Origin of the sequence: Spirulina sp. 06S082 (assembly GCF_034932145.1) — a bacterium.
In the GTDB taxonomy this organism is placed as follows: domain Bacteria; phylum Cyanobacteriota; class Cyanobacteriia; order Cyanobacteriales; family Spirulinaceae; genus CCY15215.
Genome location: NZ_JAYGHV010000276.1, coordinates 1 through 47,451 on the forward strand (window position 1 = coordinate 1; position 47,451 = coordinate 47,451).

At 42.4% G+C, this 47,451-nt stretch carries 35 protein-coding genes and 1 pseudogene; 19 read left to right on the forward strand and 17 right to left on the reverse strand.

What is annotated here, in order from left to right; genetic code table 11:
* Together VB714_RS27495 and VB714_RS16070 are read left to right on the forward strand one after the other, a co-directional pair.
* Positions 1 to 149: pseudogene (locus tag VB714_RS27495) on the forward strand (IS200/IS605 family accessory protein TnpB-related protein); the annotation flags it as partial.
* A gap of 329 nt (positions 150 to 478) precedes the next feature.
* On the forward strand, positions 479 to 3,424 hold the full coding sequence (locus tag VB714_RS16070; protein WP_323225652.1) for an adenylate/guanylate cyclase domain-containing protein: 2,946 nt from the start codon (positions 479 to 481) through the stop codon (positions 3,422 to 3,424).
* Here VB714_RS16070 and VB714_RS16075 read toward each other — a convergent pair.
* Together VB714_RS16075 and VB714_RS16080 are read right to left on the reverse strand one after the other, a co-directional pair.
* The gene (locus tag VB714_RS16075) at positions 3,421 to 3,837 is read right to left on the reverse strand and encodes a thioesterase family protein (RefSeq protein WP_323225653.1); all 417 of its coding nucleotides are present in this window, start codon (positions 3,835 to 3,837) and stop codon (positions 3,421 to 3,423) included. The two genes, VB714_RS16070 and VB714_RS16075, sit on opposite strands and share 4 nt — an antisense overlap.
* A 5-nt stretch (positions 3,838 to 3,842) precedes the next feature.
* On the reverse strand, positions 3,843 to 7,982 hold the full coding sequence (locus VB714_RS16080; RefSeq protein WP_323225654.1) for a response regulator: 4,140 nt from the start codon (positions 7,980 to 7,982) through the stop codon (positions 3,843 to 3,845).
* Positions 7,983 to 8,136: 154 nt separating this feature from the next.
* Between VB714_RS16080 and VB714_RS16085 the strand changes: the two genes are divergently transcribed.
* Positions 8,137 to 9,705, forward strand: a complete 1,569-nt coding sequence (locus VB714_RS16085) for an NAD(P)H-hydrate dehydratase (protein ID WP_323225655.1) — start codon at positions 8,137 to 8,139, stop codon at positions 9,703 to 9,705.
* A 16-nt stretch (positions 9,706 to 9,721) separates the two neighbouring features.
* Here the strand turns inward: VB714_RS16085 and VB714_RS16090 are convergent, their stop codons facing one another.
* Genes VB714_RS16090 through VB714_RS16105 form a run of 4 tightly spaced genes read right to left on the reverse strand, consistent with a single transcriptional unit; the run spans position 9,722 to position 13,248 of the window.
* Complete coding sequence (locus VB714_RS16090; protein ID WP_323225656.1) at positions 9,722 to 10,309, reverse strand: Uma2 family endonuclease; 588 nt, start codon at positions 10,307 to 10,309, stop codon at positions 9,722 to 9,724.
* 33 nt (positions 10,310 to 10,342) lie between these two features.
* The gene (locus VB714_RS16095) at positions 10,343 to 11,146 is read right to left on the reverse strand and encodes a hypothetical protein (protein ID WP_323225657.1); all 804 of its coding nucleotides are present in this window, start codon (positions 11,144 to 11,146) and stop codon (positions 10,343 to 10,345) included.
* A 45-nt stretch (positions 11,147 to 11,191) separates the two neighbouring features.
* Positions 11,192 to 11,620 carry a deaminase domain-containing protein gene (locus VB714_RS16100; protein WP_323225658.1) on the reverse strand — a complete coding sequence of 143 codons (429 nt, stop codon included), beginning with the start codon at positions 11,618 to 11,620 and terminating at the stop codon, positions 11,192 to 11,194.
* The gene (locus VB714_RS16105; protein WP_416309708.1) at positions 11,617 to 13,248 is read right to left on the reverse strand and encodes an AAA family ATPase; all 1,632 of its coding nucleotides are present in this window, start codon (positions 13,246 to 13,248) and stop codon (positions 11,617 to 11,619) included. The genes VB714_RS16100 and VB714_RS16105 overlap by 4 nt, the downstream gene beginning before the upstream one ends.
* 204 nt (positions 13,249 to 13,452) lie before the next feature.
* Between VB714_RS16105 and VB714_RS16110 the strand changes: the two genes are divergently transcribed.
* The 3 genes from VB714_RS16110 (at position 13,453) to groL (ending at position 18,792) form a co-directional block, all read left to right on the forward strand.
* The gene (locus VB714_RS16110; protein ID WP_323225660.1) at positions 13,453 to 15,663 is read left to right on the forward strand and encodes an ATP-binding protein; all 2,211 of its coding nucleotides are present in this window, start codon (positions 13,453 to 13,455) and stop codon (positions 15,661 to 15,663) included.
* Positions 15,664 to 15,697: 34 nt separating this feature from the next.
* A complete protein-coding gene (locus tag VB714_RS16115; RefSeq protein ID WP_323225661.1) occupies positions 15,698 to 16,873 on the forward strand; it encodes a M20 family metallopeptidase in 1,176 nt (391 codons plus the stop codon).
* A 248-nt stretch (positions 16,874 to 17,121) separates the two neighbouring features.
* The gene (gene groL / locus VB714_RS16120) at positions 17,122 to 18,792 is read left to right on the forward strand and encodes a chaperonin GroEL (RefSeq protein WP_323225662.1); all 1,671 of its coding nucleotides are present in this window, start codon (positions 17,122 to 17,124) and stop codon (positions 18,790 to 18,792) included.
* 76 nt (positions 18,793 to 18,868) lie between these two features.
* Here groL and VB714_RS16125 read toward each other — a convergent pair whose 3' ends face one another.
* From VB714_RS16125 to VB714_RS16150, 6 genes are all read right to left on the reverse strand, one after another.
* Entirely contained in the window at positions 18,869 to 20,134 is a 1,266-nt protein-coding gene (locus VB714_RS16125) for a transposase (RefSeq protein ID WP_323225663.1), read from the reverse strand.
* 136 nt (positions 20,135 to 20,270) lie between these two features.
* On the reverse strand, positions 20,271 to 21,692 hold the full coding sequence (lpdA, locus tag VB714_RS16130) for a dihydrolipoyl dehydrogenase (RefSeq protein ID WP_323225664.1): 1,422 nt from the start codon (positions 21,690 to 21,692) through the stop codon (positions 20,271 to 20,273).
* A gap of 373 nt (positions 21,693 to 22,065) precedes the next feature.
* A complete protein-coding gene (locus VB714_RS16135) occupies positions 22,066 to 22,569 on the reverse strand; it encodes a type II toxin-antitoxin system PemK/MazF family toxin (RefSeq protein WP_323225665.1) in 504 nt (167 codons plus the stop codon).
* Between the two features lie 2 nt (positions 22,570 to 22,571).
* Positions 22,572 to 23,057 carry a type II toxin-antitoxin system antitoxin SocA domain-containing protein gene (locus VB714_RS16140; RefSeq protein WP_323225666.1) on the reverse strand — a complete coding sequence of 162 codons (486 nt, stop codon included), beginning with the start codon at positions 23,055 to 23,057 and terminating at the stop codon, positions 22,572 to 22,574.
* 195 nt (positions 23,058 to 23,252) lie between these two features.
* Positions 23,253 to 25,871, reverse strand: coding sequence for an ATP-dependent chaperone ClpB (gene clpB / locus VB714_RS16145; RefSeq protein ID WP_323225667.1), 2,619 nt, complete (start codon positions 25,869 to 25,871; stop codon positions 23,253 to 23,255).
* 161 nt (positions 25,872 to 26,032) lie between these two features.
* Positions 26,033 to 28,597: a GAF domain-containing protein gene (locus VB714_RS16150; protein WP_323225668.1), complete on the reverse strand. Its 2,565-nt coding sequence runs from the start codon at positions 28,595 to 28,597 to the stop codon at positions 26,033 to 26,035.
* 180 nt (positions 28,598 to 28,777) lie between these two features.
* Between VB714_RS16150 and fabD the strand changes: the two genes are divergently transcribed.
* From fabD to VB714_RS16205, 11 genes are all read left to right on the forward strand, one after another.
* Entirely contained in the window at positions 28,778 to 29,665 is an 888-nt protein-coding gene (gene fabD / locus VB714_RS16155) for an ACP S-malonyltransferase (RefSeq protein WP_323225669.1), read from the forward strand.
* A 173-nt stretch (positions 29,666 to 29,838) separates the two neighbouring features.
* Complete coding sequence (locus VB714_RS16160) at positions 29,839 to 30,066, forward strand: DNA-directed RNA polymerase subunit omega (RefSeq protein WP_204106314.1); 228 nt, start codon at positions 29,839 to 29,841, stop codon at positions 30,064 to 30,066.
* A 33-nt stretch (positions 30,067 to 30,099) separates the two neighbouring features.
* Entirely contained in the window at positions 30,100 to 30,678 is a 579-nt protein-coding gene (locus VB714_RS16165) for a hypothetical protein (protein ID WP_323225670.1), read from the forward strand.
* Between the two features lie 36 nt (positions 30,679 to 30,714).
* Positions 30,715 to 31,188: a hypothetical protein gene (locus VB714_RS16170; RefSeq protein ID WP_323225671.1), complete on the forward strand. Its 474-nt coding sequence runs from the start codon at positions 30,715 to 30,717 to the stop codon at positions 31,186 to 31,188.
* A 102-nt stretch (positions 31,189 to 31,290) separates the two neighbouring features.
* Complete coding sequence (locus VB714_RS16175) at positions 31,291 to 32,664, forward strand: CHAT domain-containing protein (protein WP_323225672.1); 1,374 nt, start codon at positions 31,291 to 31,293, stop codon at positions 32,662 to 32,664.
* Between the two features lie 29 nt (positions 32,665 to 32,693).
* Positions 32,694 to 34,184: an alpha/beta fold hydrolase gene (locus VB714_RS16180; RefSeq protein WP_323225673.1), complete on the forward strand. Its 1,491-nt coding sequence runs from the start codon at positions 32,694 to 32,696 to the stop codon at positions 34,182 to 34,184.
* A 1-nt stretch (position 34,185) separates the two neighbouring features.
* On the forward strand, positions 34,186 to 34,779 hold the full coding sequence (locus tag VB714_RS16185) for a hypothetical protein (RefSeq protein WP_323225674.1): 594 nt from the start codon (positions 34,186 to 34,188) through the stop codon (positions 34,777 to 34,779).
* 41 nt (positions 34,780 to 34,820) lie between these two features.
* Complete coding sequence (locus VB714_RS16190; protein ID WP_323225675.1) at positions 34,821 to 36,257, forward strand: FAD-binding domain-containing protein; 1,437 nt, start codon at positions 34,821 to 34,823, stop codon at positions 36,255 to 36,257.
* A gap of 161 nt (positions 36,258 to 36,418) precedes the next feature.
* Positions 36,419 to 37,846 carry a hypothetical protein gene (locus VB714_RS16195; RefSeq protein ID WP_323225676.1) on the forward strand — a complete coding sequence of 476 codons (1,428 nt, stop codon included), beginning with the start codon at positions 36,419 to 36,421 and terminating at the stop codon, positions 37,844 to 37,846.
* Positions 37,847 to 37,873: 27 nt separating this feature from the next.
* Positions 37,874 to 39,181, forward strand: a complete 1,308-nt coding sequence (locus VB714_RS16200; protein ID WP_323225677.1) for a DUF1822 family protein — start codon at positions 37,874 to 37,876, stop codon at positions 39,179 to 39,181.
* A gap of 68 nt (positions 39,182 to 39,249) precedes the next feature.
* Positions 39,250 to 40,455, forward strand: a complete 1,206-nt coding sequence (locus tag VB714_RS16205; RefSeq protein WP_323225678.1) for a DnaJ domain-containing protein — start codon at positions 39,250 to 39,252, stop codon at positions 40,453 to 40,455.
* A gap of 40 nt (positions 40,456 to 40,495) precedes the next feature.
* Here the strand turns inward: VB714_RS16205 and VB714_RS16210 are convergent, their stop codons facing one another.
* Together VB714_RS16210 and VB714_RS16215 are read right to left on the reverse strand one after the other, a co-directional pair.
* On the reverse strand, positions 40,496 to 40,846 hold the full coding sequence (locus VB714_RS16210) for a hypothetical protein (protein ID WP_323225679.1): 351 nt from the start codon (positions 40,844 to 40,846) through the stop codon (positions 40,496 to 40,498).
* Positions 40,847 to 41,028: 182 nt separating this feature from the next.
* Positions 41,029 to 42,408 (reverse strand): serine/threonine-protein kinase, encoded by a 1,380-nt coding sequence (locus VB714_RS16215; RefSeq protein WP_323225680.1) that lies wholly within the window; start codon positions 42,406 to 42,408, stop codon positions 41,029 to 41,031.
* Positions 42,409 to 42,828: 420 nt separating this feature from the next.
* On the opposite strand from VB714_RS16215, the gene VB714_RS16220 reads away from it, so the two are divergent.
* Entirely contained in the window at positions 42,829 to 43,113 is a 285-nt protein-coding gene (locus VB714_RS16220; protein ID WP_323225681.1) for a hypothetical protein, read from the forward strand.
* 56 nt (positions 43,114 to 43,169) lie between these two features.
* Here VB714_RS16220 and VB714_RS16225 read toward each other — a convergent pair whose 3' ends face one another.
* The 3 genes from VB714_RS16225 to VB714_RS16235 all read right to left on the reverse strand — a co-directional run bounded on the left by VB714_RS16225 (position 43,170) and on the right by VB714_RS16235 (position 45,883).
* Positions 43,170 to 44,087: a hypothetical protein gene (locus tag VB714_RS16225; protein ID WP_323225682.1), complete on the reverse strand. Its 918-nt coding sequence runs from the start codon at positions 44,085 to 44,087 to the stop codon at positions 43,170 to 43,172.
* A gap of 68 nt (positions 44,088 to 44,155) precedes the next feature.
* Positions 44,156 to 44,545, reverse strand: coding sequence for an IS1595 family transposase (locus VB714_RS16230; RefSeq protein ID WP_323225683.1), 390 nt, complete (start codon positions 44,543 to 44,545; stop codon positions 44,156 to 44,158).
* Between the two features lie 171 nt (positions 44,546 to 44,716).
* Entirely contained in the window at positions 44,717 to 45,883 is a 1,167-nt protein-coding gene (locus VB714_RS16235; RefSeq protein ID WP_323225684.1) for a hypothetical protein, read from the reverse strand.
* 174 nt (positions 45,884 to 46,057) lie between these two features.
* Here VB714_RS16235 and VB714_RS16240 point away from each other — a divergent pair.
* The coding region (locus VB714_RS16240) for an acetate--CoA ligase (RefSeq protein WP_323225685.1) at positions 46,058 to 47,451 on the forward strand (1,394 nt) is incomplete at its 3' end.

Sequence of the window (47,451 nt, forward strand, 5' to 3'; positions counted from 1 at the left end):
TAAACGCGAGTTATAATATTGGCGCGAGATATTGGTATTGTGTATTAATAGGCGACAAAAACTTTTCCAGAGTGTATGTGGGCAAAAGTTCCGACTGCACGCTGAGAACGCCAGTTGTTCTGGGAACACTACGGAATTTCCGTAGCTGAAAGAATCCCCAACCATAATCTTTGATTTGGTTGGGGAGCGTTCAACAATGGTAAGTCAAAAAATGTTCTCCCGCAAGATTGGGAGAGTATTTTAATAGCTGACTTCGATGCTGGGGCGATCGCCTTCTCAAATAGATATCCGATAACTGCAAAAGATTTACCTCCCTTCGCTACACTGTGGAAAGAATATCGATCGGGAATCTTAAAGAATGGGTGTAGAGCCTTGTAAGTGTCCGGGATACACTAGGACAAGATTGAGAAATTACTTGAGCATTACTTCTCCTTGAGGGAAAGAAACTTTGATAATGCCAAATTCGCACGAATTTTCAATGACTACGCCAGAAATTGAGCCAGCTCAAGAAAATATTTTAGTGGTTGACGATACCCCCGCCAACCTACGCTTGTTGGTGACAATGCTCAAAAAGCAAGGTTATGAAGTTCGCCCGACCCTAAACGGTAAAATCGCCCTGTCTGCTGCTCGTGCGATACCACCAGACTTAGTTTTGCTCGATATTATGATGCCGGAAATGGACGGCTATGAAGTTTGTCGCCGTCTTAAAGCCGACGATCGCACCAAAGATGTTCCTGTTATTTTTCTCAGTGCTTTAGACGATGCTCAAGATAAGGTGAAAGCCTTCGAGGTTGGGGGAGTAGACTATATTACCAAACCCTTTCAAAAAGCAGAAGTTCTCGCTCGCATTACCAATCAATTATATTTACGCTCTCTCCAAAAACAACTCGCCCAACAAAATCAACGTTTGCAGGATTTTGGCGATCGCCTGAAACAGGTACATCGCCTCAACACCACCGCTTATCCTAATTCCACCCAATTATTTGCCGATTATCTCGAGACAGGCTGCCAAATTTTTGGGTTTCCCTTGGCGACGATCGCTCGCATTCAAGGCGATCGCTGTTATATCGAAGCGAGTTGGGGAGAATGGGAAGAGTTAGCCATTACCAGTGACAAGGAAACAGAGGAAGAGGAGAAAGGCCGGAGAATTATGCCTTCTTCTTTTGACCTTGCTGAAACCTATTGTCAATTGCCTTTTAAGGAAAGGTCTACTATTGCAGTCGATCGCGCCGGCAGCAAAGACGAATTGCGCGATCGCCTCTTTTACCAACAATTTAAACTTGAATCCTATGTCGGTACTCCCATTTGGGTCAATCAAAAAATTTACGGCATTCTCAATTTTTATTCCCCCACAATTCGAGAAAATGTCTTCGAGGCGCGAGAAATTGAAATTATCGAATTAATGGTACAAAGTCTCGGTAAATTCATCGCAGCGCGTCAAACGGAATTACAACGCCAGCAAGCAGAAGAAGAAGTTCAGTTTCTTTTAACCTTATCCCAAGCCATCAATAACGCCCCCGACTTCGACAAAGCCCTTGAAATTGCCCTCTGTCAGATTTGCGAAAAAACAGGTTGGATTTATGGAGAAGTTTGGCTCAAAACTGCCGATCGCTCCGCTATCGAATGCAGTCCCAGTTGGTATCGCCGTCGGCAAAATATTGATGCTCAACTCGGGGAGGCGATCGATCTTTTCCGAGAATATAGCGAAGCACTGATTTTATTACCTGGAGAAGAATTACCTGGGATAGTTTGGGAGATAGGTACACCCCAATGGCATTATTTGTCTGCCAATAGCGAAGATCCCTTTCTCCGCTTGGAGACAGCACGACAAAGCGGTTTAAGTGCGGCCTTTAGCATTCCTATTCTGACGATGGAGAATTTTGGCGGGGAAAGAACGCAGGTATTAGCCGTCTTGAGCTTTTTTACCCTAGAAACCCGAGAACAAGATTTGCGCCTTAGCCATCTTGTCAGCGCAGTCGCCGACCAATTAGGGAACAATCTCCATCAAAAGCAAATTGAGGCAGAACAGCGCGGTATGTTTGCCGCAATGACAGATTTGACCCTGATCTACGATCGCTCTGGGCTTTGTTTAAAGGTTGCACCGACCAAAACTGTGAATATTTTGGACTCTTCTGAAGAACTGTTTGGAAAAACTCTGCATGAAGTCATGGATCGAGAGACGGCCGATCGCCTTCTCAAAGCCATTCATACGACCCTAGATACGGGAGAAACGCAACATATTGAATACTATCTCAGCCCCAAAAACCCCCCAGACAATCTCCAAAATCAACAGATTTGGCTCGATGCCAGTGTTTCTCCTTTAGATGAAGAAAGCGCTATTATTGTCGCTCGAGATATCAGCGATCGCAAAGCCACCGAACTAGCTTTACAAACCAGCGAAGCCAAAAATCGGGCTATTCTCAGCGCCATTCCCGATCTGATCTTTCGCATGAATGCAGAGGGAGTCTGTCTCGATTTTGTCAAAGCAAAAGAGTTTGCCAGCGTGATGTCATCAGATATCGAACCCGTCGGCAAAAATGTGCGAGAACTGATTGCTCCAGAAATGGCAGAACGTCAAATCCAAGCTGTCCGAAAAGTTCTCGCCAGCAAAGAACCTTTAAGCTACGAACAAGAAGTGTGGATCGATCGCCGCTTGCAATATGAAGAAATTCGCGTTGTTCCGAGCGGTGAAAATGAAGTTCTCTTTATGGTGAGGGACAATAGCGATCGCAAGCGGGCAGAATTGGCTTTACGTCTGGCCAAACAACAGTCGGAGCGTCTTCTCCTCAATATTCTCCCCCGTTCCATCGCCGATCGCCTCAAGCAAAGCACGGGGGCGATCGCGGAACAATATGACTCGGTGAGCATTATTTTTGCCGATATTGTCGGATTTACTCCCTTGTCTGCTCAAATGTCCCCGATTGAACTGGTGGAACTGCTCAATCAAATCTTTTCCGAGTTCGATCGACTTGCGGATAAATATGACTTGGAAAAAATTAAAACGATTGGAGATGCTTATATGGTAGTGGGAGGACTTCCCGAACGCAAACCCGATCACCTGGAGGCGATCGCAGATATGGCTCTGGCGATGCAAGCAGCTATGCCTCAATTTCATACAACCAAACTCACACAAATTCAAGGGGAACAAACTTTACAAATTCGCATTGGTATTAGTACGGGATCTGTGGTTGCTGGGGTGATCGGCATGAAAAAATTTATTTACGATCTGTGGGGAGATACGGTGAATGTTGCCTCTCGCATGGAGGCTCAAGGGGAACCTAGAAAAATTCAAATGACTGCCGATGCTCGCGCAATTCTTGGCGATCGCTATCACTTTAGCGAGGAACGCACAATTTCTGTCAAAGGAAAAGGAGAAATGACCACTTATTGGCTTTTAGGAAAGAATGAGTCGGGTAAAAGTTAAGATAACTCGGGCAGCACTTCTTGTAGAATAGGAGGTAATTGGCGCATAATTTTTCGGCGATCGCGATCGACTGCAACTAAAGTAACCTGTGCCGTAAGATATAATTCTTTCTGGTCTGGCGATCGGATTTCGTAATCCCAATTGAGGCGAACTCCCTTCAAAGTCAGATTGGCTTTAACGATCGCAGATTGTCCTAATTGTAAGGCTTGACGATAGCGCAGTGTCAATTCGACCACGGGAAGATCGCAGCCTAACTTCACAAGATCGGCAAACTGAATACCGAGGGAACTTAAATACTCAACTCGTGCTTCTTCTAGCCAATTAATATAGTTTCCATGCCAAACAATGCCCGCATAATCTGTATGATGGGGTTGTACCTGAATGGGATAATCAAACCAAAGTTTTTGTTTCATATTTATTATTTATTTTTATTATTTATTCTGTTCTTTAATGTCATTTCCACTCGTTGATATTCTGCTTGAACTTGTGTGAAAAGAGGTTCTGCTCCCACAGTTGTTTCCGATCGCGCCAATTTTTCCAGTTTTGCACAGATATCGGTAAATTGCATCACGCCAAAAGAGGCACTGCTCGATTTAAGGGTATGAGCGTAATATTCAAGTTGCTTGGCATCCTTATGGGCGATCGCCTCTCTCATTCCCGCTAATAATCTCGGACTGTCTTCACAGTAAGATTCAACCAAATCGCGAATGAGACCGTCCGCATCATCACCCCCAATTTCAACTAACTCTTGCCACATCTTCTCATCGATCGCCACCGAGCTTACATCTTCTTCTTCTCGATCGACTGACAAAGATTGAGATTGCTTTTGATATCTTTTTAAGACTTCCACCAAAGTATTAACCCGAATGGGCTTGCTGATATAATCATCCATACCCGCCTCGATACAGATCTCGCGATCGCCCTGCATAGCATTGGCAGTCATAGCAATAATAGTAATGTGACGATTCTCCTCGTCTCGTTCCATCCTGCGAATGTGTTGAGTTGCTTCTAAACCATCCATTTCCGGCATTTGTACGTCCATCAGCACAATATCGTAAGACTGACGTTTTAAGGACTCTAACACCTCTAGCCCATTGGCAGCAACATCGGCTCGATAGCCTAATTTTTTCAGAAGATTGAGGGCAACTTTTTGATTGACGACATTATCTTCCGCCAACAGAATTTTTAAAGGGAGTTGTTCGCTTAACAGAGCATCAAATTGAGAAGAAGACAACATAGATTCTCCCGTTGAGAGGGGCTGAGGGATTAATAGGTTGACGAGAATATTATAAAGCTGGGATTGCTTAATGGGTTTATTCAAATAAGCTGCAAAATTAACCCCCGAGGGATCGCGATCGCCATCAAATTTGCCGATAGAAGTCAACATGACTAAGGGAAGTGCTTGACCGATAGGCATTTGGCGAATGCGCTTGGCTAACATCAAACCATCCATATCTGGCATTTGCATATCGAGAATGGCAATATCAAATTGTTCTCCTGCTTCGAGCCAATGCAGAGCCTCCTCTCCCGAGGATGCCGCTCGGGATATCATGTCAAAGGATTGCGCTTGTAGGGTCAAAACCTTGCGATTGGTGGCATTATCGTCCACGATGAGCAGGTGTTTATCTTCGAGTTGTCCTTTGACATCGCTGTTTTCTGAAAGGGCAACAGGAACAACAATAGTGAACAAAAATACCGATCCTTGTCCCTCTTCACTTTCAACCCACATCCTTCCCCCCATCAGTTCCGTGAGGCGCTTGCTAATGACCAATCCTAGCCCCGTGCCGCCAAATTTCCGGGTGGTGGAGGCATCCACTTGACTGAAAGGCTTAAAAAGACGACTAAGGCGATCGCGGGGAATGCCAATACCCGTATCTTTGACGGCAAATTCAATTTCGCACTGTTGCGATCGCGGGTTGCGAGTACGAACGGAAACCACCACTTCTCCTGCTTGGGTAAACTTGACAGCATTCCCTAATAAATTCACCAAAACTTGCCGCAAGCGGGTCACATCTCCCACGATCGCTTTCGGGGTTTGGGGTTCAAACAAATAGGCAAGCTCTAGCTGTTTCTCTGTGGCTCGAGTGGCGACTAAATCTAAGGATTCTTCCACGCATTGCCGCAGGTTGAAGGGTTGCGCTTCGAGGTCTAATTTACCGGATTCGATTTTAGAGAAGTCAAGAATATCATTAATTAAGGTCAGCAGGGAATCGCCGCTACTGCGAATAATTTCGGCAAACTCTCGTTGTTGGGAGTTCAATTCGGTATCGAGAATTAAACCCGTCATGCCGATCACTGCATTCATGGGGGTGCGAATTTCATGGCTCATGGTGGCAAGGAATTCGCTTTTGGCACGGTTGGCGATTTCTGCTTCTTCTTTTGCTACTCTCAGGGCAGCTTCTGCCTGTTTTTGCTCGGTAATATCCGTCAGGGTACCTACCAGTCGATAGGGCTTTCCTGCTTCGTCTCGCTCGCATTTTCCCTTACCTAAAACCCAGCGATATTCGCCATTACAATGCTGCAAGCGATGAATACCTTCATAAAGCGGTGTTTTGCCGCTTAAATGGTCTTGAATATCTTGTAGGGCGGTTTCTAAATCTTCTGGATGCACGCGATCGCTCCAGGTACTCAATTCATTAGGGAGAGGAGCATCTTCATAGCCCAAAATTCGCATCCAGGAGGGAGAATAATAGACTTCATTGGTAAGAATATTCCAATCCCAGATCCCATCATTGGTTCCAGAGATAGCCAAGTCAAATCTTTCTTTTTGCTCTCGTAGGGAGGCTTCGATTTCTTGGCGACGAATCATTTCCTCGTTGAGATTGTCATTGAGTCGGGAAAGCTCTTGGGTGCGGCTGGTGACTCGATGTTCGAGGGTTTCATTCGCTTGTTGCAGTTCCCCAAATTTTTCGGCTAGGGCTGCAATCATAGATTGAAAGTTACTCGCGAGAGAGCTTATTTCACTGATGCGGGAGTGGGGGAAGCGATCGAGGCTCGAATGTTGCTCGAGTTTTTGGGGTAAGTCTGTGGTAACGGCAGTTAGTTTTTTGATGGGGGAAACTAAACGTTGGCTGACGATAACGGCACTAAAGAGGGCAAGAATAGCGATGAGGAGGACAAAGGCCAAATTTTTGATATAGAGCCATTCCAGGCGATCGATATAGGGTTGTCCTGGAATTTCTACGATCAACGTCCAAGGCAAATCTTGGTCGATCGCAATTTTTTGGATGAAACGAGATTTTCGCCAGCGTACCATATCTGGCAATCCAGGGGTGTCGGGCAGCCATTGCACAATATTTTCGCTATTGTCTACAGAACGTACTTTTCCCTCCTCTCTCAGGTTAAAGGGACTCAGAGGTCGATCGCCTTTGGAACTGACAATAACCCGATTTTGACCGTCTAAGAGGGTAGCTTGCAGGCGATCGTTGGCGAGGCTGGTTTGCAAAACTGTGGCAAGTTCTGCTAATTCTAGGGAACCATAGGCTAACCCGTTCCACTGTTTGTTAATAAGAATGGGAACGCTGATGCCAAGATTAAGGGTACTATTCGCGCGATCGCTATGAGCGTCGGTAAAAAAGGGTTTTAAGGTCGCTTTGGCTGTTTGCCAATTAACTTTTTGAGCGATATTCTGACCAATAACAGTTTCTCCTATTTCATTGCTGATGGGATCTGCCACAATAATATCCCCTTCTGCATTGGTGGCGTAGAGTTTGAGAAAGGAAGGAAAGGCTTGTTTGATTGTCGTCGTACTGTGTTGCAATTCTTCTCGGGGCAGATTTTGCGAGTTTTGAGCAGTTGTTGCGAGGGCTTGTACGCCGTTGAGATACTGTTGATACCAGCGACTAAAATCGGCAATTAAAGGGGTTGATGTGGCTTCTAGTTCGATTTTAACTTCTCGTTCGAGAGTCTTGAGAGCTTCCCGTCCGTTCAAGATGGTGAGCAATAAAGTGGGGAAGAAAACAAATGCAATCAGAAGAATAAAAATGGTTTGTTGAAAGGAAATTCCTCGTTTTAGTTGTGAATTTTTATTGAGTATAATTTGGGTTTTATGAGGGAGTTTCTTGAAGGGAAAATAAGTGATGAGAAGATAGGCAACGATCGCGTTAAAAATTCCGTTAACGGCTTGTTTGAGGGCAATGAGAATCGTACCGTTGATCGAGACGGGTAAAACTGCACCGTAGAACAAACCAACGAGGGGCATCCCCAAGCATAGCCAGTACAAACCATCTAAGAAAACTATATTTTGACGGGTTCGGCGCATTAATATGGCAACAAATAGCACTTCGCAGGTAAAGGTAACAATGGCGTAGGGATGATCCCATGCAAAATAAGTCCAACTACTGGCAATCAGACTGGCGATCGCCCCCCAAAAGATGCCATAAAAGTAAGCAATAATTAAAACAGCAATACTGCCAAATAAAAAATCAACACTAAAAAAAAGGGTCAGGTGAAAATAATTGCCTAAATATCCTGCAACAATCAGCAAGATAAGAACAACGAATGCTGGCCAAGAAGAAGGCAAGCGGAGAGTTTTAGCAATTTGCTTTAAAAAATTCATAATATAGGGGATATTGGTAATTGGTAATTGGTAATTGGTAATTGGTAATCAATTATAACTATTCTATCTTTATTTGATTCACTCATGTCAATTTCTTCCTCTCCTTCCCTATCGGAGTAAAATCGAGAAAAAGTAAATCATTAGGATATCATTCATGCCCTCCAATCTCAGACAAATCGGTTCATTTTTTATTACTTCGCGGGCGATCGTGACCGCAAATCAGATGCGTCAAATTGAAGGACGAATATTTGACGCGGGAATGCCCGTTGCTGCATTAATGGAAAAAGTGGCTGGATTAATTGCTCAAAAAATTATTTCTCTTTATCCGCGATCGCGCTTCGATCGCATTGGTATTTTGGTTGGCCCTGGTCACAATGGGGGGGATGCTTTAGTTGTAGCGCGAGAATTGTATTTGCAAGGCTATGATGTTAGTCTTTATTCTCCTTTTGAAAAGTTAAAAGAATTAACTGCTAGTCATGCTCAATATGCAGCTAGTTTGGGTATTTCTGGCTATACTAAAATCGAATCTTTAGGCGATCGCGAACTGATTATTGATGGTTTATTCGGTTTTGGTTTAACGCGGAAAATTACCGGAGAAATTGCGCGATCGGTGAACTGGGTTAATAACAGTAGTAAACCTATTATTAGCATCGATCTCCCTTCCGGTATTCATACGGATACAGGAGAAGTTTTAGGGATAGCAATTCGGGCAACTCATACCTTTTGTTTGGGACTATGGAAGTTAGCATTTTTCCAAGATCGGGCTTTAGAATACTGCGGTAGTGCATCTCTGCTCGAATTTGGCATTCCCATCGCAGATATCCAGGCAATTCTTTCCGAAAATCCTCCGATCCAAAGGTTAACGGAAACTATTGCCTTAGAAATTCTACCCCTAAAACGTCCTCTAGTTACCCATAAATACAAACAGGGGCATTTACTCCTCATCTGCGGGTCAAAACGCTATGCTGGAGGGGCAATATTAGCAGGTTTGGGAGCAAGGGCAAGTGGAGTGGGAATGCTCTCTATTGCGGTCCCAGAGTCGTTACAGCCGATGTTAGTTTCCCATTTACCGGAAGCCTTAATCATTGGCTGTCCCGAGACGGAAAAAGGCGCGATCGCCTCGTTACCCATTGCTGATTTAGAACAGTTTAGCGCGATCGCCGCAGGACCTGGACTGACTCGGGAATCTAAATCGGCGATCGCGCAAGTTTTACAAGTTTCGATCCCTTTAATTTTAGATGCGGATGGGTTAAATATTTTGTCAGAAATGGCAGCAATTTCAACCCTCTCTCAACGGAATTCTCCCACCATTCTCACCCCCCATCTCGGCGAATTTAAGCGACTTTTCCCCGATATTTCCCCAGAAAATCCCATCGAAGCGGCTCGAGAAGCGGCGCAACAAAGTGGTGCTATTGTGTTATTTAAAGGAGCCAGAACCGCGATCGCCTCTCCCCACGGCTCAATCTGGCTCATTCCCGACAGTACACCCGCCTTAGCACGGGGAGGCAGTGGGGATGTCCTGACGGGGCTAATGGGGGGCTTAACGGCGCAGTTAGCCACCTCTGAGCAGCCTTTGGAGGTAGTGGTGGCAACGGCTGCCTGGTGGCACGCCCAAGGGGGAATTTTAGCAGCAAAAGAGCGCACTGAGTTAGGAGTAGATGCCTTTACCCTGACACAATTTTTATTGCCTGTCGTCAATTCGATCTTGATTACAAATTTTTAAACGTAATCCAAATTATCTACCAGATTGTTGCCAAATCTAATACAAAACCAGGTAAAATATTCTCCCCCGATACAGTTTGGGGATTATTTAATATTTCTACTTCTTGGTTCAATCTATAGATTTCTACTTGTCGTCTTTTCCGGTTGATCAACCATCCTAACTGCGCTCCATTTTCTTGATATTCCTTCATTTTATCCCGAGTGACTTCTAAAGAATCATTCGGAGACATTAACTCGACAACAAAATCGGGACATAATGGTGCGAATCTATCTTGTTCTTCTGGAGTTAGGGCATCCCAACGCTCTATTTTAACCCAAGAAGAATCAGGGGCGCGTCTCGCACCATTGGGAAGCTGAAAACCCCCATTAGAATCAAACACTTTGCCTAGATTATTCCGGCGATTCCAATATCGTAATTGAAAGTTTAAATCAGAATTGCGATCGCTGGTAATACTCCCAGTTGGCGACATAATAATTAATTCTCCTGTCGCTGTCATTTCAAATTGCAAATCATCATTATCATGACACAGTTGCCAAAACTGTTTGTCTGTGAGGTCTATCTTTAATTCTAATCCTCTGGGAAGAAAAATAGTTGATGTGTCCACAATCTTTTCTCCAAAAACGCAACGTTAATTGTTTTATCGTACTTCTTTTATTTGTAATCTTCTGAAAAATCCGATAATGCCCTCTATAAAACTGATAATGTTGTAGTGCGGAACTCTTGCTTGCTTACTCCCTATTTTGTCAAAACGGAGGCGCGTCCAAATAATCTGAATTTTAAGGGATCTTTGTACAATTTTATACAGACTTGCATATCCTTGGATTGTATAAATTGCATTTGGAATTCCCAAACACCACGAAGCAGGAACAACCTCAAGTAGCCACCAATTGAATAAGTCTCGTCTTTCCTGAGAACCCGGAAAGATAGCATATCCTTCTAAACAATCTTCTAACATTTCTATAAGAGCTTCTTTTGCGCGATCGCGATCCAAAACCCGCAATAAATTCTGAAACACATCAAATGCTTCATCAATAGCCTGATTTCCTACAGAAATTTGAGGAAAAAGTTCTGAAATTAAATGTTCAGCATTAAATTGTGATGATGATTTTGGAGTTTGTAACCGATCTTGAACACTTTGAAAAATCTGTTTGGTTCTGGTATCATCAGGTAAATAACTTTTAATCGTTGGTTCGACAGAGTTTGCCAGAATAAGTGCCATCCAAATATAACGGTGATGACTTCTAATAACATCATTGTCTGCAAGAGAATCTAACACGCGATCGATCGCATCTTCAAGAGTAATACTATTCTCTGTATTATCTTCATAAAGTTCTTCGTAGGAGTATTGCCAAACTTTAGACAGGCAATTATACAGAGAACTTGGAACATCAAATGTAGGAGAAATTTTAAGATTTTGAATGGGAAAAGATAAAGAAGTCATAATTCGCAGTTAAGGTCATTTTAGTAAATGGTGACTGGTAAACAGTTAAGGATAAGGATGATCCCAAAAAATTTCGGCAATTTCAATTTTAGGATATTGTTGCTGAAATTGCTCGATAACATTTTCACAACTTTCGCAGGGCTTTCGTTCTGTGTAAAGATATAACTTACCAATAATGTTGCGATCGCCAAATTGCCCTAATGTTTCAGCTATTGCAGAAAAGGCTTTGTATTCAGCATCCGTATCCATGATACGACCGGAATGAGAATCAACAATAGGTTCAAATTGTCCACCTTGCGATCGCGGTTTGGGTTTGGGACTCGGACTTTTTGCCTGAGAGGTTGCACCCGCACAAAATATCGTCTCATCAGCAAGATATACCTCAATTATAGCGACATTTCCTCTGGGAAATTTTTTCTTCAGGTAGAGTTCTCGGAGTAATAGAGCATCTGAACTCATCAACTGCTTTTTCATTCCTCCTCTTGCCATTCCAGTCCTCGTCGCAACATATAATGGCGTAAGGCTTCAGAAAGCTGCGTATCGTTAGAAGCCGTCCTCGCCCCTGCTTCTGCTGCCCAACGTCTTAATGCTTCAATAGGCTTACGGGCGATCGCCGCCAAAGGAACCGTTTCTTCAATCGCGCGAATAATATCATTCGTAGTAAAATCCCGGCGCTGTCCATCGATAATATCAGCAAAAGCATAGTGCATCCCATCAAAAATTGCTTGTTCGATCTCCGCCCCACTAAACCCTTTTGATTGTTTGGCTAATATCTCGATATTAAACTCCCGAATCCTTGCTGGACGTAACTTTCGTAAATGAACTTTAAAAATATCTTCTCGTTCCTTTTGCGTCGGTAACGTTAAAAAGAAAATTTCATCAAAGCGACCTTTTCGCAATAATTCAGCCGGTAAAATATTAACATTATTCGCCGTTGCCACAATAAATACCGCCGCCGTTTTTTCCTGCATCCAAGTAATTAAAGACCCAAATACCCGCCGAGATGTCCCCGAGTCTCCATCACTTCCCGAGGTTAAATTGCCAAAAGCCTTGTCAATTTCATCGATCCATAAGACGCAAGGGGCGATCGCCTCACTAATTTCAATCATTTGTCGCACCCGACTCTCACTTTCTCCCACCAACCCCCCAAATAATCGCCCTGTATCCAAACGCAGCAGAGGTAAACGCCACTCACAGGCGATGGTTTTCGCCGAGAGAGATTTCCCCGTCCCCTGTATACCTACCAATAGCACCCCCTTGGGGTTAGGAATGCCATAGCGCCTCGCTTCCTCTGTAAAGACATCATTACGCATTCGCACCCATCGCTTTAAATTATCCAAACCCCCGACATTTTTCAATGATTCGCGGGGAGTAAAAAACTCTAAGATTCCCGTTTGGCGAATGGCTTGTTTTTTCTCCTCTAATACCTCATCGATCGCCGTTTCATCGATGACTTCTTTGGCTACAAGGTTTTTCCTTAAAATACCTTCAATACGAGTTCGACTTAATCCCTGACAGGCCTTAGACAATTGTTCCCGCGCTAATCCTTCTACTTTAAGTTGTTTCGCATTGACCCCATTCTCAATAAGTTGTTCAATTTCCTCAAGGTTAGGAAGAGGTAGATCGATCGCCGTAATATTTTCGCTCAACTCGGGGGGAACTTCTAAAATATGACTGACGATCGCCAAGGTATGGGGGGTTTGCTTGAGATCCGCCGCCAAATTTTTTAATTCTCTAACCACGGGGGCATTTTGAGGGCTATGGGGATAGCGTAAAATAAAATGAATATCCTTAAGAACAAAAATGCTGGGTGTTTGTATCTCCTGTCGGCGAATGCGCTCTAATGCTCCCATGACTGAATTACGATTAGTATTGTTGTCTGACCAGCCTCTCACTAAATCCCAGATCAAGAGTTGCCGAGGGGGATATAACTCTCTGGCGACGCGATCGAGAATCTTACAAATGGGAGATTCTTCAACAGCCACCAAATAAAGGAGGGGGTAACGCGCTCGAATTGCAAGATCGATTTCGGTAATCAGATGTTGATGAACTTGAGAAAATTGCTCGTTATTGAATTGAGATGCGATCGCCTTTACCGTCATGTTTTTGGCAGAATACAAAGTTCATTCTATCTTAGTCGATTTTGCGCTTCTCGACTCTTGCCAAGGGACAGAAAAAAGCACCAAAATGTTTAGCATTTTGCTACAGTTATTTTTCATTAGATATTGTACTATTGTTTTAGGTAAGGTTTGGGGTTTTAAAGGCTGTATTTGCGATCGCATAATTCACTTGAAGGAAAGAAAAATATGGTTTTAACGTCTCTATCCGGAAAGATAAGGATTCTTTTTATTGAAACCGAGCGAGATATTGTCGATCTTGTCGAAGATGTATTTTTGGCAATTGAAAGAGAAACTAATTTCTCGATTATTTACCGCGAATCACAATCCTTAATGCAAGCTAGACAATATCTAAAAAATAGAGAAGATTTCGATATTATTTTACTCGATCTATTTCTCGAAGATAGTGAAGGAATTGAAACGCTCCAAACTATTCAATCATGGAGTTTCGATCTCCCTATTATCGTTTTAGGTAATGGAGGTACAGAGAAACTTTATGGACAGATTTTAGAAGCGGGAGCGCAAGATTATTTAATCAAAAATCAAGTAGGAAGTCAGCTTTTAATTCGCTCTTTAACTCATGCCATTGAGCGGCAAAAAAATCAAAATGATTTACGCAAAAGTGAAGAAAAATATCGCTTAGTTATTAATTCTATTAAAGAAGTTATTTTTCAAATTGATACCTCGGGAAATTGGTTATTTTTAAATTCCGCTTGGACAAAAATTACCGAATTTTCAGTTACAGAAACTTTGGGAAAATCCGCGATCGCCTACATTCATCCTGAAGATCGCGATCGCTTTACCCAAACCCTGCAAAATAATGCCAAAACTCTACAGTCTTGGGAATTAGAATTTCGCATTATTACCCTATCGGGAAAACAGAAATGGTTAAAAGGAGTCTCGAAACCGGAGCAGCAAAAAAATGGCAATATTCTCTGGGATGGTGTTATTATTGAAATTACTTCGCTCAAACAAACAGAACTAGAATTGCGCCTTTTATTAGCAGCAACCCAAGCCATTAACCGCGCTCGGTATTTTCAAGATGCGATCGCCGTTATTTTACCCTTATTTTGTCAGACCATTGGTTGGGATGTAGCGGAAGCCTGGATTCCTATCGATCGGGGTAGAAACTTACAATCTGTGCGGGGAGGATATATCAGTAAACCAAGTTTTCAAGACTTTCTCGATCGCTCTCAAGAGATTGATTGGGTTCCCAATATTGGCTTTGCAGGTAAGATTTATAATTCTCAAAAACCGGAATGGATTGAAAATGTTTCCTGTGCCAATAAAGAGGATTTTCATCGCCGAGAAATAGCGGGACAATTTGGCTTAAAAGCCTGTTTTGGCATACCTATTCTCAAAAATAAGCGTGTTTTAGCAATTTTAATGTTTTTCAAAACAAGTTCCTTGATTTACGATCCACGTTTGGTAGATATTGTCAATGTCGTGGCGGCACAACTGGGAGAATTTATGCAGCGAAAACGAGCAGAAGAAAAAGCATTAAAGAAAACTCGACAATTACGAGAAGCAATGCACAAACTCAAACACTCTCAAGCTCAAGCTATTCAAAATGAAAAAATGATTGCACTCGGACAATTAGTCGCCGGAATTGCCCATGAAATTAATAATCCAATTAGCTTTATTTACGGGAATATTGCCCCTGCGTTGCACTACGCAGAAGACTTATTAGCACTGATTCATATCTATCAAAAACATTATCCTAACCCCGTGGATGAAGTGGAGAAGATGCTAAAAGATATCGATCTTGAATTCATGGCGGTAGATTTTCTCAAACTTTTAGACTCTATGAAAACTGGAGCAAATCGCATTCAAGAAATTGTCAAATCTCTGAAAAATTTCTCGCGTTTAGATGAAGCCGATCGCAAACGTGCCGATCTCCATGAAGGTTTAAATAGTACCTTAATGTTGCTGCAACACCGCCTCAGACAGCAAGGCGATCGCCCAGAAATTCAAGTGGTGAAAAACTTTGCTTCTCTTCCTGAAATTGAATGCTATCCAGGAGATATCAATCAGGTGTTTATCAATTTATTGAGTAATGCGATCGATGCTTTAGAAGAAAAATGCGGTCAAGGGGTGCAGTTTACGCCTACCCTCACCCTAAGCACTGAAATCGACCAATATCCCAATACCCAACAAACGTGCCTTCGCATTCATTTGTCCGATAATGGTGCAGGAATTCCCCAACACATTCAACAGCGTGTTTTCGATCCTTTTTTTACCACCAAAATTGTTGGCAAAGGAACAGGATTGGGATTAACGACCAGCTACGATATTATTGTAGAAAAACATGGGGGTAGATTGTATTGTGCCTCGCAAGTTGGAGAAGGGACAGAATTTGCGATCGAACTTCCTTTTCAAGCAACAATTATCAATGAATAATTAGTAATATTAGTAATATTAGCAATCATTATCAATGTTAAATCAAATTAAGACTCTTGCAGAAACTCTTGCTCCTCGGCTGATTGAAATTCGCCGTCATATCCATGCACACCCAGAATTGAGCGGTCAGGAGTACCAAACGGCGGCCTATATTGCTGGGGTGCTTTCTTCCTGTGGGTTGCACGTCGAAGAGGCTGTGGGGAAAACTGGTGTTGTGGGGGAATTAAAAGGACAAGGACAAGACGATCGCCGACTTGCGATACGCACGGATATGGATGCGTTACCCATCGATGAGTGTACGAATTTAGAGTTTGCTTCCCGTAAGCCTGGTGTAATGCACGCTTGCGGTCACGATATCCACTCTACTCTCGGTTTGGGGACGGCGATGATTCTCTCACAATTACAAGAATATTTGCCTGGAAATGTGCGTTTTCTCTTTCAACCCGCCGAGGAAATTGCTCAAGGAGCCGGCTGGATGGTACGAGATGGAGCAATGCGAGATGTGAGTAATATTTTGGGCGTTCACGTATTTCCCTCTATTCCTGCCCAGTCTATCGGCATTCGCTATGGGGCGCTAACGGCGGCGGCGGACGATCTGGAAATCTTTGTACAAGGGGAATCTGGGCATGGGGCGCGACCCCATGAAGCCACGGATGCGATTTGGATTGCGGCTCAAATTATCACCACACTACAGCAAGCGATTAGTCGCACGCAAAATCCCCTGCGCCCTATTGTTCTCACTTTTGGACAGATTAATGGGGGTAGAGCGCCGAATGTGATTGCCGACCAAGTACGCTTGGCAGGTACCGTGCGATCGCTGCACCCAGAAACTCACGAAAATCTACCCCAATGGATCGAAGGTATTGTTGCCAGCATTTGCGGTGCTTACGGGGCAAAATATGAGGTGAATTATCAGCGCGTGGTGCCTTCCGTGCAGAATGATGGACTGATGACACAATTAGTTGAAGAAGCGGCGAAGGAAGCCTGGGGAAGCGATCGCGTCCAGCGCATTCTCGAACCTTCCCTCGGGGCGGAAGATTTTTCCCTATACTTAGAACACGCACCTGGGAGTATGTTTCGTTTGGGGGTGGGAATGCCAGGGAAAACCAATTATCCCTTACACCATCCTGCTTTTGAGGCTGACGAAGGGGCGATCGTCACTGGGGTTGTAACCTTAGCTTATGCTGCGTTTAAATATTTTGCATCTTGATTCAGGGGAAAAAATTTATCCTTACATCCTGCTAAAATCACGATTCTTTTCTGGAAAATACGCCAAAAATAGAGCTTGACAAAACTACTATTTTGTGCATCAAAAAACTTCTTTTTGTTTAAAATGCAGTCTTAGCAATCACTTCAGCCGTTTATTGCGGTAAATTGCCCGAGACTTAGCACTCTGGTCAAGAGAGTGCTAAATTTGCTTATGGTAGAAATTATTAGAGATAACGGGACTTAAAGAAAATGGCTAAAATCATTTCGTTTAAAGATGACTCCAGACGTGCATTGGAAAAAGGGGTTAACACCCTTGCTGATGCAGTACGCATTACCCTCGGTCCCAAAGGCCGCAATGTTCTCCTCGAGAAGAAATTCGGCGCACCGCAGATTGTTAACGACGGGATAACCGTTGCCAAAGAAATTGAACTCGAGGATCCCCTAGAAAATACGGGGGCAAGATTAATTCAAGAAGTCGCTTCCAAAACCAAGGATATTGCCGGTGATGGAACCACCACAGCAACGGTTATTGCTCAAGCCCTGATTCGAGAAGGCTTGAAAAACGTGGCTGCTGGTGCAAACCCCGTCGCTTTGCGTCGCGGTATGGAAAAGACGATCGCCTATTTGGTCAAGGAAATCGAAACAATTTCCAAGCCCGTCGAAGGAGACGCGATCGCGCAAGTGGCAACTATTTCGGCTGGGAATGATGATGAAGTCGGTCGCATGATTTCCGAAGCGATGGCAAAAGTAACCAAAGATGGAGTCATCACCGTAGAAGAATCCAAATCTATGGCCACGGAATTGGAAGTAGTCGAAGGAATGCAAATCGATCGCGGTTATATTTCCCCCTACTTTGTCACGGATCAAGAACGGCAAATCGTCGAATTTGAAAATCCCCGCTTGCTCATTGCTGATAAGAAAATTAGCTCGATCTCAGATTTAGTCCCCGTCCTCGAAAAAGTGGCTCGTGAAGGCGTTCCCCTGCTCATTATCGCTGAAGATTTGGAAGGAGAAGCCCTGGCAACCCTCGTGGTGAATAAAGCCCGTGGAGTCCTCAACGTCGCCGCAATTAAATCCCCTGGTTTTGGCGATCGCCGCAAGCAAATGCTCCAAGATATTGCCGTTCTCACCGGAGGACGAATGATTTCTGAAGAAGTAGGCTTAAGCTTGGATAGCGTCAGCCTCGATATGTTGGGATCGGCGCGGAAAGTGACCATTGATAAAGAAAGTACCACCATTGTTGCGACTGGAAACCACACCAGCGATGTCAACAAGCGTATCGGTCAAATTCGCAAGCAGTTAGAAGAAACCGACTCTGAGTACGACCAAGAGAAATTACAAGAACGCATTGCCAAACTTGCCGGCGGTGTTGCAGTAATTAAAGTAGGAGCCGCCACGGAAACCGAACTCAAAGATCGCAAACTCCGCATCGAAGATGCCCTCAACGCTACAAAAGCGGCGGTTGAGGAAGGTATCGTCCCTGGAGGTGGCACCACCTTAATTCGCCTCTCTGCTAAAGTGGCTGATTTTAAAAATAGCCTCAGCAACGAGGAAGAAAAAGTGGCGGCGGATATTGTCACCCGCGCCCTGGAAGAACCTTTACGCCAACTGGCTACTAACGCCGGAGTGGAAGGCTCTGTTGTCGTGGAAAAAGTCCGTAACAGCGACTTTAACATGGGTTACAACGCCATGACGAACACCTACGAAGACATGATCGCGGCGGGAATTATTGACCCTGCTAAGGTCGTTCGTTCTGCTCTGCAAAATGCAGGTTCGATCGCGGGAATGGTTCTCACTACTGAAGCCTTAGTGGTTGAGAAACCCGAACCCGCTTCTGCAATGCCTGCTGGGGATCCCGGCATGGGTGGCATGGGCGGCATGGGCGGCATGGGTGGCATGGGCGGCATGGGTATGATGTAGAACCCATCCCCTTGAGGATAATATTGTGATGCCAGTGAGGTTCTCTCCCGTTAACCTTTCAGGTCTAACGGGAGCTTCAAAAAAGACTAAGTTGAACCCAGTTCTTTGAAGTTTCTTGCTTCACAGGCTGACTATCGTCTAAGCCTCCACAAGCAGAGATGATGAGACCCACCACCTGTAGCTCTTCCAATGCCCGATTAAGAATATTAATTGCCGCATTTTCATCTCTGTCCATCACCAGTCCACACTTCGGGCATTCATGAGTGCGAACCGAGAGAGTTTTCGGGACTTTCGTGCCGCAACCGCTACAGTCTTGACTTGTACCATGAGGATTTACTTTCACTACAAGAGAGCCGCATTTGACTGCCACTGCTTCTAAGATGGTAATAAATTGTCCCCATGCTGCATCAAGAACGCTTTTAGCCAGTCGAGTTCTTGCCAGTCCCTTAATGTTTAAATCTTCAACAGCAATTAAGTCATAACATCTCGTTAGCCAGTTGGCTATTTTGTATTGAAAATCCTTTCGTTGTCGTTGAATCTTTTGATGAATAAGAGCGATTTTGTTTTGTTGTTTTTGATAGTTTTTTGACCCCTGTTGCTTATTCTTTAATCTCTTTTGCTGACGTGCTAAATGATTTTGTGCCTTGCGATAGGTTTGTTGAATCGGAACAGTTTCTCCCTCTGATGTAGTGAGAAATTCTTTCAATCCCACATCAATTCCCACAGCAGATTTGATTTTGTCTAACGGCAGAGGTTCCGGAACTACTTCATCTTTTGCTGTTAAGCAAACATAATAACCATCAGCCTTCTTGACAATTGACGCAGTTCTCAATTCAAATCCTTCGGGAATGGGACGATGAACGATGACCGGAATTATCCCCAATTTCGTTGTTATTAGGTTTTTCCCATCAAATTTAATCGTGGCTTTCGGATGGTTGACTCGCGAAAACTCAAACGATCTTAGTTGTCCAGCTTTCTTAAACCTCGGTCGCCCTCCTCGTTTTCCTTTCTTGTCAGGAACTCTCCATTTCTTCCATGCTTTATCTAATCTTTGCAGATTAATTTGCTGCACTTCCGAATAGATTTCTTTGTATTCTGGGAAAAGGATTTTTGTTTCTTTGAGAGCAGCTTGCTGAGTGTAGTAATTAACGGATTCTGGAATTTCGCCAATTGATTCTGAAACCAAACTGCACCGATCTACTTGAGAACGAGTTTGTCTCAAATAGTTTAATCGTTGACCCAAGGCATAATTCCAATGGCGACGCAAGAGTTCGAGCCAATGGTCTATCTTGTCTGCCTGTTCTGGGGTCGGCTTAATTCGGTAGCAGTAGGTTAGAATCATGAGAACATTATAGCTTACCGATTCCTGGAGGATTCGCTACCGCTCAATTTCCTTTATTTGTCGCGATTCCTCTCCCGTTAAATCGGAGATTCTAACGGGAGACCCCTCGCGACATTGAGTTGGGGAGGAATTGCTGTTAAACTTTGGCGCGTTTAAAGGCTTCGTCGAGGACTTCTGAGAGGGTGGGATGGGTGTGAACATTGAAAGCGAGATTTTGTACCGCTTGACGTTGCGCGATCGCGTTAGCTGCTTCTTGAATCAAATCTGCCGCGTGTAAGCCAATAATATGCACTCCCAGTAATTCTCCCGTGTCTTGGCGGTAAATAATCTTGGCAATACCATCGGTTTCCCCTTCCGCTAATGCCTTGGAATTGCCCTTAAAGTAGGTTCTGGCGGTGGCAATGGCAAAACCTTCTTTTTCCCCTAATTCCTTGGCTTGGGGTTCGCTTAAGCCCACATAGCTGATTTCCGGATGGGTAAAGGCGGCGGCTGGTATACTGCGATAGTCGATGGTGCGATCGTTGCCGCAAATATTTTCCACAGCAATAATTCCTTGGGCAGATGCGGCATGAGCTAACATCATTTTACCCGTGGCATCCCCGATCGCCCACAAATGCGGCACCGGTTGCCCATCTTTTAGCACTTCCATTTTATCGTTGACTTCGATAAAGCCGCGACGGTTGGTTTCTAAGGCGATGGTTTCTAAACCGAGGTTTTTCGTCGCGGGAATGCGTCCGGTGGCCACTAAACAAGCATCGACCTCTAAAATATCAATGGTTTCTTTGGTTTTTGCGTCGGCGAGTTCGATAATGACGGGAGATCCGGGGGTAACTTTTTTGGCTAAGGTGCTGCTATAAGTCTCAATATCGCGGGGTTTGAGGAGAACTCTTTCGGCAATTTTGGCAATATCGGGATCGAAGCCTGGCATTAAGACATCTAACGCCTCGATCATGGTGATTTCGCAGCCTAACGCTGAGTATACATCGGAGAATTCTAAGCCAATATAGCCGCTTCCGACAATGGCCACCCAATCGGGTAAATAGTTTAATTTAACTGCATCATCGCTGGTAAATACAGTCTCTCCGTCGATTTCGATACCGGGGGGGACAAAGGGAATTGAGCCGGTGGAGAGGATGATATTTTTGGCGGTGAGAAATCTTTCTTCGTTGTCGGTTTTGACGGACACTTTTTGCGGTCCGGCAATTTTTCCCCAACCGCGAATGGTTTCGACTTTGAGACCGGTCAAACTATTGGTGAGATCGCCGCGAATTTTGTCAACGAGGTTAGTCGCGTGGTCGGCGATCGCCTGTCTATCAAAGGCGACACTTCCCAGTTGAATGCCCATTGTTTGCAGGTGTTGGCGATCGTGAAATTCTCGCACTTTTCCCGAGGCGGCGAGGAGGGCTTTTGAAGGGATACAGCCCCGGTTGACGCAGGTTCCCCCCATCTCTGCGGCTTCGATGATGGCGGTTTTCAATCCCAGTTTAACAGCGTGCAGGGCGGCTCCGTGACCGCCGACTCCTGCTCCAATAATCACTAAGTCGTAGTCGAAACTCATGTTTTCAATGAACAATTATCAATAGGTCGATTATCGGTGAAGGGTGGGAAATTGGGAATGGGTAATGGGTGATGGGTAATTATGTTGCGAATTGTAAATCGACGCATGACGGCAAATGGCTGAAACCCGCATTATTTCGTTGAGGTGCGTCGATTTGACCTCTGAAACCCTCTCTGGGTCAGGTCTCTTAAAATGGATTAGGGTTGGCGGCGATCGCGGCACTTGCAGCCAAGGGAACAACCACAATTCATCGGGCTGAAGCGGCTGCAGTTTCCTATCCGAATTTTGTTAACACTTTAGAACAGATTATAAAGTAGATTATTTTGAGATGCTAAGATATATTAGTAGTTAATTAAAAAACTCGCTATTCCCCCTAACTCAAACCCAGATAATATCTTAAACGCTTTTCAATACCCTTCATATCTGAATCATTCAGCATTCCTATGGATGTTTTCCAAGAGCCATCTTGATTTTTGAAACAACCTGCATCGACTACTGAGATTTGGTGAACTAAGGCATAAGATTTTTCTTTGAGTCCAGTTTTTTTGATATTATTTTTAGTATTATTGATTATATGAACTGTGTTAAGATTTCTGGTAATACTATTTAATTTTGAGCTTAAAGGGATAACTGTAAATGTGAACTCATAGGTTTGATTGGTTTCAAAAAAATAATTATTCATCCATACGACATGAGGATGCTGGTATCTTTCAACATAGCTGGGGTTAACCCTTTCTATACAAGAACTTTCCTTACAATTTGGAGTCTTGATTTGTCTAATCTGATAAACATGAAAATGATTATTTTTACATTTTGCGATAACTTTATTAGGATCAAGTTTATATATTAAACCCTGCTTTGGTTTTAAATTTTCCACTTCTAAGCGATCGCTTCCTCTAATAATTTTTCTCGTTCGCGTTGCAGATTTAATCGTATGTTTTTAGATGGTTTACATTCTTTGATTTCTAGTATGGGTTCTGTATTGTCAATATAATTTTTTAATTCTTTAAAACGTTCGTGTCCACCACCAGACCATTCATGTTGAATATTGTCAAGCATTAACTCCAAACCTTCAGCAAATTGCAAATTTTCAAGAGGTTGACATTGAGAACCAACTCGAATAACTATTTGACCATTTTTTCTTTTCTTTAGTTCAATTTCCTTTTCATTCATGCACTTTAATACAAGATCGATAGATTGATCCCAAGGCCCATATCGACCGTAGTACCAGTTTAAATCTGTAAGCTGTTTATCCATCCATTTAACAGCAGACAGATCGGCTAAATACAAAAATTTAACCAGCCGTGTTTTTTCAATACTTCCACCTGCCGCCCGAACAAAATACTGAATTAATTTTTCTAACATGGCTAACCTACATCAGGAATTTCATTTTCTATTATAGTCAATTGCTGTCCCAAATGCTATTCTTGACTAACTTAATATTAATTTACAAACGCTTTTAAACAGCGCATTCGCTAACTTGCCAATAAGCCGGCGATCGCTAGGTCTTTGACTATTGAATTTTTGATTAGAAAGGGCGCACACATTGCGCCCTTTCATCTACACTTTCAATAAATCCACAGACAAGCGCTTAAACACTAATCGCTCATCTTCCACATCTACAAAGATGGTATCACCCGCAGTGAAATTACCTTTTAAAATTGACTTGGCGATATCGGTTTCTAAATATCGCTGTACTGCTCGTTTTAAAGGTCGCGCCCCATACACTGGATCGTAACCTAATTCTGCCAGATAATCCAAGGCTGCTTCAGACAATTTGAGAGACAGTTTTTGCTCTGCTAGGCGACTTTCTAAACGCTGAACTTGTAGTTTCACAATGTGTTTTAATTGTTCCTTCAGTAAACTGCGGAAAATAATCAATTCATCGACACGATTGAGAAATTCTGGACGGAAGTTTTCCTGCATTGCTATCATCACGCGCGATCGCATTTCCTCATAGTTAGCATCATCTCCTGCTAAATCCAGAATATACTGAGAACCGATGTTACTGGTCATAATAATGATGGTATTTTTAAAGTCTACCGTATGACCTTGAGAATCGGTTAAACGCCCATCATCTAAGATTTGCAACAGGACGTTAAAAACATCATGATGTGCCTTTTCAATCTCATCAAAAAGAATCACTGAATAAGGACGACGGCGAATAGCTTCGGTTAATTGTCCCCCTTGTTCATAACCTACATAACCAGGAGGCGCACCCATTAAACGAGAAACGCTATTTTTCTCCATATATTCCGACATATCGATACGCACGATCGCGTCTTCCGTATCAAAAAGACTAGCAGCTAATGCCTTCCCTAATTCTGTTTTTCCGACTCCCGTGGGTCCGAGGAAAATGAAACTGGCAATGGGACGATTGGGATCTGCTAAACCTGCCCGAGAGCGTTGAATTGCGTCAGCAACGGCGGTAACTGCTTCATCTTGTCCGACAACTCGTTCGTGTAGTTCATCCTCTAAATGCAGCAGTTTTGCCTTCTCTGACTCCACCAACTTACTGAGGGGAATTCCTGTCCATTTAGAGATAATTTCAGCAATATCTGCCTCTAAAACTTCCTCTCGTAATAGGGATTTTCCACTGGTTTGAATGTCTTCTAGTTGGCTTTCTGTTTCTTTAATTTGACGCTGTAGGTCTATTAGTTTACCGTAGCGCAACTTGTGCATTTGTTTCAGATCGGCGGTGCGTTCTGCTTGTTGAATTTCTAAATTAACCCGGTCAATTTCTTCCTTAACCCCATTGATTTTATCAATAACATCTTTTTCAGATTGCCATTGAGCATTAAGATGAGATTGTTCTTCTTTGAAATTGGCTAATTCTTTTTCTAAAATCTCCAAACGGGCGATCGCGGCTTCGTCATTATCTTTTTGCAGAGATAATCGTTCCATTTCCAATTGCAGAACTTTGCGATCGATCTCATCTAACTCCTCGGGTTTGGAGGTAATTTCCATTTTTAACTTCGCTGCGGCTTCATCCACCAGATCGATCGCCTTATCGGGGAGGAAGCGATCGCTAATATAGCGGTTGGAAAGCATGGCCGCGGCAACTAAGGCACTATCGGCAATTTTCACGCCGTGGTGGACCTCGTAGCGCTCTTTCAGCCCTCGTAAAATGGAAATAGTATCTACCTCTGTGGGTTCTCCTACAAATACTTCTTGGAAGCGTCGCTCTAAGGCGGCATCTTTTTCGATATACTTGCGATACTCATCCAAAGTTGTTGCACCGATGCAATGCAGTTCCCCTCGTGCCAGCATGGGCTTGAGTAAATTCCCGGCATCCATCGCCCCTTGAGTCGCCCCGGCACCAACAACGGTGTGAATTTCGTCAATAAAGAGGATAATTTGACCGCGAGATTCCATCACCTCTTTTAAAACAGCTTTGAGACGTTCCTCAAATTCGCCGCGATACTTAGCTCCGGCAATTAATGCTCCCATATCGAGGGCAAATACTCGCCGATCTCTAAGTGAGTCTGGCACGTCTTTATTGATAATGCGTTGCGCCAAACCTTCGGCGATCGCGGTTTTCCCGACCCCTGGTTCCCCAATTAAAACGGGGTTATTTTTGGTGCGTCTGGACAGAATTTGGATGGTACGGCGAATTTCGTCATCTCGACCGATAACGGGGTCGAGTTTCCCTTCCCGTGCGAGATCCGTGAGTTCTCGGCCGTACTTTTCCAATGCGTCGTATTTGCCTTCTGGGTTCTGATCTGTCACTTTTTGATTGCCTCGAATTCCTTTAATAATTTCTCTTAATTGATTTTCCGTCAAGCCGAATTCTTGAAAAACGGCGCGACCGAAGCGATCGTCTTTAGGATAAGCGAGAATGAGATGTTCGATGGAAATATAGTCATCGCCAAATTCTTTGCGGAAGGCTTCGGCGCGATCGAGCAGTACATCTAAACTGCGCCCCAAATAGATAGAGTCGCTGGTTTGGGTAACTTTTGGCTGACGGCTAATAAAATCGTCAACGCGATCGCGCAGTTTTTGGACGCTAACATTGGCTTTATTAAAAATACTGCTGGCGAGTCCTTCTTCTTCCAGAAGTGCTTTAATTAAATGTTCGCTTTCAATTTGTTGATTTTTATTTTGTTTGGCAATTTCCGGGGTTTTAACGACGGCTTGCCATGATTTTTCGGTAAACTGGTTGGGGTTGGTGGGCTGCATTTTCTCTCCTCCTGACAGCGTGCGATCGCCTTAGTTTCTTGTTTGGGTCTCTTGTTATTGTAGAATTCTCTCGATGGTTTCCTTTGGGGGAAATACTCCCTTTTAAGGGTGGGTTTCCGTTCCAACTACTGCGATCGCTTCTCAGTAAACCGACCCGAAAATCATTTTACCATCATAGTATGAATGCCGTCCCAACTTTCGGGAGGAGGGGTTTCCAGATAACTTTGACAGCGATGTAAGTGCATTAATAAAGGTTTATCTTGGGGACGAATATCCCCGGCTTGCTGGAAATAGTTTAAGGCTTCAGAAAAATTGCGTTCTAAATAAGCATTTCTTCCCCGATGATATAACTCTAAAAATCGTTCTGTTTGCGGATCGATACTATCCGATCGCCTGCCAATTAATTCGTAAATATCAACTGCTTTGCTTTTCCCTTTAACGCGAGTTTTGTCTAATTCTCGCACAATGAGGCGATCGCTTCCACCACACAATTGATAAGTTGATTCGCTGATAATAATATCACAATGATATTCTTTCGTAAGACTTTCTAAGCGAGAACTGAGGTTTACACCATCACCGATTACAGTATAGTCCATGCGCTTCTGAGAGCCAATATTTCCCGAAACAACTTCTCCGGAACTGATCCCAATACCGAAACGGAAATGAGGTTGATTTTCTAAGATATGCTGTTGATTAAATTCCGCTAATCTGCGTCGCATATCTAAGGCAGATTGTACCGCCATTGAAGCATGATTTTCTAAGGGTAATGGCGCACCAAATACCGCCATGAGTGCATCACCAATAAACTTATCTAATGTTCCTTGATAATGAAAAACTGACTCTACCATTGTTTCAAAATAACGGTTAAGTAAGGTAACAACTTCTGTTGCTTCTAGATTTTCCGTCATGGTTGTATAACCGCGAATATCGGAGAAAAGAATTGTAACTTCTTTTCTTTCTCCTATCATTAAAGCATCGTCTCCCAATGCCATGACTTGTTCAGCAACACTGGGATTCATGTAGCGATAAAGGGTTGATTTAATGCGCTTCTCGTTACTAATATCTTCTAAAATAACCAATCCTCCGCGAACTTTTCCTTCGGAGTTACTGAGGGGATTTACTGTTAAATTTACACTGCGTTCGATCGGTTGAACTTCTTTGCGATCGCGGCGCAATCGATCTGATTCTCGCTGCATTTCGTTCCAGGGAATATAAACATTATGATCTTCTGGGTTTGGAAAAGCCAAAAGCGGCAGAAATCCTTCAGAATTCGGACTATCAGCAATCCCAAGCAGTAATGTTTGTTCGGGAACATAATGTTTTGTTCCCGATTGCAAACTTGCGATCAAGCGATCTTCTAATGTGTCGATAGGAAAGATTTCCCAAACATGGCGATCGAGGATTTTATACTCCCACATTTGTCGCACGCGCTCTTCATGGAGAAGCTCTTCTGGACAGCCTAATAGTTTGAATGCGGCATCATTAATTGTAACAATTTTTCCCTGGAGATCGGTGGAAACGACTGCATCCGAAAGACTTTCTAAAATATCTTTTTGATATTGTTTTTCCGTCAAAACACTTTCAAATAGTTTGGCATTTTCGAGAGCAATTCCGGCTTGGATATTAAACGCCTGCATGAATTCTTCATCGGAAGGGGTAAAACTTCCCTCTTTTTCTTTGTTAATTAACTGGGTAACGGCGATTAATTCTGCCCTCGAATTATAAACGGGCATACAAAGAATACTTCGAGTGCGATATCCAGTTCTTTTATCTGTTGATGGGTCAAAACGATCGTCAAGATAAGCATCGGAAATATTTAAAGTTTGTCCGCTTTTGGCCACATATCCCGCAATACCGCGATCGGCTGGAATACGAATTTCTAGCAGTTTCATTTCATCTGCTGTAGGGATTTTACTCCAAAGCTCATTAGTTTCTTTACTGAGCATAAATAAGGTACTGCGATCGGCTTTCATCAGCTTCCGTGCTTGTTCCATTACCGACCTTAAAGTTGCTTCTAAATCGAGACTTTCTCCTAAACTAGCCGTTGCTTTTAAGAGTGCAGAAGCACCGCGTTGATTTCGCGCGGCCATGTAAAAAGATTGGCAAGTTTCGAGGATAATGCCAATAGAAGAGGCAAAGTCTTGAAATTGGCGTTCGTCGTCTTGATTAAAAGGAAGATAATCGGCTTTATTTAATAATTGAACGACGGCGACAACGCGATCGCTACTACTCAAAATAGGCATACACAGCAGCGTTTGTGTACTATAACCTGGCAGTCCGTCAATTTGATTGTTGAAGAGGGGATGTTTTTCTGCGTTAACGAGATTTAAAAGTTGTCCGGTAACAGCAACTCTTCCTGCAATACCTACATTGAGAGGAAGACGTAAATTCTTAGATGTATGAGGATCGTCGTGGTTAACTTTTGCCCAAAGGTGATTTTTTTCGCTATCTACCAAAAAAACGATTGTGCGATCGGCCTGCAAAATTTGCCCAATTTTCAAGGTTAGCGCATCAACGATTTGATCCAGCATTGTTTCGAGGGCTTCACTGTTAAGTGCGTCGATCGCCCGCAAAAATTGCTGGAATTCCGCCGTAATAAAATCCAGTAAACAGATAAACTCGTTAATGGAGAGGTCTTTAACGCGGTTGCTCAAGACGCTCGTGCGATTAAATTGGGTCAGTTGGGTTAGGGATGCTAAGATACTCCCAGTATTTGATAGTGGCATAGAATCCCATTTCAGGTTTTGGGCAATACAAGGGATGAGAAGGACAATCTTATCGTCACCAATCTTAACAATACTTCAAAAATGTCTCTGTGATCTGGAACATTTCTCATTGTCAGCGATCGCAAAAGCAAGGAAGATATCTTTGAAGTCCGATTTATCACAATTAATAAAGATACCGCAATGACAACAACAGCATGGGTTTTTCCAGGTCAGGGATCGCAGAAAATCGGGATGCAGGCGGATCTCGAAAATATTCCCACCGCAAAAGCCAAACTCGATCGCGCCGAAGAAATTTTAGGTTGGTCTATCCTCGAAGTGTGTAAAAATGAACCGGAGAAACTCTCTCGTACTCTCTACACTCAGCCCTGCTTGTACGCGATCGCCTCCATTCTTGCCGATTTGCTCTTTGCAGCAGGTCAAAACCCCCAATACGTGGCCGGACACAGTTTAGGGGAATACGTCGCCCTTTACGCCGCAGGAGCCTATGATTTTGAAACCGGGTTGCAGTTGGTGAAGCGTCGCGGGGAATTGATGGACGCAGCAGAAGGAGGGAAAATGTATGCGCTGATGGGGTTCGATCGCGAACAACTCCAAGCTAAAATTGACGAAACCGCCGATGTTGTCCTCGCTAACGATAATAGTGCCGCCCAAGTGGTCATTTCTGGAACCCCCGCCGCCGTCGATCGCGTCGTCGCTGCGGTTAAAAGCAAACGCGCGATCGAGTTAAATGTTTCCGGGGCATTTCACTCTCACCTAATGAAAGAAGCCTCACAAAAATTCAATGAGATTTTAGACAAAGTAACTTTTAATGAGAGTAAAATCCCCGTTTTGGCCAATGTCGAACCCACTCCAACAACCCATGCAGGGGAATTAAAAGCACGGTTGCAACAACAAATGACCGGATCGGTACGCTGGCGAGAAATTATGGACGCGATCGCCGCCAATGAGGTCGAAAAAATCATAGAAGTGGGTCCAAGTCAAGTGCTAACTGGGTTATTCAAACGAGCCTATTCTAAGATTCCTCGCAGCAACATCAGCAGCATGGCTGATATTGCTGCGATCGACTAGAAAAGACGATCTTCTCGGATTTTCCGATCCCCTTTTTTTCTGATATCCTTGCCGAAACTTTGCTAGACTGTTCTCTAGTCATTACTACAGCAATTTTCCCTTTTGATGAGATTATTGCTGGCTCAATTGACCAAAAACCTTAAAATCATTGCATTAATTCGGATTGATCCCCAATGGCTAAACGGCTACCTTTCGACCCTTCTGAAATCATGTCCCGCGCTGATGAGTTAATGGCTGCAGCCTCCAACCGCTATCGCATTACCGTACAAGTTGCCCATCGCGCTAAACGCCGTCGCTATGAAGAATTTGAGAGTCTTGACGATCCTGCAATGAAGCCTGTAATTCGCGCAGTCATCGAAATGTCCGACGAACTGACCCAGCCGGAAATTATTGGGGATTAATTGCCGAAAATAACTAAGATTAGAGGAGGAAGGATGAAACAGAATTTATGGCGTAATTTTGCTAAATTCTCTGTTATTTTAGCACTTGCTTTAGTGGTTGGCGGCGATCGCCCTCCTGCTTTTGCCCAAACTCGACAAGCGATTAAAGATGCTGAAGATGTTTACCAACTACTCCCTAATTTCCCCCAAGAAAATCAATATATTTCTCAGGATTCTGGTGAGATAGCATCGCAAAACACTTTGGTTGCTCGCTTAATTTACTATCATATTTATCTCAAAAATCGCCCCCCACAATATCGCTTTGATTGGAAACTCACTCTTGCGGATTATTTAGGCGCAAATGAAACCATTCTTTCGAGTCGATATTCTGGGACGCGAACCTTGCGAGATAATCCTTTAAAAGGAGATATCGCGATTATCGATCGCCTAACTCGACAACAGCGAGAAGAACTTATTCAAACCCTCGTGCGAGTTTTCAACCCCAATATTGATAACAACAATCAAGATTCTTCTTCTCCTCTACCCGATAATAGCGAATCGCAACCCAATTCTCCCAATTCATCTGGCGATCGCCGCTTCCCCAAACCAGGGGATGCTCAATTGCTTCTTTAATAATTCAATTTGGAGCAACATCTCATGTTGGTAAAAATGAAGTTCAAACAACTTTTTCTCTCATTTTGTTTTGCAATCCTACTATTTTTAAATACGGGTTGCGTTGCCGTTGAACGCATTGATGAAGATACGGTTTTGTTAAAGTTTCCTGTTATGAATGAGAATGTTTTTCCGTTTAATGGCAAAATATTCCCTCTATTTAAAAAAGAAGATGAGGAAAGTTTAGTATTAGATGAACCAGAAATTATAGATAATGTAATAGAAGAAAATATATCAGAAGAAACGGTAGTATCGGAGGATGAGGAAGAATCTTCCCTACCCGTTATTTCTGCTGAAGAAGAGGAAGAAATTGCTCCCGATCTAGAACCTGTAGAAGAGGTGATGGAAGTTCCGGAAACTGAAAAAACCTTTACTCTTGTTTTATTTCCTGAAAGCGATCGCAAAGAATCCGTTATCCTCAATCAAGAAACCTATAAAAAGATTTTGAGGATTTTAAGAACATCTGAGTAGTGCCAATTCACAAAAAAACAGGCTTTCAAAAGTTCTCAAAATAGTAAGGGAAGCATAAAAGCTACCATTAATACCAAAAACACAAACTAAAGAATGCCTGCTATGAATATTTTTAATGCTTGGTTCTTTCGCAAACCACACCGCAGGCAAGGCTTCTTTATACTGCCATTTCTGCTTTCCCTGCTGTTTTTCCTAACATTTTCCTCCCTTGCTCCTTCCGCCTCCCACGCTAAACCTTCTCGCGTGGATAATCTCCTCGATCGCGGTAATATTGAGGAAGCGATCGCCGTCCTTGAAGGTGACTGGAAAAAAGACTACCAAGCATTTTATGGGCAAAAATACGAACAACCGATCCAACAAACCGAGGCGATCGCGCAAAAACTCCTCGATATAGCTCAAGAAACTGGGGAAAATCCCGCCGTCATTTGGGCATTTTCTCGCCCTGAAGACCTTGTTATTCTGCTGATTACCCCTGGGAATGAACCCATGAGTTTCACCATTGCCGAGGCAGATAGCGAAGAACTTGATATTATGGCAACAACCTTTCGTCGGGAAGTTGCTAACCCTCGTAGAGTCAATAGCGTTGCTTATAGAAAAGCCTCCCAACAACTTTATCAGTGGTTGATTGCACCGATCGAACCCATCCTCGAAAGCCAACAGATCGACACCCTTTTATTTTGCGTTGGCGAAAACCTGCGATCGCTTCCTTTTGCAGCACTTCAAGACGGCGAACAATTCCTAATTGAAAAATATAGCCTCGCGACAATCCCCGCCTTTAGTCTCACAGAAACTACCTACACCGATATCCGCAACGATCGGGTTTTGGCCATGGGAGCCTCGGAATTTCTCGAACAAATTCCCCTACCTGGAGTAGAAGTCGAACTGTCGGCGATCGTACCGGAATTGTGGCCGGGGAAAGCCTTCCTCAATCAAAACTTTACTATTGCTAACCTGCAGGCCGAACGACGACAAGACCCCGTTACAATTATTCATCTTGCGACCCACGCCGAGTTTAGATCGGGATCTCCCGATCGCTCTTACATCCAATTTAGCGATCGCCAACTTTCCCTCGATCGCCTTGGGGAACTAGGCTGGAGAGATCCCCCCGTAGAATTATTAGTTTTAAGTGCCTGTCAGACAGCATTAGGCGATCGCGACGCAGAATTAGGGTTTGCAGGATTGGCAGTACAAGCAGGAGTGAAAACCGCGATCGCCAGTTTGTGGTCCGTGAGCGATCTTGGTACTCTCGCCTTAATGAGCGAATTTTACCAGCAATTAAGAACCGCCCCTATTAAAACCGAGGCACTGCGACAGGCTCAACTTGCCATGATTCGCGGCGATATTCGCCTAGAAGGGGCAACTTTGGTCAATTCCGAGAGTGCGATCGCTCTACCGCCGAATTTACAGTCTAGTGGCGTTAATTTAGCGCATCCCTACTATTGGGCTTCTTTTGTGGCGATCGGCAGTCCTTGGTAAAGAGTAAAATTAAAATTTATTGCTGGACAATGCCCACTCTACAACAATTAAAATTCTTTAATAATTATCCCTTAATTCTCCTCTGTGCTTTAACAGCAACCGCTTTTTCTACACAATATTCGGTTCAAGCAGCCGAACCCATCGAAACGCATTCTTGTGCTAATTTTGATGTTCCGTCCACCGTTCAAAATGCAAATTGTGGCTATGTGACTGTCCCAGAATTTCACGATCGCGCTACAAAAACCAGCTTTAAACTTGCCTTTATCCGTCTCAAAAGTACCGGAAATAACCCCGACTCAACGCCCTTAATTATGGAACAAGGGGGACCCGGTGCCTCTAGTTTCCGCCGAGTGCGCCACTTTACCCCCGAAGGCATTTTATTACCCCTACAAAAACAACGAGATATCCTCTTAATTGAACAACGAGGAGCGTATTATTCTCAACCCCATTTGCAATGCGATCGCGATGAATTCCCCAGTATTTGTAAAGAACGTTTGGAGAGTGAAGGGATTAATCTCGATGCCTTTAATATGGTACAACACGCCCATGATATTGCCCTAGTTACCCAAACTCTCGGTTACGATCGCTTCAACTATTACGGCACTTCCTACGCTTCCCAACTCGCCCTCTATTTACTGCGTCAACATCCCCAAAGACTTCGCACCATTATTCTTGATGCTACCATTGCCACCGACTCCGATATCGGTTTTTATCAATTGGAAAGTTTTAGCCATGCTTTGAGGCATATCTTTGCAGCCTGCGATCGCGATCGTTTCTGCCAGCAAAATTATCCTAATTTAGAACAAGAATTAATCCATCTTCTTAACCAATTAGAGCGCGATCCTCAATCCATCGATATTGCCATTGAAGGAGAAGAAAACGCCCATTATTATTTCCTTAATGGACAAACTTTTGCTTTTTTTCTACGCGATTTTCTCTATGATGCTCATCAATATGCTCCCCAACTTCCTCGCCTCATTTACGATCTAAATAGAGAAGACTTTACACTGTTTAAAAATATCTATCGTCAGCGTCTCCGAGAAGCCTTTCCCCTCGCCAATGGAATGCGTTTTGCGACAATATGTGCCGCCCCCAATCCTCCCATACCTCCCTTAAATTTAAAGCCCATTTTACCCTTTCTGCAAAAAGTTACAATTGTCTCGGGAACTTTAGCAGATTTTTGTTCATTTTATCCCGTCACTCCCCTTCCCGATCGCGTTTACGAACCCATCCGCAGCGATATTCCGACCTTAATTCTACATGGAGAATACGATCCCATTACCCCTTTGCCTTATGGTGAATATGTTGCCCGTTTTCTCAGCAAGGCGTATATTTTTGAATACCCCGGTTTGGGACATGGTGCATTAGAACAGGGAAATTGCCCTATTATTATGACATTAGAGTTCCTCGATCGCCCCCAACAATCCCCCGATCGCAGTTGTATTGCGAAAATGGGTCAATGGGGAATCTGGGAGAATGTTCTACCGGCAAATTCCGAACTTAATGAGAGGAACTTTTAAAATGTTAGATAACCTCGATCGCGACACAATCTCCGATGATGAATTAATCGCCACGATCGAACAAGAATTAAAAATTATTCAGGGATTTTGCGAGGAAGAAAGCATCGAGAATTTCCCTCCTACCTTACAAGTTTTAGATTCAGAAGGACGCTGGCAATTTCTGGAGATTCCCAACGAACCAGATTTTAATCATTCTGTCCAACGTCGTCAAGTTTTAGTTGCATTAGGAGGGGTTTTCTATCAAGCATGGGGTCGAGAAATTTATCCAATGATTGTCATGCTATCTTCAGAAGCATGGATGAAATCTTTTGATTCTGGCTCTAAACCTAATCCTTATCGATCTCCGAGTGACTATCCCGATGCGATCGATTCAATTGTCGTGCAAAGTATTACTTTAACTAAAACAGAAATTAATGCAGAAGACAATCAACCTCGTGCCTGTTTAGCAGTATTAGAAATAAAACAAAGACAACCCTATATTAAAACAGAAATTTTGGTCGAACCAACAATTACACCAGCAGGTCGCGATCGCACGGATTTACTAAATCATTTTTATTTAGGTTGGATACAGCAAAGTTTAGCTGAAGAAAATTAAAATAAATTGCTGTTGAATTGGTTATTAATTATTTTTGAATTATGTGTATTTTATTTTGGCATCGTTGCGATTTACGAGTTGAGGATAATGTAGGATTGAGTGCTGCACGAGAATCTAGTGCTAAAATCATTGGTGTTTTTTGCTTCGATCCCAATATTCTCAAACGAGACGATATTGCTCCTGCAAGAGTAGCTTATATGATAGGTTGCTTGCAGGAATTACAAACAAGTTATCAACAACTTGGCAGTCAACTTCTCATCCTTTATGATGAACCCGATCGCGCAATTCCTAAACTCGCTTCAGCGTTAAATTGTCAACAAGTTATTTGGAATTTAGATGTTGAGCCTTACGCAAAAGAACGCGATCGCCAATTGCAACAAATTTTAAAAGAGCGAGGCATAGAATTTAAAACTTATTGGGATAAATTATTACACGAACCCGGTACAATTAAAACAGCCACAGATAAGCCTTACACGGTTTATACGCCATTTTGGAAGAATTGGCTTAAACAGAAAAAATATGAACCTTGTCAGCCCTTAAAACCGTTATTGGGGTTAACTGAAACTGAAGAAATAGCCGCCCGAAAAGCAGGCGCGATCGCCTTACCCACAGCGCAAGATTTAGGTTATCCTTGGGAGAATGGGTTTATTTTAGAGCCTGGAGAAACAGCAGCCAAGGAGAGATTAGCAGAATTTTGTAACTCTGCTTTATACGAATATCAAGAACAGCGAAATTTTCCCGCTATTGATGGGACATCGCGACTCAGTGCAGCCTTGAAATTCGGCGCGATCGGCATTCGCACAGTTTGGCAAACTGCACAAATTGCTTATGAGAATTGTCGCAGTGATGAAGCGCGAAAAAATGTACAAACATGGCAACAAGAGTTAGCTTGGCGAGAATTTTATCACCACGCTTTATACTTCTTTCCCGAACTTGCAGAAGGTGCGTATCGCGAGATATTTAAGTATTTTCCTTGGGAAAATAATGAGAACTATTTTCAGGCATGGTGCGAAGGAAAAACCGGTTATCCTATCGTTGATGCAGCTATGCGTCAACTCAATGAAACCGGATGGATGCACAACCGATGTCGCATGATTGTTGCCAGTTTTTTAACCAAAGATTTGATTATAGATTGGCGTTGGGGAGAGAAATATTTTATGCAAAACTTGTGCGATGGAGACTTAGCTGCTAATAATGGGGGATGGCAATGGAGTGCTTCCAGTGGCATGGATCCAAAGCCATTACGCATTTTTAATCCTGCTAGTCAGTCCAAGAAATTTGATTCAGAAGGAGAATATATTCGTCAATGGGTGGATGAATTGCGATCTTTCGATCCAGAGTATTTAGTCACCGGAAAAATCCCACCTTTAGAGTTACAGTATTGCGGTTATCCTGCTCCAATTGTCGATCATAATCAACAGCAACGTAAATTTAAAGCGCTTTATAAATACATTAAAGAAGAGAATGGAAAAATATGAAATATGAAGAAATGTAACAATCAACCTCAAAAAAACCAAATTCTTTCTCCTCCCCTGCATAAACCCCAGAAAATCCTCCCCAATAATAGTATAAGCTCCCATCACCCATTCGGAAAAACCCGATCGAATATGGATTTGAGCTTCTCGGGAGGATGCTAAACGTGAATGACCCCTTAAAACTCGTACAACTTTTTTCCCGTTTTCCTCGGTTTAAGGATGTAGGAAACCGCGATCGCCTCATTTGGCGATCGAACTCCGCATTGCATCGCAATATGTGGCGCTTTCTCGATCGCCAAAATAACCCCTCGGAAGATACTTGTGCGAGATACTTTTTGCAACTTTTACAGAATGCGATCGCGCCAGAACATCCTGACGATCTCGCTTATGCTCAAAAGCACTTAATGGCTTATCTTTGTTTGAGTAGTTACTCTGTTGCGAAAAGCATACACCAAAAACATCGCAAAATCGATTTTTTTCAACATCGTTATGAGGAACGGGATTATCTACAAATAGCAATGCAATATGCCAATAATCCTCAAAAACTACTGAGTGGATTTGACTTTAAACGCAGGCACAAAGATGGCGATCTTTACTTTGTGAAAACTTTTGCCAAGGCTGTCTTAGAGCGCCGAGTCAAAGACGAATTATACAAATATAATAAAGAAAGTATTCTCGGGAAATATAAAGACTGGGGACTTCTTCGTTATGATACCACCTTAAAAGAATTAAAGATTGCTTTACGCAGTCAAATTGAAGAAGTACATATCGAAGAACATCTTTTTGTTTGGAACTGTTTTAAAGAAATTTGTAAACCCAGTCAAAACCGCAGCGATCCAGCTTCACCTCCTCCTAATGCCCAAGAATTAAAAACCCTCGTTTGCCTGTATCAAAACCACGAACTATTCGTATCACAATCTGGAGGATTTGTCAATGAAAAAAAGATAGAAAAAATGCTTCAATCCTGTATTGAAGCCATGAGAGATCATCGACTGTTAAAGATTTACTATCCCGATAGTCTCTTGAACTTTGAAGGCGATCGTTGGGATAACTTTTTTATCACCCTCAATAACTGGGAAGATAACGATCCTGTCAACTCCATCGTCAGAGAAGAAGAAAGGAATGAAATTTATACTCTCGTGGGTATTTCTTTTGAGAAATTAGCATCAGAAAATAAAACCTTACTTCTCCTTTGGAAAGGGTTTAATCTAAATCAAACTCAAATTGGATTAGCGATCGATCTGCCTCAATATGCCGTCAGTCGAAGACTAAAAAAAGCACGCCAATTGATGCTCAAAGAATTCGTTAAAAAAATTCAACAGCACTTCAATCTTCATCTAGATAGTGATGCGATCGAATCAGCCAAGGAACAAATGGAGGAAGTTTTAAAAAAGTACGCAACAAATCTTTTTAAATCTCTCTTAGAGAATTTAAGCCTATCTTTTCAGAGAAAACTAATCGGCGATCGCGAGACATTACTTGTAAAAACGATGTTCTTACAAGCGATTTCTCAAGAATTAAATGTAAAGCAAAAAAATCTCAGCAAAGTTACTGTTGATATCGATACTTTTTTGCAAGAAAATATTCATTAATTATCCGAACAGAAGGAACAAAAAACCATGTCTTTTACTCTCGAACAACTCATCGAAATTTTCCCCGATCGCCTTTGGCTGCAGTTTTCTTCAGAAGAACGCGATCGAATTTGGTTGCAAGCGCAAACCTACTCTAATCAGTCTTCTCGTTGGACTGCTTATCTCAATCTTCTCTGTTTAAATAGTTTTCTGCAATACATTAATAGCGATCCCGATCTGCAAAATGAATCGTTAAAAATCTGTTTTAGCGATCTAGACAAAATTGGCAAAAGTAGTCTCTGGGAATTTATTAATGGAACAGCTTTAGAAATTGGCGATCGCAGACTCATTCTCATTCCTCAAGATACTGTTAGTCCCGATGAATTTTCCGTACCTTGGGAATGGGTTGATATTCCTGCTCTTGCGGGAGACTATTATCTTGCTGTTGAGGTTAATGTAGATCATCAATGGCTACAATTTTGGGGATATACAACCCATCAAAAACTCAAAGAAAAAGCCGATTATGAAAGTCGCGATCGCACTTATAATTTACCTAAAAAGACCCTTATCGAAGATATTGAGGTATTATGGGTTGCACGAGAACTTTGTCTCCCAGAACGAACAGAACTGGAAATGCGAGAATTACCCAATTTATCACACCGGAAACAGCAAGACTTTCTGATCAAGTGGAGTCAAAATTCTACCTATTCTCCTCGCTTGGAATTAAAAGAAGAAGAATTGACAACATGGACTGCTTTATTGATTAGCGATCGCGATCGTTTGGATTTATATAAACGTCGTATTAATTCCCAGAAAAATGTTCATTTGGGTGCATGGTTGAAGAATATTTTTGAGACAAATTGGCAATCATTAGAAGATATTCTCGATAATATAGTTGACACGAGTAAAGAACCAGAAATGAAGCCTATGTATGCCTTCAGAGGGAAAGAAACGAATAGTTGGGGAAATTCTACCACAACAATTCCTGCAATTATCGATCTGTTGAATACTAATATCAATTCGTCGAATACTTTCCGAGGTGTTCAACGAGCAAAACGCATCGATTTGGATATTAAACTTGATATTCCCTCAGTTGCTTTAATTGTCACCGTAGTTCCAGAGAAAAATAAAAAAGCACAGGTTCATTTCCGTATTAGTTCTCTGAATTTGCGAGATTATTTACCGACAAATCTAAATCTAGAAATATTAGATGAAGAAGGTCAAGTGTTCGATCGCATCGTATCGCACCAGTCGGATAATATTATTCAATGTGGATTACAATGCAATTACGGCGATACATTTGGGGTTAAAGTTACACTAGGAGAGATTAGTTTTCAAGAACAATTTATACTTTAATTTCATGGTGAGATGTTTTTGAATGATTCTTAGGGTATTCTAGGAATTAACTTAAAGTTCAATGTTTCATGAGCGATCGCGATTACGAAATCCTCGGTCTCAAACCCGGTGCATCTCCAGATGAAATTAAACAGGCTTATCGCAAGCTGGCAAAAATTTGGCATCCCAATCGCTTTATCGATGCACCTGAATATCAACAGGAAGCTGAAGAAAAGTTCAAACAAATTAATGCAGCATACGAACACTTAAAAACAGGCCAAGTTAATGTTAAACAATCTCCTTCTGAAGATAATATTCCCGATACACCTCAATCTCCTTCTGAAGATAATATTCCCGATACACCTCAATCTCCTTCAAGAAAACTAATTTGGCAGCTTACTAATATTATTAAAAAACATAACGGAAAAGTCAATGCGATCGCGATCGATCCCAAAGGAAGATTTTTTGCCAGTTGTAGCAGCGATCGTACTATTAAACTCTGGACAATGCGATCGAATCAACTCATCAAAACCTTAAAAGGTCATTCTGGAGAAGTTAACGATCTTGCGATTAGTCCAGATGGTAAAATTCTGGCTAGTTGTAGCAGCGATCGCACCATTAAACTCTGGAACCTCAAGAAAGGGAATATCCTTCGTACTTTAGGGGGAATGTTTTCCGGTCATTCCGATGTTGTTTCCTGTACTACCTTTAGTCGCGATGGAACTATCATTGCGAGTGGAAGTTGGGATAAAACTGTTAAACTTTGGGATAGTAATACAGGCAAAGAAATCAATACGCTGAAAGGATATGGTAAGAAAATTTATACCCTTGCTTTGAATCCAGATGGCAAAATTTTTGCCAGTGGTGGACTTGAATCTAATGTGCGTTTGCGACAGATTCAAACTGGAAAATTAATGCGATCGCTAAAAATGAATTCTGCTATTTTAACAGTAGTTTTTAGTCCCGATGGCAAACTTATGGCGACGGGAGGATATGATTGTACAATACGAATTTGGACTCTGGATACACAGGAAGTTCCTTTGATTTTACTCGGTCATGGCGATCGCATTTCTTCCCTCGCTTTTAGTCCTGATGGGGAAATTCTAGCCAGTGGTAGTTGGAATGGTATTATTATTCTCTGGCAAGTTAAAACGGGTCAAAAAATTGTTAAACTTAAAGAGAATTCTGCCGATATTTTATCTCTTGCTTTTCATCCTACAGGCAAAATTCTCATTAGTAGTGGTGCCGATAAAAGCATTCAGGTTTGGCAAAATCTGAAAAAGATTATACCATAGTAGTGTAATGCTTGCGCTTTGATTTCCTCAAAACTTATTTCTAGAAAAGAGACTCAAATTCCTGACGCAAGCGATTTACATTGGCAACCCTACCGATAATCAAATTATCCCCTTTTATGCTATCGAGTTCGAGTTTCCACTGTTGAATTTTGTCTTCATGTTTGAGCCAAAAATTAACGATCTCGCTGACGACATTATCCCAGTCCCAGTCTGGCTTTTGACAAACCATTTCTGTAGAATGGATAAAACTATCTAACGTGCAGTTATAACTACCTAAATAGGCTTTACTCCGATGAGGAGTTTGCTCGACCTGCTGTTGATGTTGAAAAAACTGAATAATGGGACTAACACCAATGATATCAAATGAATAAGAATCAGATGAATAAGACATAGCCTAGACTGATTAACGACTGATTAACTCATGGTTTACTTTCTTCCATTCTAATTTCTTATTTCATTTTGTGGGTATAAAATGTAACATTTTTTGATATTTTAGTTTTCTTTTTTGTTAGCACTCAAGCACTAAGACTGCTAATATCTAAGCAGAGATAAATTATGCCATTTGAAGCAAAACTAAACAACTTGCATTTGTAATCCTTCGAGAAAATCGGAAATTTCTTCAACAATCCAAATATTTTCCACTCTACTCAATGTCTCCCCAATTCGATGCTTTTTTTTATGTTCCCAAATGACACAGTAAAAACTCGTACCATTTTTAGACCTTGAATCCTCTAGTTCAACAAAGGTTATTTCTCTGGTCTTTCCGATTATTTTGGATTGATAATTAACGGTTGAGTGAGTAATTGAGAATGACTCTGAGTTAATATCTAACTCAATTTTGCGACATAAAATATGAAAGAGAATCAGAGTAACAGGAATAGCGATAAAGAGAATTGGTGCAAAACCGAAGATCAAGATCGGACCTAAAAACATCCCGATCGCACCAAGGACTATTTTTGTCGCTAATGTCATATCATCAGGTTTAAAAAAGTCAAGTTCAGGTAATTCAATGATAGGAGGAATTGTAACCGAAAGATTGCGATCGCTTCTTTTAACGATAACTCTCGTGTTTAGGGGTTTGCGAATTCTCCGAAATTGATAACTCGTTCGGAGTTGTGCTTTTTTAGTAACAGCAAGAGGAGATTTTTGTTGCAGTGCTTGCAAGGCTTCTCCTGCGGATAAAAAGCGATCTTCACTGGCTGGTTCTACCATTTTCTCCAGCCAATCGGCAAAATTTGGCGAGAGAGAAAGGCGATCGCGAAAATCAAAGCGCATCCGTTTTTGAGGTAAATCTGTAGGCGATCGATGGGTGAGTAAAAAGAGTAATGTACATCCCAAACTATACAAATCTGAAGCAGGAATAACCTTACCGCGAAATTGTTCTGGGGACATATACCCCATTGTTCCGACAAATGTTCCCCCAAAACTTAAAGTATTGCGATAGATTTCTTGGACTGCACCAAAGTCTACTAAATAAACTTTTCCATCGGGACGGACAATGATATTCTGCGGTTTAATATCCCGGTGAATGACAGGAGGATGCAGAGAATGTAAATATTTGAGAATATTAAGAATTTGTGTAGCAATATACTTAACGTGCTTTTCATTTAACTTCCAGCCACGATTCACTAAAGCTGCAATAGATTCTCCTTCAACTAATTCTTGAACAAGATAAAAATAGCGATCGCTTTCCGTGTCGCAGTGGAAGGAATTTAAGTAGTTAGGAATTGCTGGATGTTTGAGGGTTGCGAGAACTTTTGCTTCTCGTTCAAACAATTCTACTATTTTCCAGTCCTGCGCTTGACGCATTGATACGGCTTTAATAGCGACTCGTTGATTATTTTCTTCGAGATCGACTGCTGCATAGGTAGTTCCCATTCCTCCTTGTCCGAGGGTGGTGACAATTTGATAGCGATCGGCAATAATTTCGCCTTGAGAGTGTAACGCATCCATATTCTTCTCCTTACCGAATGCGGAAATTATACTTGTTTTGCAAAAAGACAAGCTAACTGAATCAATACTTATATTATGATAGATATTTGAAATGGAACTCAATACAGGTCAAAGCAGGTTAAGGCAGAATTTAGGGGAGAGGGAAAATTTACTAATTGCGATAATTCTAAGTTATTTATCTCTTGATAATACAAAAATACCGTATAAGAATGAGAGATGCTAGATTTTCCTGAATTACACGGGATGAGATCGCTTATAGGTAAGCTCTAAGATTAATTTTAGAGTGCATTTGTACTATATTAAAAACTCTATTTGTCCTGTTTAAGTTAATTAGCAATTGTCCTATTTTGTGGTGTAGCCATTACATAAATTTATTTCTAATATTTATACTTACATATTCATATTATAGGAAAAATGTTGATGAAAAAATTGCAGCAATGGATTCTCATTGAAGGAGTGCTTGGACGAGCATCTGTCCTACTTGCAAAGACTTTAGATGCCATACCTGATTCAATATCTCATAACGAGACAAAAGATGAAATTAAAAACGCACAAGACACAATTGAACACTTAAGAAATGCACAAACATTTAACCAAATTACTGAAAATGCTGAATATGACTCAATCATTCATGCTCTTAGTCAATACGATCAGCCTATCCCTCCGTCTTCAGGAAGAAAAGCTGTAGATAAATATTTACGTTGATTATGACTTTTAAATTGCTATTAAGATTAAATTTTAATAGCAATTAAGATTTTTTTTTACAGATGGAGGAAGTTTGTTTTTTGTTGATTTTCTTCTATATCTTTTTGATTATTTAGTAACTCAATAAGTTGTTGTAAATAGATTGTAATAACTTCTTTAGCAAAATCTTTTTTTTCTTTATTTTGCCCTAAACATTCTTCTAATAAAGGCTCATTAAGTAATTCATCTAAGATTATTCCCCTTTTAATATATTTAATAGCTTTTACATAGGTTAAATAGCAGGGTGTTTTTTTATTACATCTTTGTGGTAATTTTTCTATATTCATGATTCGTCCAAAGAGAATGCTGCAAACAAGCCATGCTCTTAGATATGTAAAAATATCATTGTGTAAAAGGACAAGAGTATCCTCCTTGAGAATACTGTCAAAACTATCTTGATTGCTTTGCTTTCTTGCCTTCTTAGCTGAGTTTTTCATATCCAAAGCATGAATAGAGGCACTAACTGAAATATGATATAGGGGATTATCTTGTCTTTGTTCATCAGCTAGATTAGCTAACTTTGATACAACTTCACGTGTGATAGAATGTTTGCGGTATTTTTCTAGCTGTTCTGTCGGGGGTACTCGATCAGCATTATGTTTATCCATTTCTCGTTGAATAAGGTTTAAGTATTCCATATATTGAACATCTTCTGAGTTTTGATAAAATTCTTTTTCTTTTTTCACTGAACAGTCAATAGAATCACTTATTATCTCAATCAATAATCCTATTAATACACTAATAAATCCCACACTAATCAAATAATTTAAAGGATAAATATCACTATAGCTTGGAACAGCAAGACCAAGAATAAATGCAAAAGTTACAAAACCAAAAGTATATACAATAGCTTCTTGTTTGCGAGGGTTTGGCACAATTAATAACAATATTTTTCGTTTGATTTGTACGATTTTAGAGTATATGCGCTGCAACATTTTTAATTGTCCCAAAATAACAGTCTACAATTTTACTGAAAAATTCAAGCATTACTTACTTATAGTTTTTAAGTTCTTGATGATTCATCAATTTCTGCCCCAAGAATCTTCTCCAGTAACTCTGGCTCATCGATCGCGGCCTGATGAATGCGTTTAATCATCAACGCAGCCGTATTTTTGTTGACCTCGATCGCCTTAGCCAATTTCCGGACACTGATTCCCTCGGGTCGCCCTACAACAAGCGCGATCGCCAAGAACCACTTTTTTAAGTCTACATGAGTTTGGTGGAATAGAGTACCCACTGTTACGCTATATGAAGTGAAACATTCGTTACAGTGATAGCGCTGCTCCTTTTTCAGTAAACTCGCCTTAATGGACTCGCAATAAGGACATTGAGGAATTCCACCCCAACGAATTTGCTCTAAATAAGCCAGATATTCTTTAGAAGTTTTTAACATAGCCGGATCGAAATGACGTTAAGTTCATCAAAACCTCAACGCATTTGCGATCGCACTGCAATATCAACAACAGAGATAAAAAAAAGAAGACGCGATCGCGCCTTCTCGATTAGGTACTTTTGTTTTTACTTTTTCGATACGAAGAAAACGAACCTTAGTCTCATTTCATCGCTATTGGGGTTTATAAACCTTAAAATACTTATCTAAAACCGACCCGATCGCCTTAGTGCGACGCATTTGATCCATATAAACACAATCCCATTCCGTTAACCCCCGCCTTTCCCGCGAACATATTCCCAACAGTCCCGAAGCACGATTTTGACCGCTATCTAAATCTAACTCATCGTTAGCATTCAAATAAAATGAAGCCGTCCTGGCCCAGGCGATCGCCTCGAGTCCATGTAAACCACCTTGTTGCGCGATCGCCAAGGCTTGAGGAAAGCGACGAGAATGAATAGGACTGGCTTGATTATAAAGATCGGCGGTATTGAGAACCGCTTCCAGGGCATAATCAGGATTAATCCCCGCATTGTGGAGATCGAGTAAATTTGTGGGTAGGCGATCTAAAGCACGTTGAGAACACATTTTTTCTGCCAGTTCAATATTGCCCCCACTACGTCCCTGATCGCTACAGGGACCGTAATTAGTCACCCTTTCTCCCCAAGACAAATTACCCGGATCTGTATGGCCAAAATAAAGCGAAGTTTGTTCTACATATAAAGTCTCATTTTCCGTAAAAACGCGATAATTTCCCTCTGCAACCCCGATCGCCAGCATTCCCAAAGTCACAGGAGAAGCAAACAATTGGGAATGACGAATAATACTCTGATTTAAGTTAAAAGGAGAGTTTTCCCCTTGGGTAATGGGACGTTGGGCAGATTTTTGGGTTGAGACGTTTTTGGCTTGAGTTTGAGGGGGTTTAGTCGGGGAAGATTTCGGGGTTGGTGTTGTCACTTTTCCCCCTTTAGCAGTATCTTTTGCAACAGTCCCTTGAGATTTTGCAGGGGTTACAGCCTTCGGGATAACCGCAGCAGGTTTAGGAATATTGGGGAGGGGACGATCGCCGATCGCCGTATTGGTTTCGCCACCTAAACTCCGCTTGAGGCGACTTTCAGAGGGATCGGGGAATACCGGTAAATTTGAGGTCGGGGTATAGCCCCGCACAGAATTATAGTCTGACGGTAAGACATCCTCGATATCGATCGCCATTGCTTTTCTCTCTGGGCGATCGACCTGTCCCTTGTGTTGGGGGGAGGAAAAACGAAATAGAGAAGTTACCAAAGCACTACTCATTAACCCAAACAACGCCATCCGTGCCAACCAGACCCAATAAGACATAATTTCTCTCAGAAGTAAAAAAAAAGTAACAAAAAGTAAAGTGCTGGCTGTTCAGTATAACGCTTTCTGGTTGAGAAACAAATATTTAAGATTTTAAAGAAAAACAACATTTGCGATATGGGCGTTCCCTCGGGCAGTATGGTTGAAAAACAGTCAATATCGCCAAAAATACCCATGTCAGAAACAAATATAGAATCTATTCTGCAAGAGAATCGAACCTTCCCCCCATCCTCAGATTTTGCAGCTAACGCAAGCATCGGCAGCATGGAAAAGTATCAAGAACTGTATGATAAAGCCGCCACAGATCCCGAAGGCTTTTGGGGAGAACTGGCAGAAAAAGAACTACACTGGTTTGAGAAATGGGATCGAGTCCTCGACTGGCAACCTCCCTCGGCTCAATGGTTTGTCGGAGGTAAACTGAATCTATCTTATAACTGTTTGGACAGACACCTGACCACCTGGCGCAAAAATAAAGCCGCCCTCATTTGGGAAGGGGAACCCGGCGATAGTTGCACCCTTACTTATGCTCAACTGCATCGGCAAGTTTGTAAAATGGCCAACGTCTTCAAACAATTAGGAGTGAAAAAAGGCGATCGCGTTGGAATATATATGCCCATGATCCCCGAAGCGGCGATCGCCATGTTAGCCTGTACCCGCATTGGTGCGCCCCATAGCGTTATTTTCGGAGGATTTAGTGCTGAAGCCTTAAAAACACGCCTGGTGGATGCAGAAGCAAAATTAGTCGTCACAGCCGATGGCGGCTTTCGCAAAGATAAGGTCGTTCCCCTGAAAATTGCCGTTGATGAAGCCCTCGCGGATAATGGCGCTCCTAGTGTAGAAAACGTCCTCGTAGTGCAGCGTACCAAGAACGAGATCCAAATGCAAGAGGGGCGGGATTATTGGTGGCACGATCTTGAAAAAGAGGCATCGGCAAACTGTCCAGCCGAACCGATGGATAGTGAAGATCTGCTCTTTATTCTCTATACCAGTGGCACAACAGGCAAGCCCAAAGGAGTCGTTCACACAACGGGAGGTTACAACCTCTATACCCATATAACAACGAAATGGACATTCGATCTCAAGGATACCGATGTCTATTGGTGTACGGCGGATGTGGGTTGGATCACGGGACACAGTTACATCGTTTACGGTCCTCTCTCCAATGGTGCCACCAGTTTAATGTACGAAGGTGCGCCTCGCCCTTCTAACCCAGGCTGTCTCTGGGATGTGGTAGAAAAATACGGCGTGACCATTTTCTATACAGCACCGACGGCGATCCGGGCATTTATTAAGATGGGGGAAGATTTACCCAAGGCGCGGGATCTCTCTTCTTTACGCATTCTCGGCACCGTCGGCGAACCCATTAACCCCGAGGCGTGGATGTGGTACCATCGGGCGATCGGGGGTGAAAAATGCCCCATTGTCGATACTTGGTGGCAAACAGAAACGGGGGGCTTCATGTTAACACCGCTTCCTGGTGCAACCCCCACTAAACCCGGATCGGCGACTTTTCCTTTCCCTGGTATCGTTGCAGATATTGTCGATCTCGATGGCAACCCCGTGGGAGA

What these genes read in the sequence shown, in the direction of transcription:
- VB714_RS16070 (WP_323225652.1), top strand. Translation starts at nt 479, where the DNA reads ATGACTACGCCAGAAATTGAGCCAGCTCAAGAAAATATTTTAGTGGTT.
- VB714_RS16075 (WP_323225653.1), bottom strand. Translation starts at nt 3,837, where the DNA reads ATGAAACAAAAACTTTGGTTTGATTATCCCATTCAGGTACAACCCCAT.
- VB714_RS16080 (WP_323225654.1), bottom strand. Translation starts at nt 7,982, where the DNA reads ATGAATTTTTTAAAGCAAATTGCTAAAACTCTCCGCTTGCCTTCTTCT.
- VB714_RS16085 (WP_323225655.1), top strand. Translation starts at nt 8,137, where the DNA reads ATGCCCTCCAATCTCAGACAAATCGGTTCATTTTTTATTACTTCGCGG.
- VB714_RS16095 (WP_323225657.1), bottom strand. Translation starts at nt 11,146, where the DNA reads ATGACTTCTTTATCTTTTCCCATTCAAAATCTTAAAATTTCTCCTACA.
- VB714_RS16100 (WP_323225658.1), bottom strand. Translation starts at nt 11,620, where the DNA reads ATGAAAAAGCAGTTGATGAGTTCAGATGCTCTATTACTCCGAGAACTC.
- VB714_RS16105 (WP_416309708.1), bottom strand. Translation starts at nt 13,248, where the DNA reads ATGACGGTAAAGGCGATCGCATCTCAATTCAATAACGAGCAATTTTCT.
- VB714_RS16110 (WP_323225660.1), top strand. Translation starts at nt 13,453, where the DNA reads ATGGTTTTAACGTCTCTATCCGGAAAGATAAGGATTCTTTTTATTGAA.
- VB714_RS16115 (WP_323225661.1), top strand. Translation starts at nt 15,698, where the DNA reads ATGTTAAATCAAATTAAGACTCTTGCAGAAACTCTTGCTCCTCGGCTG.
- groL (WP_323225662.1), top strand. Translation starts at nt 17,122, where the DNA reads ATGGCTAAAATCATTTCGTTTAAAGATGACTCCAGACGTGCATTGGAA.
- VB714_RS16125 (WP_323225663.1), bottom strand. Translation starts at nt 20,134, where the DNA reads ATGATTCTAACCTACTGCTACCGAATTAAGCCGACCCCAGAACAGGCA.
- lpdA (WP_323225664.1), bottom strand. Translation starts at nt 21,692, where the DNA reads ATGAGTTTCGACTACGACTTAGTGATTATTGGAGCAGGAGTCGGCGGT.
- VB714_RS16140 (WP_323225666.1), bottom strand. Translation starts at nt 23,057, where the DNA reads ATGTTAGAAAAATTAATTCAGTATTTTGTTCGGGCGGCAGGTGGAAGT.
- clpB (WP_323225667.1), bottom strand. Translation starts at nt 25,871, where the DNA reads ATGCAGCCCACCAACCCCAACCAGTTTACCGAAAAATCATGGCAAGCC.
- VB714_RS16150 (WP_323225668.1), bottom strand. Translation starts at nt 28,597, where the DNA reads ATGCCACTATCAAATACTGGGAGTATCTTAGCATCCCTAACCCAACTG.
- fabD (WP_323225669.1), top strand. Translation starts at nt 28,778, where the DNA reads ATGACAACAACAGCATGGGTTTTTCCAGGTCAGGGATCGCAGAAAATC.
- VB714_RS16160 (WP_204106314.1), top strand. Translation starts at nt 29,839, where the DNA reads ATGGCTAAACGGCTACCTTTCGACCCTTCTGAAATCATGTCCCGCGCT.
- VB714_RS16165 (WP_323225670.1), top strand. Translation starts at nt 30,100, where the DNA reads ATGAAACAGAATTTATGGCGTAATTTTGCTAAATTCTCTGTTATTTTA.
- VB714_RS16170 (WP_323225671.1), top strand. Translation starts at nt 30,715, where the DNA reads ATGAAGTTCAAACAACTTTTTCTCTCATTTTGTTTTGCAATCCTACTA.
- VB714_RS16175 (WP_323225672.1), top strand. Translation starts at nt 31,291, where the DNA reads ATGAATATTTTTAATGCTTGGTTCTTTCGCAAACCACACCGCAGGCAA.
- VB714_RS16180 (WP_323225673.1), top strand. Translation starts at nt 32,694, where the DNA reads ATGCCCACTCTACAACAATTAAAATTCTTTAATAATTATCCCTTAATT.
- VB714_RS16185 (WP_323225674.1), top strand. Translation starts at nt 34,186, where the DNA reads ATGTTAGATAACCTCGATCGCGACACAATCTCCGATGATGAATTAATC.
- VB714_RS16190 (WP_323225675.1), top strand. Translation starts at nt 34,821, where the DNA reads ATGTGTATTTTATTTTGGCATCGTTGCGATTTACGAGTTGAGGATAAT.
- VB714_RS16200 (WP_323225677.1), top strand. Translation starts at nt 37,874, where the DNA reads ATGTCTTTTACTCTCGAACAACTCATCGAAATTTTCCCCGATCGCCTT.
- VB714_RS16205 (WP_323225678.1), top strand. Translation starts at nt 39,250, where the DNA reads ATGAGCGATCGCGATTACGAAATCCTCGGTCTCAAACCCGGTGCATCT.
- VB714_RS16210 (WP_323225679.1), bottom strand. Translation starts at nt 40,846, where the DNA reads ATGTCTTATTCATCTGATTCTTATTCATTTGATATCATTGGTGTTAGT.
- VB714_RS16215 (WP_323225680.1), bottom strand. Translation starts at nt 42,408, where the DNA reads ATGGATGCGTTACACTCTCAAGGCGAAATTATTGCCGATCGCTATCAA.
- VB714_RS16220 (WP_323225681.1), top strand. Translation starts at nt 42,829, where the DNA reads ATGAAAAAATTGCAGCAATGGATTCTCATTGAAGGAGTGCTTGGACGA.
- VB714_RS16225 (WP_323225682.1), bottom strand. Translation starts at nt 44,087, where the DNA reads ATGTTGCAGCGCATATACTCTAAAATCGTACAAATCAAACGAAAAATA.
- VB714_RS16230 (WP_323225683.1), bottom strand. Translation starts at nt 44,545, where the DNA reads ATGTTAAAAACTTCTAAAGAATATCTGGCTTATTTAGAGCAAATTCGT.
- VB714_RS16235 (WP_323225684.1), bottom strand. Translation starts at nt 45,883, where the DNA reads ATGTCTTATTGGGTCTGGTTGGCACGGATGGCGTTGTTTGGGTTAATG.